Source organism: Maricaulis sp. (assembly GCF_030149235.1).
In the GTDB taxonomy this organism is placed as follows: Bacteria; Pseudomonadota; Alphaproteobacteria; order Caulobacterales; family Maricaulaceae; genus Maricaulis.
Genome location: NZ_JASBRW010000072.1, coordinates 1 through 56172, shown reverse-complemented (window position 1 = coordinate 56172; position 56172 = coordinate 1). Strand labels below are relative to the sequence as shown.

At 62.9% G+C, this 56172-nt stretch carries 53 protein-coding genes and 1 pseudogene (1 of these 54 only partly in view); 26 read left to right on the top strand and 28 right to left on the bottom strand.

Going from position 1 to position 56172, the window contains the following annotated elements:
* From smc to Q1V51_RS10810, 4 genes are all read right to left on the bottom strand, one after another.
* Positions 1 to 608, bottom strand: partial view of a chromosome segregation protein SMC gene (smc, locus tag Q1V51_RS10825; protein WP_300556213.1) — the start only. The gene continues 2839 nt to the left of window position 1, outside the view; 608 of the gene's 3447 nt are visible here — the first part of the coding sequence; its start codon is at positions 606 to 608; the stop codon falls past the left edge of the window.
* Positions 609 to 671: 63 nt separating this feature from the next.
* Positions 672 to 1403 carry a thioredoxin domain-containing protein gene (locus tag Q1V51_RS10820; RefSeq protein WP_300556211.1) on the bottom strand — a complete coding sequence of 244 codons (732 nt, stop codon included), beginning with the start codon at positions 1401 to 1403 and terminating at the stop codon, positions 672 to 674.
* Positions 1404 to 1420: 17 nt separating this feature from the next.
* Positions 1421 to 2140, bottom strand: coding sequence for a thioredoxin domain-containing protein (locus Q1V51_RS10815; protein WP_300556209.1), 720 nt, complete (start codon positions 2138 to 2140; stop codon positions 1421 to 1423).
* Between the two features lie 21 nt (positions 2141 to 2161).
* On the bottom strand, positions 2162 to 2728 hold the full coding sequence (locus Q1V51_RS10810) for a DUF721 domain-containing protein (protein WP_300556207.1): 567 nt from the start codon (positions 2726 to 2728) through the stop codon (positions 2162 to 2164).
* A 49-nt stretch (positions 2729 to 2777) separates the two neighbouring features.
* Here Q1V51_RS10810 and mutY point away from each other — a divergent pair, with 49 nt between their 5' ends.
* Positions 2778 to 3836 (top strand): A/G-specific adenine glycosylase, encoded by a 1059-nt coding sequence (mutY, locus tag Q1V51_RS10805; RefSeq protein ID WP_300556205.1) that lies wholly within the window; start codon positions 2778 to 2780, stop codon positions 3834 to 3836.
* Here mutY and Q1V51_RS10800 read toward each other — a convergent pair.
* The 3 genes from Q1V51_RS10800 to Q1V51_RS10790 all read right to left on the bottom strand — a co-directional run bounded on the left by Q1V51_RS10800 (position 3825) and on the right by Q1V51_RS10790 (position 8214).
* On the bottom strand, positions 3825 to 6338 hold the full coding sequence (locus Q1V51_RS10800) for an ATP-binding protein (RefSeq protein ID WP_300556203.1): 2514 nt from the start codon (positions 6336 to 6338) through the stop codon (positions 3825 to 3827). The genes mutY and Q1V51_RS10800 overlap by 12 nt on opposite strands.
* A gap of 95 nt (positions 6339 to 6433) precedes the next feature.
* Positions 6434 to 7513, bottom strand: a complete 1080-nt coding sequence (locus Q1V51_RS10795) for a site-specific DNA-methyltransferase (RefSeq protein ID WP_300556221.1) — start codon at positions 7511 to 7513, stop codon at positions 6434 to 6436.
* Positions 7514 to 7602: 89 nt separating this feature from the next.
* Positions 7603 to 8214, bottom strand: a complete 612-nt coding sequence (locus tag Q1V51_RS10790) for a ribonuclease HII (RefSeq protein ID WP_300556201.1) — start codon at positions 8212 to 8214, stop codon at positions 7603 to 7605.
* A gap of 124 nt (positions 8215 to 8338) precedes the next feature.
* Between Q1V51_RS10790 and Q1V51_RS10785 the strand changes: the two genes are divergently transcribed.
* Positions 8339 to 10102, top strand: a complete 1764-nt coding sequence (locus tag Q1V51_RS10785) for an EAL domain-containing protein (RefSeq protein WP_300556199.1) — start codon at positions 8339 to 8341, stop codon at positions 10100 to 10102.
* On the opposite strand, the gene Q1V51_RS10780 is transcribed toward Q1V51_RS10785, so the two are convergent.
* The 3 genes from Q1V51_RS10780 to Q1V51_RS10770 form a co-directional block, all read right to left on the bottom strand.
* Positions 10099 to 10986 (bottom strand): hypothetical protein, encoded by an 888-nt coding sequence (locus Q1V51_RS10780; protein ID WP_300556197.1) that lies wholly within the window; start codon positions 10984 to 10986, stop codon positions 10099 to 10101. The genes Q1V51_RS10785 and Q1V51_RS10780 overlap by 4 nt on opposite strands.
* Before the next feature lie 79 nt (positions 10987 to 11065).
* Entirely contained in the window at positions 11066 to 12277 is a 1212-nt protein-coding gene (locus Q1V51_RS10775; RefSeq protein ID WP_300556195.1) for a PA0069 family radical SAM protein, read from the bottom strand.
* 107 nt (positions 12278 to 12384) lie between these two features.
* A complete protein-coding gene (locus tag Q1V51_RS10770; protein ID WP_300556193.1) occupies positions 12385 to 13224 on the bottom strand; it encodes a uracil-DNA glycosylase in 840 nt (279 codons plus the stop codon).
* Positions 13225 to 13359: 135 nt separating this feature from the next.
* Between Q1V51_RS10770 and Q1V51_RS10765 the strand changes: the two genes are divergently transcribed.
* The 4 genes from Q1V51_RS10765 (at position 13360) to Q1V51_RS10750 (ending at position 18753) form a co-directional block, all read left to right on the top strand.
* Positions 13360 to 15033 (top strand): electron transfer flavoprotein-ubiquinone oxidoreductase, encoded by a 1674-nt coding sequence (locus tag Q1V51_RS10765; RefSeq protein ID WP_300556191.1) that lies wholly within the window; start codon positions 13360 to 13362, stop codon positions 15031 to 15033.
* Between the two features lie 89 nt (positions 15034 to 15122).
* Positions 15123 to 16829, top strand: a complete 1707-nt coding sequence (locus Q1V51_RS10760; protein ID WP_300556189.1) for a tetratricopeptide repeat protein — start codon at positions 15123 to 15125, stop codon at positions 16827 to 16829.
* Positions 16830 to 16849: 20 nt separating this feature from the next.
* Positions 16850 to 17731 carry a 4-(cytidine 5'-diphospho)-2-C-methyl-D-erythritol kinase gene (locus Q1V51_RS10755; protein ID WP_300556187.1) on the top strand — a complete coding sequence of 294 codons (882 nt, stop codon included), beginning with the start codon at positions 16850 to 16852 and terminating at the stop codon, positions 17729 to 17731.
* Positions 17728 to 18753, top strand: coding sequence for a hypothetical protein (locus Q1V51_RS10750; protein ID WP_300556185.1), 1026 nt, complete (start codon positions 17728 to 17730; stop codon positions 18751 to 18753). The genes Q1V51_RS10755 and Q1V51_RS10750 overlap by 4 nt, the downstream gene beginning before the upstream one ends.
* A 7-nt stretch (positions 18754 to 18760) precedes the next feature.
* Here Q1V51_RS10750 and Q1V51_RS10745 read toward each other — a convergent pair whose 3' ends face one another.
* A complete protein-coding gene (locus Q1V51_RS10745; protein WP_300556183.1) occupies positions 18761 to 19780 on the bottom strand; it encodes a polyprenyl synthetase family protein in 1020 nt (339 codons plus the stop codon).
* Between the two features lie 117 nt (positions 19781 to 19897).
* Between Q1V51_RS10745 and Q1V51_RS10740 the strand changes: the two genes are divergently transcribed.
* From Q1V51_RS10740 to Q1V51_RS10690, 11 genes are all read left to right on the top strand, one after another.
* The gene (locus Q1V51_RS10740) at positions 19898 to 20140 is read left to right on the top strand and encodes a DUF2007 domain-containing protein (protein ID WP_300556181.1); all 243 of its coding nucleotides are present in this window, start codon (positions 19898 to 19900) and stop codon (positions 20138 to 20140) included.
* Complete coding sequence (locus tag Q1V51_RS10735) at positions 20137 to 20868, top strand: methyltransferase (protein WP_300556179.1); 732 nt, start codon at positions 20137 to 20139, stop codon at positions 20866 to 20868. The genes Q1V51_RS10740 and Q1V51_RS10735 overlap by 4 nt, the downstream gene beginning before the upstream one ends.
* A gap of 90 nt (positions 20869 to 20958) precedes the next feature.
* Positions 20959 to 21117, top strand: a complete 159-nt coding sequence (locus tag Q1V51_RS10730; protein ID WP_300556177.1) for a hypothetical protein — start codon at positions 20959 to 20961, stop codon at positions 21115 to 21117.
* A 71-nt stretch (positions 21118 to 21188) separates the two neighbouring features.
* Entirely contained in the window at positions 21189 to 22079 is an 891-nt protein-coding gene (locus tag Q1V51_RS10725; protein WP_300556175.1) for a glycine--tRNA ligase subunit alpha, read from the top strand.
* Positions 22076 to 22537 (top strand): GFA family protein, encoded by a 462-nt coding sequence (locus Q1V51_RS10720; protein WP_300556173.1) that lies wholly within the window; start codon positions 22076 to 22078, stop codon positions 22535 to 22537. Before Q1V51_RS10725 ends, Q1V51_RS10720 begins: the two co-directional genes overlap by 4 nt.
* Complete coding sequence (gene glyS, locus Q1V51_RS10715) at positions 22537 to 24831, top strand: glycine--tRNA ligase subunit beta (RefSeq protein WP_300556172.1); 2295 nt, start codon at positions 22537 to 22539, stop codon at positions 24829 to 24831. Before Q1V51_RS10720 ends, glyS begins: the two co-directional genes overlap by 1 nt.
* 15 nt (positions 24832 to 24846) lie before the next feature.
* A complete protein-coding gene (gene ppdK / locus Q1V51_RS10710; RefSeq protein WP_300556170.1) occupies positions 24847 to 27534 on the top strand; it encodes a pyruvate, phosphate dikinase in 2688 nt (895 codons plus the stop codon).
* Between the two features lie 187 nt (positions 27535 to 27721).
* Positions 27722 to 28498 (top strand): cell wall hydrolase, encoded by a 777-nt coding sequence (locus tag Q1V51_RS10705; protein WP_300556169.1) that lies wholly within the window; start codon positions 27722 to 27724, stop codon positions 28496 to 28498.
* Between the two features lie 111 nt (positions 28499 to 28609).
* On the top strand, positions 28610 to 29485 hold the full coding sequence (locus Q1V51_RS10700; RefSeq protein ID WP_300556168.1) for a hypothetical protein: 876 nt from the start codon (positions 28610 to 28612) through the stop codon (positions 29483 to 29485).
* Positions 29486 to 29679: 194 nt separating this feature from the next.
* Entirely contained in the window at positions 29680 to 30282 is a 603-nt protein-coding gene (locus tag Q1V51_RS10695; RefSeq protein ID WP_300556167.1) for a helix-turn-helix transcriptional regulator, read from the top strand.
* Positions 30283 to 30322: 40 nt separating this feature from the next.
* The gene (locus Q1V51_RS10690) at positions 30323 to 30958 is read left to right on the top strand and encodes an LON peptidase substrate-binding domain-containing protein (protein WP_300556165.1); all 636 of its coding nucleotides are present in this window, start codon (positions 30323 to 30325) and stop codon (positions 30956 to 30958) included.
* Here Q1V51_RS10690 and Q1V51_RS10685 read toward each other — a convergent pair.
* Both Q1V51_RS10685 and Q1V51_RS10680 read right to left on the bottom strand, forming a co-directional pair.
* On the bottom strand, positions 30955 to 31386 hold the full coding sequence (locus tag Q1V51_RS10685) for a hypothetical protein (RefSeq protein ID WP_300556163.1): 432 nt from the start codon (positions 31384 to 31386) through the stop codon (positions 30955 to 30957). The genes Q1V51_RS10690 and Q1V51_RS10685 overlap by 4 nt on opposite strands.
* A 322-nt stretch (positions 31387 to 31708) precedes the next feature.
* Positions 31709 to 32368: pseudogene (locus tag Q1V51_RS10680) on the bottom strand (ParA family protein); the annotation flags it as partial.
* Between the two features lie 167 nt (positions 32369 to 32535).
* Here Q1V51_RS10680 and Q1V51_RS10675 point away from each other — a divergent pair.
* Positions 32536 to 33153, top strand: a complete 618-nt coding sequence (locus Q1V51_RS10675) for a hypothetical protein (protein WP_300556159.1) — start codon at positions 32536 to 32538, stop codon at positions 33151 to 33153.
* 7 nt (positions 33154 to 33160) lie between these two features.
* On the opposite strand, the gene Q1V51_RS10670 is transcribed toward Q1V51_RS10675, so the two are convergent.
* Positions 33161 to 33883, bottom strand: a complete 723-nt coding sequence (locus Q1V51_RS10670; protein ID WP_300556157.1) for a hypothetical protein — start codon at positions 33881 to 33883, stop codon at positions 33161 to 33163.
* 213 nt (positions 33884 to 34096) lie between these two features.
* On the opposite strand from Q1V51_RS10670, the gene Q1V51_RS10665 reads away from it, so the two are divergent.
* Positions 34097 to 34504, top strand: coding sequence for a TM2 domain-containing protein (locus tag Q1V51_RS10665; RefSeq protein ID WP_300556155.1), 408 nt, complete (start codon positions 34097 to 34099; stop codon positions 34502 to 34504).
* An 83-nt stretch (positions 34505 to 34587) separates the two neighbouring features.
* Positions 34588 to 35307 (top strand): hypothetical protein, encoded by a 720-nt coding sequence (locus tag Q1V51_RS10660; RefSeq protein WP_300556153.1) that lies wholly within the window; start codon positions 34588 to 34590, stop codon positions 35305 to 35307.
* 42 nt (positions 35308 to 35349) lie between these two features.
* On the opposite strand, the gene uvrB is transcribed toward Q1V51_RS10660, so the two are convergent.
* Complete coding sequence (gene uvrB, locus Q1V51_RS10655; RefSeq protein WP_366522739.1) at positions 35350 to 37509, bottom strand: excinuclease ABC subunit UvrB; 2160 nt, start codon at positions 37507 to 37509, stop codon at positions 35350 to 35352.
* A gap of 170 nt (positions 37510 to 37679) precedes the next feature.
* On the opposite strand from uvrB, the gene Q1V51_RS10650 reads away from it, so the two are divergent.
* Entirely contained in the window at positions 37680 to 38117 is a 438-nt protein-coding gene (locus Q1V51_RS10650; RefSeq protein WP_300556149.1) for a response regulator transcription factor, read from the top strand.
* A gap of 59 nt (positions 38118 to 38176) precedes the next feature.
* Entirely contained in the window at positions 38177 to 38632 is a 456-nt protein-coding gene (locus tag Q1V51_RS10645; protein WP_300556147.1) for a response regulator, read from the top strand.
* Positions 38633 to 38653: 21 nt separating this feature from the next.
* On the opposite strand, the gene Q1V51_RS10640 is transcribed toward Q1V51_RS10645, so the two are convergent.
* Positions 38654 to 39046 (bottom strand): DUF3775 domain-containing protein, encoded by a 393-nt coding sequence (locus tag Q1V51_RS10640; RefSeq protein ID WP_300556145.1) that lies wholly within the window; start codon positions 39044 to 39046, stop codon positions 38654 to 38656.
* 176 nt (positions 39047 to 39222) lie between these two features.
* Here Q1V51_RS10640 and Q1V51_RS10635 point away from each other — a divergent pair, with 176 nt between their 5' ends.
* Positions 39223 to 39732, top strand: coding sequence for a response regulator (locus Q1V51_RS10635; RefSeq protein WP_300556143.1), 510 nt, complete (start codon positions 39223 to 39225; stop codon positions 39730 to 39732).
* A 378-nt stretch (positions 39733 to 40110) separates the two neighbouring features.
* Here Q1V51_RS10635 and Q1V51_RS10630 read toward each other — a convergent pair whose 3' ends face one another.
* The 8 genes from Q1V51_RS10630 to Q1V51_RS10595 form a co-directional block, all read right to left on the bottom strand.
* A complete protein-coding gene (locus Q1V51_RS10630) occupies positions 40111 to 41130 on the bottom strand; it encodes a beta-eliminating lyase-related protein (protein WP_300556141.1) in 1020 nt (339 codons plus the stop codon).
* A 32-nt stretch (positions 41131 to 41162) separates the two neighbouring features.
* Positions 41163 to 41927, bottom strand: a complete 765-nt coding sequence (locus Q1V51_RS10625) for a hypothetical protein (RefSeq protein WP_300556140.1) — start codon at positions 41925 to 41927, stop codon at positions 41163 to 41165.
* 37 nt (positions 41928 to 41964) lie between these two features.
* Positions 41965 to 42576: a class GN sortase gene (locus Q1V51_RS10620; protein ID WP_300556138.1), complete on the bottom strand. Its 612-nt coding sequence runs from the start codon at positions 42574 to 42576 to the stop codon at positions 41965 to 41967.
* Between the two features lie 35 nt (positions 42577 to 42611).
* Positions 42612 to 44840, bottom strand: a complete 2229-nt coding sequence (locus Q1V51_RS10615; protein ID WP_300556137.1) for a marine proteobacterial sortase target protein — start codon at positions 44838 to 44840, stop codon at positions 42612 to 42614.
* Between the two features lie 203 nt (positions 44841 to 45043).
* Positions 45044 to 45613 (bottom strand): carboxymuconolactone decarboxylase family protein, encoded by a 570-nt coding sequence (locus tag Q1V51_RS10610; protein WP_300556135.1) that lies wholly within the window; start codon positions 45611 to 45613, stop codon positions 45044 to 45046.
* Between the two features lie 107 nt (positions 45614 to 45720).
* Positions 45721 to 47634, bottom strand: a complete 1914-nt coding sequence (locus tag Q1V51_RS10605) for a serine hydrolase domain-containing protein (protein WP_300556133.1) — start codon at positions 47632 to 47634, stop codon at positions 45721 to 45723.
* 29 nt (positions 47635 to 47663) lie between these two features.
* A complete protein-coding gene (locus Q1V51_RS10600) occupies positions 47664 to 48236 on the bottom strand; it encodes a hypothetical protein (RefSeq protein ID WP_300556131.1) in 573 nt (190 codons plus the stop codon).
* Positions 48233 to 48568, bottom strand: a complete 336-nt coding sequence (locus Q1V51_RS10595; RefSeq protein ID WP_300556129.1) for a PadR family transcriptional regulator — start codon at positions 48566 to 48568, stop codon at positions 48233 to 48235. Before Q1V51_RS10595 ends, Q1V51_RS10600 begins: the two co-directional genes overlap by 4 nt.
* 148 nt (positions 48569 to 48716) lie before the next feature.
* Between Q1V51_RS10595 and Q1V51_RS10590 the strand changes: the two genes are divergently transcribed.
* The 3 genes from Q1V51_RS10590 (at position 48717) to Q1V51_RS10580 (ending at position 52297) form a co-directional block, all read left to right on the top strand.
* A complete protein-coding gene (locus tag Q1V51_RS10590; RefSeq protein ID WP_300556127.1) occupies positions 48717 to 49922 on the top strand; it encodes a pyridoxal phosphate-dependent aminotransferase in 1206 nt (401 codons plus the stop codon).
* A gap of 115 nt (positions 49923 to 50037) precedes the next feature.
* Positions 50038 to 50505 carry a DNA starvation/stationary phase protection protein gene (locus tag Q1V51_RS10585; RefSeq protein WP_300556125.1) on the top strand — a complete coding sequence of 156 codons (468 nt, stop codon included), beginning with the start codon at positions 50038 to 50040 and terminating at the stop codon, positions 50503 to 50505.
* Positions 50506 to 50899: 394 nt separating this feature from the next.
* Positions 50900 to 52297 (top strand): methyl-accepting chemotaxis protein, encoded by a 1398-nt coding sequence (locus Q1V51_RS10580; RefSeq protein WP_300556123.1) that lies wholly within the window; start codon positions 50900 to 50902, stop codon positions 52295 to 52297.
* Here Q1V51_RS10580 and Q1V51_RS10575 read toward each other — a convergent pair.
* The 4 genes from Q1V51_RS10575 to trxB all read right to left on the bottom strand — a co-directional run bounded on the left by Q1V51_RS10575 (position 52294) and on the right by trxB (position 56153).
* Entirely contained in the window at positions 52294 to 53187 is an 894-nt protein-coding gene (locus Q1V51_RS10575; protein ID WP_300556121.1) for a LysR family transcriptional regulator, read from the bottom strand. The genes Q1V51_RS10580 and Q1V51_RS10575 overlap by 4 nt on opposite strands.
* Before the next feature lie 117 nt (positions 53188 to 53304).
* On the bottom strand, positions 53305 to 54297 hold the full coding sequence (locus Q1V51_RS10570) for an aldo/keto reductase (protein ID WP_300556119.1): 993 nt from the start codon (positions 54295 to 54297) through the stop codon (positions 53305 to 53307).
* 300 nt (positions 54298 to 54597) lie between these two features.
* Complete coding sequence (locus Q1V51_RS10565) at positions 54598 to 55131, bottom strand: TetR/AcrR family transcriptional regulator (RefSeq protein ID WP_300556117.1); 534 nt, start codon at positions 55129 to 55131, stop codon at positions 54598 to 54600.
* Between the two features lie 77 nt (positions 55132 to 55208).
* The gene (trxB, locus tag Q1V51_RS10560) at positions 55209 to 56153 is read right to left on the bottom strand and encodes a thioredoxin-disulfide reductase (RefSeq protein WP_300556115.1); all 945 of its coding nucleotides are present in this window, start codon (positions 56151 to 56153) and stop codon (positions 55209 to 55211) included.
* Positions 56154 to 56172: the final 19 nt, after the last annotated feature.

The window sequence follows — 56172 nt, the reverse complement described above, 5'->3', positions numbered from 1 at the left end:
GCGCCGGTCTCGTCGATGACTTCCTGGAGCCGGCCGAGATTGGTCTCGGCGCCCTTCAGCCTGAGTTCGGCTTCATGACGGCGGGCGCGCAATCCGGCGACACCGGCGGCTTCTTCCAGCACGCGGCGCCGGTTCTGTGGCTTGGCGGCGATCAGTTCGGAAATCTGGCCCTGACGCACAAGGGCCGGCGAGTTGGCGCCGGTGCCGGCATCGGCAAACAGCAGCTGCACGTCCTTGGCGCGGACTTCCTCGCCATTGATCTTGTAGGCCGAGCCGCCGCCACGGGTAATGCGGCGTGTGACCTCGAGCGCTGCCGCTTCGTTGAAGCGAGCCGGGGCCAGCTTTTCGGCATTGTCGACGGTGAGCACGACTTCAGCATGATTGCGCGGCGGGCGCGCATCGGTGCCGGCGAAGATGACGTCTTCCATGCCACCGCCGCGCAGCGACTTGGCGGAGGTTGCACCCATAACCCAGCGCAGGGCTTCGAGCAGGTTGGACTTGCCGCACCCGTTCGGCCCGATAATTCCGGTCAGTCCCGGATCAATCCGCAATTCGGTCGGATCGACGAAGGATTTAAAACCGGCCAGCCTGAGCTGAGTGAACTTCACCTGACCTCCACAACGCGCCACGCTGCAGATTGTGCAGATGAATGCGGCGCTTTCCTGACGTTTTTACTGGTCCGAATCGGACTCGTTCAGGAAGTGAAGGACGATTCGGCGGAAATTGTCTTCACCATAGTTGGCGGGAAGCCTTTCTCCGTTGACGATCAGGGGCTCTCCACCCCACACCAAAATCGCCTCGCCATCGATCATGGCTCGGTTCAGGGTCTGGCCATCGATGACGAAAGTCGGCGTGCCCGCGACCTCGTCGGTTCCGGCTAAGGCAATGGTTTCGCCGATACGTTGGCTTTTCGCCGGATCTTGCAGGCAGGCCGAGAAGGCTTCTGGGGACACCCCGATATTGGCCCCGACGCCGTGATAGACCCCGAGGACATCACCCTGATTGCGGATGGCGTCGAAAATGTCGGGCTGGGCGTCAAACAGAAGGCCGGAGGCTTCAAAATAGCGATCCGGCCCCGCGCATTCGGCCATGATGGCGCTGGCGGCGGCGACCTCGTTCGGCGGCGTTACAATCGGGCGCAGCACGAAACGCACCCGACCGGTGTCGACAAATTCCGGCTTCAGCCAAGACCAGACCTGGTCATGCCAGTTCTTGCAGGCCGGGCACGCGAAGGAGGCGTATTCGATGATCTCCAACGGCGCCGTATCGGACCCGATGGCGTAGTCGGTATAGGTGTTGAGCGGGACAAGCTCCGCCGGAGCGCTGGACTGCGCCTGGGCGGTTACTGGCAGAACGAGCGCCAGCAGCGCGATCTGGATGGCACGCAGAATAGTCACACTCACCACTCCAATCCGTGCGCCTAGCTTGCGCTGGTGGCAAGCAGGTGGTCGATGAGGCGGGAGAAGGTCTCCGCGTCCATGAGACCCGGCACCGGCTCACCATCAATGATCACCTGCTCCTCGCCGAGGAAATAGGTGTACTCGTCCTCACCGGCAGCGCGGCGGGTTTCCAGCAGCCGGCCATTGAAGACAAAGCGCGGCGTGCCGTCGACACCGGCGGCCGCTGCACGCTCATGGCTGTCGACAATGCCCTGGGCAATCGACTCGTCACTGAGGCAGGTCTGCAGGTCAGCTTCAGACAGGCCCAGAGCACCAGCGATCGCCACGTATTGCGAGCGGGCACCATTGGGGTTCTGGGTCGCGCGGAAGATCGAACTTTGCTGCTGGAACAGGAGGTCGATCGCGTCGAAATAGCGGTCTTCGGAGACGCAGCGGGCAAGCGTGAAACCGGCCACGGACAATTGCGGCGAGCCGGTAATCATTTCCCGCATGATGAAGCGGACCTGGCCGGTATCGACGTAATTCTCTTTCAGGGTCGGGTAGACCTGTTCATGGAAGGTGGCGCAGTGGCCGCATGCGACCGAAGCGAATTCGATAATGGTCAGGGGCGCAGTGTCCGAGCCCTTTGCCAGATCATAATCCGTGGTCGTCGCCGGCGAGGTTGCATTGCCGCCACAAGCCGACAGAAGCAGTCCGGACGACAGGGCCAGAGCCGAAAACAGGCGTCGGGTCAGTTTCATCTCGATATTCCCCTCAACACTCTAGGTCCGGTTTCGGCGCGCCTGCACCGACCGGTCGAAACGTTTCAGCGCGGACAATAACCGGGCCTCGGTGGATTTCTCCACCCCGTCTGTCACTTGTTTGACGCGATTTAATGTCTCTGGCTGCTGCGGAAATGCAGGCGTGACCTGTAACTGGCCTGGCGATTTCGGCGCGTCCTGCCCGCCCAGGCGGCCCTGCACAACCTTCAAGCGGGTCGGTGCCCGGTGCCCGGCATAGAGTTTCACCCGCTCGAGAATGCGGCGGCTTTCCGCCTGCAGAACAGCTCCCGCCGGGCCGCGCGCCTGGATGACAAGTGTCTGCACGCTGCCCTGGCGCTGGATGGAAACCGGATCGCACCAGCGGGCCAGCCGTGCGCCGACGATTTCAGTCCAGTGTTGTTCCAATTGCTCGATGCCGACGCCGAAGCGTTTGGCGAGCGGTCGAAGAACGCGCTCGGCCGCCTGTGCCGCGGGCGGCGCAGCTGGCCGGGCGCGGCGACCGCGATGCTGTTCGAGATAGCGCCGCGCTTCGCTTTCCAGCGTTGACGGTGTGACCGGACGTTTCATGTTCAGTACCATCGCGCCAAAGCCAGCGGCGGACAAGAGTGGGGCATGCATGTTGGATGAAACGGAAATCGCTGCGCTGCGCACCCGTCTGCTCGACTGGTATGACCGCTCGGGTCGGTCTCTCCCCTGGCGTATCCGTCCCGAGGACCGCGCCGCCGGTGCAGTAGCCGACCCCTATGCCATCTGGCTGTCGGAAATCATGCTGCAGCAGACGACCGTGCCCCATGCAACGCCCTACTGGCTGCGTTTTCTGGAGCTGTGGCCGCGGGTAGGCGACCTGGCCGCGGCGCCGCGCGAGGACGTGATGCGCGAGTGGGCGGGGCTTGGCTATTATGCCCGCGCGCGCAATCTGCATGCCTGCGCACAGGCGGTTGTCGATCAGTATGACGGAGCCTTTCCATCTGACCTCAAGGCGCTGCAGGCCTTGCCCGGGATCGGTGACTATACTGCCAATGCCATACGTGCGGCCGCATTCGACCAACCGGCCAGCGTCGTGGACGGTAATGTGGAAAGGGTCATGACCCGCATGTGGCGGATAGAGACGCCGCTGCCCAAAGCCAAGCGGGAGATCAAGGCAATCGCCGCAGACATCGCGGATCCGGAGCGGTCCGGCGACTATGCCCAGGCGATCATGGATCTGGGCGCCACGGTGTGCACGCCCAAATCTCCCAACTGCCTGATCTGCCCGTGGAGCACCCACTGCCGCGGCCGTGCGGACGGGGATATGCTGAGTTATCCCCGCAAGGAAAAGAAAAAACCGAAACCGGTACGCCGCGGGACCGCCTGGCTGGTCCGGCGCGACGGGCATATCTGGCTGCGTCAGAGGTCAGACAGCGGTTTGCTGGGCGGCATGATGGAAGTGCCGTCGTCCGATTGGTCAGACGCGTCGGAGCCGGCAGAACCGCCCTTCGAGGCCGGCTGGTCGGTGAGGGGCGAGGTCAAGCACGTGTTCACCCATTTCGAGCTGCGGCTGGAAGTGCGTGAGGCCGATGCCGGGGCCGACTGGGAGCCGGACGACGGTATCTGGGCCGATGCCGAGCGTCTCGGTGATCACGCCTTGCCCAGCGTTATGCGCAAGATTGTTCTGGCCGGGCGTTCAGGCGGCTGAGCGTTTTTCCCAAGCGATCTTGATCGCGCCGTACAGGGCTTCCGGGCTCAGTGGCTTGGCGGCGAAGCTGTCCATGCCGGCAGCAAAGCATTCCTGCGAATCCTCCGGTGAGGCATTGGCAGTGAGGGCAATGATCGGCAGCGTGGCAGCGGCATCTGTGCGGGCCCGGATGTTGCGCGTGGCCTCTAGCCCATCCATCACCGGCATCCGGACATCCATCAGCACGACGTCGAATTGACCGGAATCCAGCGCGTCGAGTGCAGCCTTGCCGTCATGCGCTTCGATAACCTCGGCTTTCAACGGTTTGAGATAGGCCCGGGCGACCTGACGGTTCACGAGATTATCTTCAACCAGCAGGATCCTTGCGCCATGCAGATCACGGAATTCCGGGGCATTGGCGATGTCCTGCGGGGTGCGTGGAGCGGCCGGGCGCGGCGCATTTGCGGTATCGAGGACTTTTACCACGAGGGTAAAACGCGAACCGTCCTGCTCACTCGATTCAACAGTCAGATCGCCCCCCATCAACCGTGCCAGGCTGCGCGAAATGTAAAGACCAAGACCGGTGCCACCAAACCGCGTCGCCGTCGTCGCATCGGCCTGTGTGAAGGGCTGGAAGAGCTGCTCCTGAACCTGTTTGGACATGCCGATGCCGGTGTCGGAAACCACCAGCCTGAGCCGGCAGTCTGATCCGACATGCTCGGCGGAGGCCGCAACCGTGACCGCGCCCTTGTCGGTGAACTTGATGGCGTTGGACAAGAGGTTGGAAAGCGATTGGCGCAGGCGCAGCTTGTCGATGCGACCGGTCTCCGGAACGCTGTCGTCGAGGGTCAGCTCATAGTCAAGCCCTTTGCCCTTGGCACTGCTGGCAAACAGGGTGAAAGTGTCGCGAACAAGCTCACGGATCGAAGCGTCATCGCTGGCGAGCTCCAGCTTGCCAGCGTCGATCTTCGACATGTCGAGAATATCCGACAGCAAGAGGTTCAACGTCTCGCCCGAGGCGCGGATCATGCGCGCCTGCTCTTTTTTCTCAGCGCTTACCAGCTCGCTCTCAAGAGCATGGGCCAGGCCTGAAATGCCATTGAGCGGGGTGCGCAATTCATGGCTCATATTGGCGATGAAATCGCTTTTGGCCTGGTTGGCTTGTTCCAGTTCCCGGGTGCGCGCTTCAACCCGATCTTCGAGCTCGGCGAGCAAGCTCTCCTTTTGCTGGCACTGAATTTCCAGGGTCCGGGCCAGATCGCCAATCTCGCTGGCATCAGTCATCAGCTCCTGGAATGCGGGTTCCTGCGCGTCACCGACGCGGTGGTCGGCAAAGCGGCGATTGAGTTGGCCGAGCGGATTAATCACGAAACGCAGGATGACCAGGTAGAGCAGGAAGCTCTGCATGGCGACAGCCAGGACGCCAAATCCGAGGATCAGCCCGGCTTCCATAATCGCTTCGCGCTGCAATGCGGCATGATCGAAGAGAGTAACGAAATACCAGTCGGGGCCGCTCATCTGGCCAAAAGCCGCAACCCAGCGCCGGTCCGGACTGACCAGCGCACCAAAGGCCTGACCGCTCGCTTCAACGACCGTATGAATCTGCTCAATGCCCAGTTCGGCGGCCAGTTGTGAAACTGATGTCGTTGTGATCTCGCCCTGTAGCAAGTCCGCGTGAGCGATCAGCTGGCCGGCAGAATTGATGAAGACATTCTGCCCGTTCGGCGGCGCATCATTCATCGCATTGCGGAAATAGTCCTGCAGCGGGATGGTGGTGCCGAAGGCGCCGAGATGAATGCCGCTGGCGCGGACCGGCGTGAAGCACCCCGTCGTCAGCGATTCCCGGTTCTGGACAAAAACCGCCTGGCTCAACTCATCGCAGACGAAGCGGCTTTCCGGATTGCTTTCCGGCAGCACCAGGGCCGCGAACGGGGCGGAGGAAATGGAAAAGTCGGCTGGCGCCTCGCGACGATAGAAGGCAAGCCGGTCGGGGCGGGCGCTGGCCGAGATGACAAGCTCATTGTCCGGCGTGAAGAAATAGAGATTGCGGATCCGCTGGCCGAGCATTTCGCCGCCGCGGTCGACCACATAATAGGCTGCCAGCAAAAGACGTTTGCGTTCGAGCGGGATCTCGTCGTGAGGCCCGATGAAAGCGCCGACGCCAAAATGGTAATCCCCGCCGCCATCGGCATAGCCGTCGAACAGGGCGTCGATACTGCGCCGGGTGCCATCTGGTGTCAGCGGGAATAGGCGATCAAACTCTCGCTCGACAACGGCATCGTCGAGCGTGTCCATGCGTCGTTCCAAGGCTTCTATGGAGGTGGCATGGGCGTCGCGGATTTCGTCGAACATCGCCGTCGTGCGCCGTGCACGCTCGCGGATATAAGCCGATACGGTATCAAGCTGCTGGCGTTCGATATCGCGCCAGAAGCTGAAGGCCGTCAGCCCCGTTGCGGCGATCGAGATCAGCAGGGTCGTCAGCAAGATGGTGCCGAGAACGCGCCAGGCCAGTGAGGAAAACATCAGCCATCGCCCCCTTCGAAGATGCTGAAAAGCCAGTTTTAATTCACGACTATTGCGCAAGCCCTAAGGGGAGGGCGTTTCGCACAGTTGCGGTGTCAGTTTTCAAGCGTGGCCCGGACTTCGGCGCGCAGCACGTCAATCGGCGCGAGGCCGGCCTTGGTGCGAACATGCCAATAGGTCCAGCCATTGCACGACGGTGCGCTCTGAATCTGGGCGCCCACCTGGTGGATCGAGCCGGCGCGCTTGCCGGCGACCAGAGAACCATCCGCCCGGACACGCGCTGTATGACGGCCTTTCGGGCAATAAAGCGTATCGCCCGGCTTGACCATGCCACGTTCGACCAGAGCGCCGAACGGAATGCGCGGCTGCGCGCGCTTGGACTGGGTCACGCTAAGCGCCTCACGCGAAGCCGGTTCGATCTTGGCCAGACGCTGGCGTGCAACCTCGATATAGCCCGGATCGCGTTCGATCCCGATATAATGACGGCCCAGCCGTTTTGCAGCGGCACCCGTGGTTCCGGTGCCGAAGAAAGGGTCGAGGACCACATCGCCCGGATTGGTGGTCGACAGGAGGACACGATGCAAAAGCGCTTCGGGCTTTTGCGTCGGGTGAGCTTTTTTGCCCGCGTCATCTTTCAGGCGTTCGCCGCCACCGCAGATCGGCAGCGTCCAGTCCGAGCGCATCTGCACACCGTCATTGAGCGCCTTCATCGCCGCATAATTGAATGTCGGGCGGCCTTCCTTGGTCTTGGCGGCCCAGATCAGGGTTTCGTGCGCATTTGTGAAGCGCGTGCCCTTGAAATTCGGCATCGGGTTGGACTTGCGCCAGATAATATCGTTGAGCACCCAGAAGCCGGCATCCTGGAGAATGCCGCCGACGCGGAAGATGTTGTGATAGGAGCCGATGACCCAGATGGCACCGTTCGGCTTCAAGATGCGCCGGGCCTGTTCCATCCACTGCCAGGTGAAGAGATCATAATCGTCGAAACCGCCGATCTGGTCCCAGTCATTATCGACCGCATCGACCTTGGAATTGTCCGGGCGGTGCAGATCGCCGCCAAGCTGGAGATTGTAGGGCGGGTCTGCAAACACGAGGTCTACGCTCTCGTCGGGAAGCGACTTCATCGCCTCCACGCATTCGCCAGCAAGGATTTCATCAACCGGGATACTGCCCATCACACGCCACTCCACCTGTTTCGCACAAGCTTGTTCCAAGGATGGTTTTTCAACGTTTAGGGCTAACGGGCCGTTAACCCTGAATCAAGTTATCCACAATGATTCGCATTCCCGCTTTGCGCCGATTCGGTTGCCTGGCGAACCGGAGCGTAACTCCGGCGATGGATCGGGCAGGGGCCCAAACGTATCAGGGCGTCCTTGTGCGAAGGGCTGGGATAGCCCTTATGGCCCGCAAAGCCATAGCCGGGGAATCGGGCCTCCGCGAGCAACATTAGGTCATCCCTGACTGTCTTGGCGATAATCGAGGCGGCCGAAATCGCCGCGACCTTGCTGTCCCCTTTGACAATCGCTTCCGCCTCGCACGGCATGTATTGAGGTATGCGATTGCCGTCGATTTCTGCCTTGTGCGGCAGGGCCGGCAGGTTGAGGCAAGCGCGGCGCATCGCCGTCATGGTCGCGTGAAGGATATTGAGCCGGTCTATCTCTTCCGGCTCGGCAATTCCCAGGCCGATCCAGGCATGATGCCGAAGTTCTGCGGCCAGCTTGCGGCGGCGGGTTTCAGTCAGCTTCTTGGAATCAGCCAATCCGTCGATGCGATAGTCCGCGGGCAAGATGACCGCAGCTGCCACAACAGGCCCGGCCAGCGGGCCACGTCCGGCTTCATCGATGCCACAAATAAGAAAGTCGCGATTTACGTTCATCGCGTTAAGCGAAAATCCAAGATTTCATGGCAGGCTCGAAAAAAACATATGAGTGGGTTGGGTTCATAGCGTGGTTTCCGAGTTGACTTCAAATGCCGGGAGCGAGGGGCTTTGGCTTCTTGGCATGGTCGCCCTTGCGGGCGTGGTGGTGGGATACGCCATCGCCTGGGCGGTGCCCCGCTGTCTCCTGACCAATAGCAAGCGCCAACGTGCCGAAAGGGCGCGGCTTGAAGCGCTCGCCAACGCGACTTTCGAGGGGCTCGTTCTGGTCCGCAACACCCTGGTTGCGGAAGCCAATATGCGCTTCCTCGATATGGTCGGCCTATCGCGCGAGGACCTGATCAACACCCCCTTGTGCAAGCTCGGCCTCGATGACAAGTCGGCCTCGACCCTGCGGACCATGCAGAGCGGCGAGCAGAAGACCTGCCAACTGCGCATGCGATCCGGCGATGACATCACGGTACAGGTGCAGGCGCGCGAGATGGATTATGAGGGCGAGCCCAGCCTGATCCTGGCGTTCCGCGATGTCTCAAGTGAGGAACGGACCCGCGCCCGCATCATGCATATGGCGCATCACGATGCCCTGACTGGCCTGCCGAACCGGGCTCGTTTCCGCGAGAGCCTTGAGCATGAACTCGAACGCGCCTGGGTCACCCATGACGAGGTGGCGCTGATGTTCTTCGACCTCGACCGCTTCAAGGAAGTCAATGACGTCCACGGGCACGCGGCCGGTGATGCACTCCTCGTGGCGGTCGCCGAGCGGATTCTCGACAGCCTGCCCGAGGGCGCCATCGCATCGCGCCTGAGTGGCGACGAGTTTGCGGTGATCCTGCCCCGGGTCGATAGCCGTCTCGAAGCGACGACGATCGCCGAGCGGGTGGTCGACAATGTCGCCAAGCCGGCCACGATCGGTGCGGTGCATCTCAATGTCAGCGCCTCTGGCGGGGTGACCATGTTCCCGCTCGATGGTGAAGACCCGGACCGGCTGATGAACCAGGCCGACCAGGCGCTCTACCGGGCCAAGCACCAGGGCCGCAATTGTGTTGCCGAGTTCGATCCGCAAATGGGCCGGCAGATGCAGGAAAAGCGTATGCTGGAATCCGACCTGGCCATGGCCATTGAGGATGAGCTGCTCGATCTGCACTTCCAGCCGCAAGCCCATTTGGGGAGCGGTGATATTGTCGGTTTTGAAGCCCTCGTCCGCTGGCATGATGATGAGCGTGGTTTTGTGCCGCCCTCGCAATTCATCCAGCTGGCCGAGGAAACCGGTCAGATCCTGCGCCTTGGCCAGTGGGTGATCGAGCGGGCCTGTCGCGAGGCGGTCAACTGGACAGACGGCCAACGCGTCTCCATCAATGTCAGCCCGGCCCAGTTCAAACAGGGCAATCTTGTCCTCTCCGTTGAACGGGCCTTGCGGTCGGCCGGACTCGATCCGTCGCGACTGGAGATCGAGATCACCGAGGGCGTGCTGATCGATGATGAGGCCCGCGCGCTGACCATTCTGCGCCGTCTCAAGGACCTTGGCGTCGGGCTCGCGATTGATGATTTCGGCACCGGGTTTGCCTCGCTGAATTATCTGCGCTCCTTCCCCTTCGACAAGATCAAGATCGACCGCTCCTTCATCTCCGGCATCCAGAACCAGCCCGAAGCCCGTATCATCGTTCACTCGACCATTGATCTCGCCCATCAGCTCGGTATGGGCGTTGTCGTTGAGGGCGTTGAGGATATGGACGAGCTGATCGCCCTGGGCGACCTGAACGAGGTGAACGTACAAGGCTATTTGCTGGCCCGTCCGCTGACGCGGGGCGCGATCAAGGATTTCCTGGCCTCGCCGCCGGATCTGCGCGCCGAGATTCTTGCCGGTGCCAGCGCCGTGCGCCGTGCCTAGGCTGTTTCCGGGGCCGGCTGGCGTTCGAGCCGGCCAGCCATGGCCCGGAACAGGAACCAGCAGGCACCCAGCGGCATCCCGACGGTGATGATCCAGGGATGGTAATCACCCAGCCGTGAGATCTGCACCCCGGTGACAATCCATTCCACCGCCTCGATACGCCAGATCCCGTCCTCCCCCTGTTCGAACGTGGGGGCGAGGGCATTGAGCGATTGCGTCGCCCAATTGAAGGTGAAGGTCGGCGTGGTGGCGAAAATTGCGACCAGCCAGAGATAGCGGTGTTTCAGGCGTGGCATGGCCAGCCAGAGGGCAAAGGCGAGAAATAGAATAACCGGTGTGGCATAGGCGATGGCACGCACGCCCTGGCGGATCGGGCCAAGTTGCTTCGGCGGCGTCCAGTTGGCCGGGTCGAGCACCTGAGAGCGCAGATTGACGGCGCGGATCGGGTCGCTGCCAGTCGCTTCGCCGGTAACGGTCAGGAAAACCGGTTGGGCCATCTCGTAATTGAAGACGTATTCGGCCGTGACGCTGAGCTGGTCGGGGCCATCGCCGGACTGGTCAAGATTGAACCGGTAGGTGACCAGGTCGGTGCGCTGCAGCGGCAGGTCGGGAAACTGGGCAAAGAATTGCGCCATATCGGTTTCCACCGTGTCGGCAACGATAGCCGGGGCAAGAAGCGGCAGCAGCGCCGTTCCATCCTTGGCGTCGATAGCGGACTGCAAACCGGCAAAGAAAATCGCTTCGCGCCTATTGCGTTCAAAGCGTGCCTCGACGAAGGCACCGATCTCGTCGCTGGTGGCCCCCCGTTGGTATGGGTCGAACTGCACCGAGCACGCGGCCATCAGAAAGACGGCCGGCAAAAGCAAGATCAGACGCAACACCATGATTTCCCCACTCCCCGATAACGAGTGTGGGGGCTGCTCGTTTGCCTGGCAAGCCTCCGTCGCGCGCTCAGACCTGTAGTCAGAACAAGGATGGTTGTTGCGCGTCGCCCGCGGGCCGCTCGAAAAGGCTGAACTCTAGAGGGCGCCGTTGGCTGGTATAGCCGAAACGGCGCATGGCGGCGCGGAAGCGTTGGGCGATGAGCTCCGCATAGGGGCCTTGGCCGCGGCCGCGGCGGCCCCAGCTGTGGTCATAATCGCGCCCGCCGCGCATGGAGCGCAGCAGTGAGAGCACATGGGCGGCGCTATCCGGCCGCTTCTCCGCCAGCCATTCGCGGAACAGGTCCTTGATCTCCATCGGCAGGCGCAAAAGCACATAGCCGGCTCCTGTCGCCCCGGCATGGGCTGCGGCCTCGAGCAGGGGCTCGATCTCGTGATCATTCAGCGCCGGAATGATCGGAGCCATCATCACCGTTACCGGCAGGCCGGCGGCGCTCAGCCCCTCGATGGTCTTGAGGCGCCGGTGCGGGGCCGCGGCCCGCGGTTCCATATCCCGCGCCAACCGGTTGTCCAGCGTGGTGACGGATATCGCGCCCTTGGCAAGGCCTTGCTCGGCCATGGGGCCGAGGATGTCGAGGTCTCGCAAAACAAGCGAGGACTTGGTTATGAAACTGACCGGGTGTTTGTAACGAGCAAAGACCTTGAGGATGTCCCGGGTGAGCTCGAGCCGTCTCTCCACCGGCTGCCAGGCATCGGTATTGGCACCGATAACGATGGGTTTGGGTTCATAGCGCGGCCGGTTGAAGAACGCCTCCAGCAATCTGGCACCGTCCGGCTTGGAGAAGATCATGCTTTCGAAGTCGAGCCCAGGTGAATAGCCCCAATAGGCGTGGCTCGACCGCGCATAGCAATAGACGCAGCCGTGCTCACAGCCGCGATAGGGATTGATCGACTGGTCAAAAGCGATATCCGGCGAACTATTGGTTGAGACTATGGAGCGAGAGGCATCCTTCATCACTACCGTCGACATCTGCTCCGGTGGCGTTATGGCGTCGGCATCGCCGGATGCAGTTCCAGCCCCGGCTTCAGCCTCGCTCTCGGCAATCTCGCTCCAGCCGTCGCCGGTATAAGCCCCCCATCCATCATCAAAGGCTTCGCGCTGGTAAGCCTCAAACCGCCCGGATTGGTTTGACCGAGCGCCGCGACCCTTGATGCGGGTTCCCGGGGCGATGGGGCGTGCATCCTGGGTCTTTTCGGTGGCGTTAAGGGCGTAGCCTCCAGGGCGCTCGGTCATGAGCTCAAACTGACTCACGCATCAGAACAAAGCAAGAACATTTTGCGCACTATCGGCCGATTTTCGAGTCCCCTCGAAGATTCAATGAGATCGCGGATTAAAAGCGCTTAGCTGTCCTTCAACCGGGATTCCAGGGCCTGCATGTCAGCCCAGGCTTGTCGCTTTGAAGCCGGCTGTCGCAGCAGGAAGGACGGATGGAAAATTGGCAGGCATGGGACGGTCTGGCCCGTTTCCTTGCCGCTGGCATCGCGCAGTTTATAGTCCGCCCACTGTCCGCGCAGGCGAGTAATCCCGGTTTGGCTGCGCAAGAGCGACTGGGCTGAAACCCCGCCAGCGACCACTAGTATTTCGGGCGCCTTGAGCGCGATATGACGCTCGATGAGCGGCAGGCAGATCGCGATTTCCTCCTGCGTCGGATTGCGGTTCCCGGGCGGGCGCCAATTGACGATATTGGAAATGTAGAGATCGTCCTCGCCCAGCCCGATCGCGGCGAACATGCGGTCGAGTAACTGCCCGGTGCGACCGACGAAAGGCTTGCCCTGTTCATCCTCATCGCGGCCGGGTGCTTCCCCGACGACCATGATGCGTGCCTCGGCATGACCCCGGGCAAACACGGTGTTGCGTGCCGTTCGTTTGAGCGCGCAACCCTCGAACTCTGAAATCACAGCCTTCAGTGCGTCCAGCGTATCAGCTTTTGCGGCGGCCTCCAGTGCCCCCGGGCCGGCTTTGGGCGTGCTGCCGAAGCCGGCAGCGCGCGCCGCGGCCGCCGTCGCTGCACGCGGCGGTTCAGCGATGGCGCGGGGTTTTGCCGGCGTCGCGGGCGCCGGGGCAAGCCCCGGACGAGCACGCACAATCGGGGCGTCGAGCTCCAGCCCCGCCTCAGCCCACCAGTCGATCAGGGCCTTGAGTGCTTTTTCGTCCTGCCGGGTGAGCGAGGTTTCTTGCATTACGTGAACGTCAACGTAAAATCTTTGATCCGTAGCACGGGTCGCGCTAGATGAAGGTGTGATCCTAAGCTATGACCGGATTCCGGCAAGCACGCTCTGTGCTTCCAACTGACGACAAAGAGGGATGTCTGGCCAATGACCGACGCCGCAATCGAACGCGAGTCCATGGAGTATGACGTTGTTATCGTTGGCGGAGGCCCGGCTGGCTTGTCCGCGGCGATCCGCCTGAAACAACTTGCTGCAGAGGCCGGGCAGGAGATTTCCATCGCCCTGCTCGAAAAAGGCGCCGAAGTCGGCGCACACATTCTGTCCGGCGCCGTGGTCGATCCCAAGGCCCTCAACGAACTGATTCCCGACTGGAAGGAGCAGGGCGCTCCGCTGACCGATCTGGTGAAGACCGATATTTTCGAAGTGCTCGGTCCGGCCGGCTCGATCTCGCTGCCGACGCTGATGTTTCCGCCGCTGATGAGCAATCACGGCTGCTACATCACGTCGCTTGGCAATGTCGCCCGCTGGCTCGGCGAGCAGGCCGAAGCCATGGGGGTGGAAATCTATCCCGGATTCCCGGCCGCGGACGTTGTCGAAGAAGACGGTGTCATCAAGGGCGTCGTCACCGGTGATTTCGGTGTCGCCCGCGATGGTGGCCAGAAGGATGGTTACCAGCCGGGTATGGAACTGCGCGGCAAGTACACCCTGATCGCGGAAGGCGTGCGCGGTTCGCTGGCCAAGCAGCTGATCGAGCGTTTCAACCTGTCGGAAGGCAAGGAGCCGCAGAAGTTCGGCATCGGCCTGAAAGAGCTTTGGCGCGTGAAGCCGGAGAAGCACAAGCCGGGTCTGGTCAAGCACACCATGGGCTGGCCGCTTGATGGCTCCACTGGCGGTGGATCCTTCATGTACCATTTCGGCGACAACCTGGTCTCGATCGGCTTTGTCGTGCACCTCAACTACAAGAATCCGTATCTGACGCCGTTCGAAGAGTTCCAGCGGCTCAAGACGCACCCGGCCTTCGCCGAGACCTTTGAAGGCGCCGAGCGCATTTCCTACGGTGCACGCGCCATCACCGAAGGCGGCTACCAGTCTGTGCCGGAACTGGCCTTCCCGGGCGGTGCCCTGATCGGATGTTCCGCCGGCTTCGTGAACGTGCCCCGCATCAAGGGCAGCCACAACGCCATGAAGACGGGCATGCTGGCCGCTGAAAGCGTCTTCGAGGCGCTCGGTGCGGGCCGTGAAGGCGATACGCTGGTCGAATACCAGGCCGCTTACGAAAGCTCCTGGGTCGCCAAGGACCTGAAGCGCGTGCGCAATGTGAAGCCGCTCTGGTCGAAATTCGGCACCCTGATCGGTGTCGCTCTGGGCGGTCTCGACATGTGGTGCAACACGATTTTCGGTGGCTGGTCGCCGTTTGGCACGCTGGGGCATGGCAAGACCGATGCGGAAAGCCTCGAACCGGCTTCCAAGCACAAGCCGATCGACTATCCCAAGCCGGATGGCGTCCTGACCTTCGATCGTCTCTCCTCGGTGTTCATTTCCAACACCAATCACGAGGAAGACCAGCCCATTCACCTGAAGCTCTCCGACGAGGAGCTGCAGAAAATCTCCGAGCTCGGCGAGTTCGCAGGCCCGTCGACGCGCTATTGCCCGGCCGGGGTCTATGAATGGATCGATGACGAGACCAGTGGCGAAAAGCGCTTCCAGATCAACGCGCAGAACTGCGTTCACTGCAAGACGTGCGATATCAAGGACCCGAACCAGAACATCAACTGGACGACGCCGGAAGGCGGCGGCGGGCCGATTTACGCCAACATGTAATCCAAGCGTACCGCCGGGCTTGGTGATTTTGCAAGCCCGCGCGGCGCTTGATGCTTGCCACGAAGGCGCGCTCGCGCGAGCATGACCGTATGAAACGCGTCCTTGGCCTGTCCTTTATCGTTCTCGCCAGCGGCTTGCTGAGCGCCTGTGTCAGCGTGCCGGATGAGGAGCCGTCCGTTTATGGCGCCTTCCTGGCCGCCCGCTATGCGCGCGAGCACCGCGATGCGGACGGGGCGGCGAGCTATTACGCCACGGCGCTGAACCAGTCGCCGGGTGATGTGACCCTAGCGGACCAGGCCTATATCACTGCGCTACTGGCGGGGCGCATGGATGATGCGGCTCGCTATGCGGGCGAGTCGGTTGCGATGGGCGACCCGAGCCGCCTTGCCGGGCTTTACCTGTCCGCCGACCTGATGGCGCGGCGCCGTTATGATGAGGCCGTGGACGTGCTCGATCAAGCGCCGCCCTATGGCCCGTTCAACGCTTTCATCGCAGAGATTTTCCTGCATTGGGCGCTGATCGGTGATGGCCGCAGCGATATCGCCCTGACCCAGGCGCGCCGCATGACCGCCCATGGTCAACTCCTGCCCTTCATCGCCTTTCACCGGGCTCTCCTTGAAGAGGCCGCGGGAGACCTGGCAGCGGCTGATCAAGGCTATCGCGCCGCTGTGTTTGGTTCCGCCTTCCCGCGGATGACGACCCAGCTTTATGGCGCTTTCCTCCAGCGCCAGGGCGAGCGCGAAAATGCGCGGGCCCTGTACGAGGAATATCTGGCCACGGTGCCAACCGATCCGGTTATCTCTGCCGCTCTGGCGCGTCTTGAGGCCGGTGGCCGGCCGCCGCGTCGTCCGACATCAGCAGAAGCCGCGGCGCTGGCAGCCTTTGGTCCCTCCGCCAGCCTCGCAGCCCAGACCGATATGGACCTGATCGCGCTCTATCTGCGCATGATCCAGCGGCTCGATCCCGACATGCATGCCAATCGCATCCTGCTCGGCGAAGTCCTGCAGCGGATCAACCTGCCCGATGCGGCCCTGGTCGAGTATGCCGCTGTCCCCGAAGGCCCGCTCTACATCCCGGCCCAGGTCGACCTGATCTGGCTGACCGCTCGCCTCAATCGGATGGAGCAAGCCACGGCCATGGCGCGCGAATTGTTGGCTGAGACCGGCAATAACGAGGCGCGCCTGATCCTGGCAGACCTGCTGCGGGTCAATGGCGGTTGCGGTGAAGCCGCGGGCCTGTATGGCGATGTCGTCGCTGACAGGGTCGCCAACGGCCGTTTGGTGGACTGGCGCTATCATTATTTCCGAGCCTCCTGCCTTTTCCTGGAAGGCGATGACGAGGCCGCTGAGAGTGAGTACCTGCTGGCGCTGGGGGCCGGGCCAGATCAAGCCCAGGTGCTCAATGATCTCGGCTATCTCTGGATCGATCGAGGTGAACGCCTGGATGAGGCTTTTGCCATGGTCGCGCGTGCGGCCGAGCTCGAGCCGGAGGCCGGGCATATCATCGACAGTCTCGGCTGGGCGCATTATCGCCTGGGTAATTACGAAGCCGCGGTCCTGACACTGGAGCGGGCTGCAGCGCTGTCTCCGGGCAGTGCCACGGCGAATTTCCATCTCGGCGACGCCTATTGGCAGGTTGGTCGGCGTCTGGAAGCGCGCTTCCAGTGGCGCCGGGCGCTGGATCTGGAGCCCGAGGCGGATGAGCGTGAGGCCTTGCTCGAACGGCTCGAACATGGTTTGCCCGACGTGGATAGCGTTGAGTTCGTGGAAAGTGCTCAACAGCCTGCCATTCCGTAAGCAGCAGAAAAAGCGGCATTATGTCGGGTACCATCAGCGAATTCGCACCTGCCAAGATCAATCTTTCCCTGCGGGTCGGCCCGGCCCGGGCAGACGGCTATCACCCGCTCGACAGCCTCGTTACCTTCGCCGACTGGGGTGACATGATCACGGTGCGTGATGAAGTCGCCCTGATGATGACGATGGGCGGTGAGACGAGCCAGGATTTGCAGGAAGAGGAACATAATCTTGTCCTGCGGGCCGCCCGCCTGCTGCAGGAGAAGGCCGGGATCGACAAGGGCGCGGTCATCCACCTGCAAAAGGACATCCCCGTAGCGGCAGGGCTGGGCGGCGGATCCGCCGATGCCGCAGCGACCCTGCGCGCGCTCAACCGGCTATGGGAGATTGACTGGGAGCTCGACCGGCTTGCCGAGATCGCTATCGAGCTGGGCGCAGACGTGCCGGCCTGCGTGTATTCCCGGCCCCTGCACATGCGCGGGATTGGCGAGGAGATTGAGCTGATCGGCAAATTTCCCTCGCTGACGGCCGTGATCATCAATCCGGGCGTACCCGTTTCCACTGGTGAAGTCTTTGCCGCCTTTGATGAAACTGACCCCGCACCGCTCAAGCCGGGGCGGGCGCTGGGCGGGCATATTCTCGACTGGCTCGCCCGCGAGCCCAATCATCTCGAGCGCCCGGCCATGCGGGTCGCTCCGAAAATCAAGCGGGCGCTGGACTGGCTCAGGCGCCAGGATGGCGCCGAACTGGTGCGCATGTCGGGATCCGGGGCGAGCTGTTTCGCGCTTTTCTCCGATGATGAAAAAGCCGAGCGAGCAGCTGACAGCTATGACGGTTTTGCCATCGAGGTCGGCCTGGCCGGCATCGCCGATGGCGAGGTCACTTACGCAGGTGACGGCGAATGATGGAGCTGTTTGCGCCGGCTTTGCCCGTCCTCTGCGCGTTCTTCACGGCGTTTTTCGGCGCCGTTCTGGTGCGCTTTGCGGGCATTCTCGACCATCCCAACAGCCGCTCCAGCCACACCGCGCCGACGCCGCGCGGAGGTGGACTTGCGGTGCTGGCAGGCCTGTTTGCCGGTGTGATCTGGCTTGCTCCGCTGGCGCCGAACGAGGCCGTTATGGTGATCGCCATTCTCGCCGCCGGTGCCATCGCCGGGCTGATTGGTCTGCTCGATGATCTCTTTACCCTGCATGAAGGCTTTAAATTCATAGCCTTTATCATCCTCTCCAGCGGTTTGACCCTGGCCCTGGGTCCGGTCACTGAGCTCGGTGTCGCCCTGCCGCTGGTGGTCGGTTTGGCCGGCTCGGTCCTGTGGCTGTTCACCGTGACCAACGCCGTCAATTTCATGGATGGAGCCGATGGTCTCATGGCCCTGTCGCTGATCCCGGCTGCCCTCGCAATCTGGGTCATGGGCGAGGGCGCTTTGGCGGCCCTTTCGGTGCTGTTGGCGGCGGCTTTGGGCGGGTTTTGTGTGCTCAACCTGCCCCTGCTCGGGGCGCGTGGCGGTTTGTTTGCGGGCGATATCGGTTCACTGGGCGTGGCGATGATGCTCGGCGGTCTGGCCCTGGCCTTCGCCGTGACCGGACCGGCGGGGTCGGTCTGGCTCGCCCCGCTTCTCTTGATGCCCGTCCTCGGCGATGTGCTTCTGACCATGGCCTCGCGGGCCAAGGCCAAGTGCAATCTGCTCGCGGCGCATCGGGCCCATGCCTACCAGCTGCTTCTGCGCCTGCGCTGGAGTCATCGCGATGTGGCGCTGGTGTGGGCGGTCATGGCGATCATGGCCGCGACGCTCGCCTGGCTTGGGCATGCCAGTGGCGCGGAGGGCGTGAAATTCCTGATGCTGCTGATCGGGACCGGGGCCTTCACCCTGTTTCATCGCTGGGTGAGGCGTCAGGCCAAGGATCGCGGCCTGGACACGCTGCACTGACCGGCGCTTAGTACGCCCGTTCAACCACGAAATCGGCGAGGTTTTCGAGCGCTTCACGCCATTCATTGGCGGGGAAGCGCTGCAGTGCCAGGCGGGCCTTGCGGGCATGATCGCGGGCGGCGTTGACGGTGGCGTCGATGGTCTTGCACGATTGCATATAGTCCATCGCCCGCTCGAAATCGCCCTCGCGCTGATCCGTCTCGGCGATCACGCGCTGCCAGAATTCGCGCTCTTCCCCGCTGGCCTGTTTGAGGCACAGGGCAACCGGCAGGGTCACCTTGCCTTCGCGGAAATCATCGCCAACGGCCTTGCCCAGCTTGGCGGCGCGGCCGCCATAATCGAGCGCATCATCGACCAGCTGGAAGGCCAGGCCGAGTTCGCGGCCATAGGTTTCCAGCGCATCCTCATCGCTCTGCGACCGTCCGGCGACGATACCGGAAACCTGCGAGGCAGCAGCGAACAGGGCGGCGGTCTTGGCGTCGATGATTTCCATATAGGTGTCGACCGAGGTCGAGATATCCTTGACCGCGGACAGCTGGCGAACCTCGCCCTCGGCGATCGTCGAGGCGGCAGCGGACAGGACGCCCAGCGCCTTCATCGAACCGGCTTCCACCATCAGGGAGAAGGAGCGCGCGAACAGGAAGTCGCCGACCAGCACGCTGGAGGCGTTGCCCCAGATCAGATTGGCGGCGGTCTTGCCGCGGCGCATGCCGCTTTCATCGACCACATCGTCGTGCAGCAGGGTGGCGGTGTGGATGAACTCCACCGCGGCGGCGAGCTTGATGACGCTGTCTTCGGTAAAGCCGAGGAGATTACCCGCTGCGACCGTGATCATCGGGCGCACGCGCTTGCCGCCGGCCTCGATGAGGTATTTCGCCAGTTCCGGGATCAGATCGACATGGCTGTCGAGGCGTTCCAGGATCAGCGCATCGACCCGGCGCATATCGTCATAGGCCAGCTCAGCGAGGCGTTCAGCGGCATTGGGCGCCGGTGCGCTTTGCGATACAGGGGTATTCAGACTGACCATGCTGTCCACGCCGGCGAACCTCTTGCGGGCCCAAGTTTGACCGTGACAATAGGAATCCCGACCCGTCGCGTCCAGCGGCGAGCGCGGTGGCAATTCAGCGCAGGAGCTCAAATCGCTGTGAAAGACGTCCTTAAAACCCCCGATCCGGTCAAAATGTCCTTTGCCCAGCACGTGCTGGAGGAGGCCGGGATCGACTGTGCTGTCTTCGACACAGCAACGAGCTCAATGTATGGCGGCGGCTTTTCCTCTATTCAGCCGCGCCTGGCTGTGGCCGATGAGGATGAGCACCAGGCTAGAACCTTGCTGCTCAAGGCCTTCAAGGATGCCGACGGGCAGGAGCCGGATCTGGGCCTGAAATGATCGAAACCGATCATTCCACCCTGCTTGATGGCCGCGTGCGGCTAAACCAGCCGGTCAAGGGCTATCGCGCCGGAATGGATGCAGTCCTGCTCGCCGCCAGCCTCGAGGCCAAAGCGGGCACGCATGTTGTCGAGCTCGGCTGCGGCGTGGGCGGCGCGCTCCTGTGCGCGGCGCGGCGGCTGGAGGGAGTGCATTTCACCGCCTGGGAACGTGAAGCCTGGGCCGCCGAAATCGCCCGCTACAATGTCAATGAGAACGCGCTCGGAGACCGCGTCGAGATCGTCTCCGGCGATATCTCGGAGATCGCTCCACGGCCCATGGCCGACCAGGTCTTCTGCAATCCGCCCTTCTTTGATGACCCGTCGAGCCTGCGCACTCCGGCACCGGAAAAACAGCACGCCTGGCTCACCGGCGATACGCCTTTGCCGGTCTGGACCCGGGCGGCGGCGCGGCTGATCAAGGGGCAGGGCTATCTCACCTTCATCCACCGTGCCGATGCCTTGCCGGACATTCTGAGTGCCACCGAGCGCGAATTCGGGTCCGTCGTTATCAAGCCTGTCCAGCCGCGCGCTGGCCGCGAGGCCAAGCGGGTCATCGTCCGGGTCCGCAAGGGCGGCCGCGCCCCGGCGCGGATCCTGGCGCCGCTGGTTCTGCATGCCGGCGAAGAGCGCGCCTATGCGCCTGAGGTACAGGCGATCTATGCGGGCGGGGCGTTAGGGTTGGAGTGATTCAATAATTGTCATCCCGGACGTAGGCCCCGCTTCCGCAGGGCCTACGTCCGGGATGACAAGTTGAGGGAAGGACCGCTAAGAAAATCCATGCTCGAACTCACCCTCATCCTAATCCTTCTCGCCGTCGCATTCCTCCTCTTCGGTCGCAAGCGTGCCACGGCGAAACGTGATGATGCGGCTGAGGCCGCGCGGCGGGCGGTGGAAGCGCAGCTTGACCCCAGTGACGACAAGGACTCTCGCGCTTGAATTGACCGCCGGGCACGCCTAGTGTCCGGCCAAATTCAGCACCTGTTGCGCCTATCGCCGGAAATTCATCGATGTCAGATAAAAACGCCCCGTCTTTCCAGGAGCTTATCCTGCGTCTGCAAACCTATTGGGCGTCCAAGGGCTGTGCCATCCTGCAGCCTTATGATGTCGAGGTTGGCGCCGGGACGCTGCATCCTGCCACGACGCTGCGTTCGCTCGGCCCGCGGCCGTGGAATGCCGCCTATGTCCAGCCCTCGCGCCGTCCCGCCGATGGCCGCTATGGCGAGAACCCGAACCGGCTGCAGCATTACTATCAGTTCCAGGTGCTTCTGAAGCCGTGCCCGGCCGATATTCAGGACCTTTATCTCGGCTCGCTCGATGCCATCGGTATCGATCGGAAGCTGCATGATGTGCGCTTTGTCGAGGATGACTGGGAAAACCCGACCGTGGGCGCCTGGGGTCTGGGATGGGAAGTCTGGTGTGACGGTATGGAAGTCAGCCAGTTCACCTATTTCCAGCAGGTCGGCGGTCTCGATGTCGATCTCGTTTCCGGCGAGCTGACCTACGGGCTCGAACGTCTGGCCATGTATGTCCAGGGCGTGGAGAATGTCTACGACCTCGATTTCAATGGCGCTGGCATGAAATACGGCGACGTCTTCCTGGAAGCGGAGAAGCAATACTCCGAATTCAACTTCCACCATGCCGATGTCGACATGCTGATCGAGTGGTTCAAAGGCGCGGAGAGCCAGTGCAAGGCGCTCCTGGAGCTCGACAAGCCGCTGCCCCTGCCGGCCTATGACTTTTGCCTCAAGGCCTCCCACCTGTTCAACCTGGTCGATGCCCGCGGCGCCATTTCCGTCGCCGAGCGCGCCAGCTGGATCGCCCGCGTGCGCGAGCTGGCCAAGGGCTGCGCCGAAGCCTGGGTGAAGCAGGAGCGCGCGGCTGTGGAGGCGGCGGAATGAAACTTCCCCTCCGCGGTGGCTGCCAGTGTGGTGCGATCCGCTTTGAGATCACCAAGAAGCCGCTGACGCTGTATTGCAATCACAGCCTGGACAGCCAGCAGGAAACCTCCTCGGCCTTTTCCATGTCGCTGCTGGTGCCGCGCGACGGGTTCAAATACCTCAAGGGCGGGCCGAAGACGTTCGAGATCAAGAATGAAACCGGAAAGGCCAAGAAGTCGGCCCTGTTCTGCGAGAAATGCGGCACCCGTATCGCGCATGATACCGAGGGCAATCCATCGATCTCGGTCAAGGCCGGGTCACTGGATGATCGCGCCAATCTCAAGCCCGTCGGTCATATCTGGGTCAAGCATGCCCAGGGCTGGACGGTCTTTCACGAAGACGAACTGATTTACGAAGAAGCCCCCGATGATGGCTATTTCGCCCTCATGGAACGCTGGGCCGCACAAGAGCACGCTTGATGTCTGAACTCCTTTTCGAAGTGTTCTGCGAGGAAATCCCCGCAGGCATGCAGGCCAAGGCGGCCAAGGATCTTGAAGCCGCGCTGGTCAAGGCGCTGGGTGAGGCGGGTCTGAAGGCCGAAAGCACGACGGCCCTGGTCGGGGCGCGCCGTTTGAGCGTGGTCATGACCGGTTTGCCGACCAAGGCGGATGATGTGCGCGAGGAGCGCAAGGGTCCGCGCGTCGGTGCGCCGGAGAAGGCGCTGCAGGGCTTCCTGCGCGGTGCGGGTCTGGACAGCACCGATAGCTGCGAGCAGCGCGAAGACAAGAAGGGCGCCTTCTGGGTCGCCATTATCGACAAGCCGGGCCGGCAGACCACCGAGGTCGTCGCCGAGGCCATTCCGGCCATCCTGCAGAATTTCCACTGGCCCAAATCGATGAAGATCGGCGAGGGCGAGAAAGCCCAGCGCTGGGTGCGCCCGATCCAGCGCCTGCTCTGCGTTTTCGACGGCGACGTGGTGCCATTCAAGGTCTTCGGCCTGGAAACCTCCAACATCACCGAGGGCCATCGCGTGCATGGCCGCGGCCCGTTCACCGTCACCGGGTTCGCTGACTACAAGGCGCAGCTGGAAGGTGAGGGCCATGTCATCCTCGATGCGGGTGACCGCAAGCGCATGATCATGGACGGCGCGACCAAGGCGTGTCGCGACGCCGGGCTGGAACTGGTTGAGGACCAGGGCCTGTTGAACGAGGTCTGCGGCCTGGTGGAATGGCCGGTGCCGGTGCTCGGCGCGATGGATCCGGACTTCCTCGACCTGCCGCCGGAAGTCATCACCCTGACGATGAAGACGCACCAGAAGTATTTCGCCGTGCGTGACCCCAAGACGAACACGCTCTCGGCGCATTTCGTCACCGTGGCCAACCAGACGGCGCCCGATGGCGGAAAGGCCATCGCTGCGGGCAATTCACGGGTGCTCTCGGCCCGTCTCGCTGATGCGCGTCACTTCTGGGACAATGACCGCAAGACCAAGCTGGCAGACATGGCGAGCGAGCTGTCTAAAGTTACGTTCCATGAGAAGCTTGGCAGTGTGGCCGACAAGGTTGACCGCGTTGCCGCCCTGGCGCGCGAGCTGGCCCCGGTGGTGGGTGCGGATGCGGACCTGGCCGAGAAGGCTGCGCGCCTGGCCAAGGCCGATCTCGTCTCCGAAATGGTCTATGAATTCCCCGAGCTGCAGGGCGCCATGGGGCGTTATTATGCGATGGAGCAGGGCGAGGACGCCGCCGTCGCCGATGCCATCAAGGCGCATTACAAGCCTCAGGGCCCGTCTGACGAAGTCCCGGTCGAACCCGTCTCCGCCGCCGTCGCCCTGGCCGACAAGCTCGATACGCTGGTCGGCTTCTGGGCCATCGACGAAAAACCGACCGGTTCCAAAGACCCGTTCGCCCTTCGCCGTGCCGCGCTGGGGGTGATCCGGATTTTGTTGGAGGGTGACAGCAGATTGCCGCTCGCGTCTTTTGGCAACTACGTCTTAAATCGGCTTATCAAGGCGGCGTGGGTGCCAAGCGTTTCCTGCGTCTACTGGCGAAGCGATACGATCCAGAATGACTTTGGCGATGGTGCTGTTGACGCCGTAGAGATCAAAGATCTGGCCAAAACGTCCGAACTCTCTGCAGAGCAGATGGCGACCGGATCGATTGTAGTTTTGGAAGCAAATGAGGTCTGGGGCGGTGTTTACCGACTTGAGGCCGTTGAAGAGTTTGACGCAAACACGCGGACAACCTTCGCGAAACCGAACCTTCTTATCCCGTCGCTGCTCGCCTTTTTCGCCGACCGTCTTAAAGTCCACCTGCGCGATGAAGGCATCCGCCACGATGTCATCGACGCGGTCTTCGCCCTGGGTGATGACGATCTCGTCCGGGTGACGGCGCGGTCGCGGGCGCTGCAGGGCTTCCTCGACACTGAGGACGGCACGGCGCTGCTGGCCGGATACAAGCGCGCCTCCAACATCCTCAACAAGACCGGGGACATGCCGGAAGGCGCCCATGATGCCGGCGCGGCGGTGGAAGCGGCCGAGACGGCGCTGATGACGGCGCTGGCTGAGGCCGGTCCGAAGGCGCAGGCGGCGCTGGAGGCGGAGGACTTCACCGCAGCCATGGCGGCGCTGGCGATGCTCCGTGCACCGATTGACGCTTTCTTCGATCAGGTCACTGTAAATGCGGACGACGCCATGTTGCGCCGCAACAGATTGCTTTTATTGTCCGACATCCGCACGGCGATCCACGCGGTGGCCGATTTCAGCCGGATTGAAGGCTAGACAGGGAAAATAACGATGAGCGCAGACGTGATGACCGGAACCAAATGGGTCTACGCATTCGGCGGCGGCGATTCGGAAGGCGAAGCGGGCATGCGCACGCTTTTGGGCGGCAAGGGGGCCAACCTTGCTGAAATGGCCAAGCTGGGCCTGCCGGTACCGCCGGGCTTCACCCTGACCACCTCTGTCTGCAACGCCTATTACGAGAATGACCGGCAATATCCGGCCGAGCTCAAAGGCCAGGTCGAGACCGCCCTGGCGCAGCTGGAAGAGACCGTCGGCAAAAAGTTCGGCGATCCGGCCAACCCGCTGCTCGTCTCCGTGCGCTCCGGTGCCCGTGCCTCCATGCCGGGCATGATGGACACGGTCCTCAATCTCGGCCTCAACGACACCACGGTGGCGGGGCTGGCTGAACTGTCCGGCGACAAGCGCTTTGCCTATGACAGCTATCGCCGCTTCATCCAGATGTATTCTGACGTCGTGCTCGGCGTGGATCACGGCATTTTCGAAGACATTCTCGACGCCTTCAAGGACGAGAATGACTATCAGCTCGACACCGATCTGAGCGCCGATGACTGGGAAGAAATCGTCGGCGAATACAAGCAGGCCGCCGCGTCCGAGCTGGGCCGCGAATTCCCGTCCGATCCGCGCGAACAGCTCTGGGGTGCCATCGGGGCGGTGTTTGCCTCCTGGATGAATGACCGCGCCAAGACCTATCGCAAACTGCACGACATTCCGGCCAGCTGGGGTACGGCGGTCAATGTCCAGGCCATGGTGTTCGGCAATATGGGCGAGACGTCCGCTACTGGCGTGGCCTTCACCCGCGATCCGTCGACCGGCGATTCCGGCTATTACGGCGAGTTCCTGGTCAATGCCCAGGGCGAGGACGTCGTCGCCGGCATCCGCACGCCGCAATGCCTGACCGAGGCGATGCGCGAGAAGATGGGCGATGACGCCCCGTCTATGGAAGCGGCCATGCCGGAAAGCTATGCCGAGCTGGCGGCCGTGTTCGACAAGCTCGAGCGCCATTACCGCGACATGCAGGACATCGAGTTCACGGTCGAGCAGGGCCGTCTGTGGATGCTGCAGACCCGTAACGGCAAGCGCACCGCCAAGGCGGCGCTGAAAATCGCCGTCGACATGGCGTCGGAAGGTCTAATCACCGAGAACGAAGCAGTGATGCGCGTCGATCCGGCTCAGCTCGACCAGCTGCTGCACCCGACCCTCGATCCCGACAGCGAGCGCGATGTGCTCACCGCCGGCCTGCCGGCCTCGCCGGGCGCAGCCTGCGGCGCTGTTGTCTTTGACAGCGATGAAGCCGAAGAGCGCGCGAAGAACGGCGAAAAGGTCATCCTCGTGCGCATCGAGACCTCGCCGGAAGACATTCACGGCATGCACGCCGCAGAAGGCATTGTCACCGCGCGCGGTGGCATGACCTCGCACGCCGCCGTGGTGGCGCGTGGCATGGGCCGTCCCTGTGTCTCCGGTGCCGGTCAGATCAAGATCGACTATAACGCCAAGAGCTTCACCGTCGGCCGCCGCGTCATCAAGGATGGCGATATCATCACCATTGACGGCGCTTCCGGACAGGTCCTGTTCGGCGAAGCCAAGATGATCAAGCCGGAACTGACCGGCGATTTCGCCAAGCTGATGACCTGGGCTGACGCCTCGCGCCGCATGAAGGTCCGCACCAATGCGGAAACCCCGGCCGATTGCGAAACCGCGGTCGAGTTCGGCGCGGAAGGCATTGGCCTGTGCCGTACCGAGCACATGTTCTTCGACGCCGACCGCATCGCGGCCGTGCGCGAAATGATCCTGTCGGACGGCCAGGACGGCCGCGTCACGGCGCTGGACAAGATCCTGCCGATGCAGCGCGAGGACTTCAAAGCCATCTTCCGCATCATGGAAACGCGCCCCTGCACGATCCGCCTCCTGGATCCGCCGCTGCACGAATTCCTGCCGCATACGGCGGAAGATGTTGCCGATGTGGCTGAAGCCACCGGCCTGTCAGCCGAGCTTCTGATGCAGCGCGCCGGGGATCTGGCGGAAAGCAATCCGATGCTCGGCCATCGCGGTTGCCGCCTCGGCATCACCTATCCGGAAATCTACGAGATGCAGGCCCGGGCGATCTTTGAGGCCCAGGTCGCGGTCGAGAAGGAAACCGGTGTGAAGCCCGTCGCAGAGGTGATGATCCCGCTCGTCGCCACCGCTGCCGAACTCTCCATCCTGAAGGCCCGTGTCGCCGGCGTGGCCGCGGCCGTGGCGGAAGAGACCGGCGGTGAGCCGAAATACCTCATCGGCACCATGATCGAACTGCCGCGCGCCGCCCTGCGCGCCGGTGATATTGCCCGCGATGCCGAGTTCTTCTCCTTCGGTACCAATGACCTGACACAGACCACTTTCGGCCTGTCACGTGATGATGCCGGCAAATTCCTCGGCGATTATCTCGAGGCCGGTATCTTCGAGAAGGACCCGTTCGTCTCCCTCGACAAGGACGGCGTCGGTGACCTCGTCCAGATCGCGGCCGAGCGTGGCCGGGCCGAGCGGGAAGGCCTGAAACTGGGCATTTGCGGCGAGCATGGCGGTGATCCGGCTTCGATCGATTTCTGTGAGGCAACCGGGCTGGACTATGTGTCCTGTTCGCCATACCGCGTGCCGATTGCACGTTTGGCGGCGGCCCAGGCCCATTTGCGGCGACAGGGTTAAGTGGTTGATAAAGAGTAAACAACCGCGTTAACCCGCCGCGATAGGCGAATCATTTCATATTTGTAAGCCAACCGGGTAGTTGACCCGTATGGTGTAATTCCATAGTGAGGCGCGCTCGCTTCATGAAGGATTCAGCTCAATCCCTCATGATCCGCGCGCCGAGAGGCGATGCGATTACGGTAACACGATGAGTGCAGTAGAGCGCATGGATTTGGACACGGCACGCAGCCAGCAAAAGCAGGTGGCGACAGCATTGCATTTGCTGGCGACGATCCTGCTCGGCATTGCGGTCATCTATGCCCTGCACTTTGCCTCCGTTCGCGTACGTGCCCAGGACGAGAATCTGGAGACGATTGCCCTGGCCCAGCGCATCCTCGACCAGGAAGCCGCCAGCGGCATGCCGGGCTATATCCAGCTCGCCTCGCAGCAGCTCAGCGCCAACGACGAGACCGGCCTCAGCGTCGGCACCCGCCCGCTCAATGATCTCTATGCCGAGACCAGCGCCCTGTTCGACGGCATATCCCGCCGCTCCTCCGAGCTCGATTGCCTCGCCGAGGCGGTCTATTACGAGGCGCGTTCCGAGCCCCGCGTCGGTCAAATGGCCGTCGCCCAGGTGGTCCTCAACCGCGTCGACAGCCGACACTGGCCCAACACGATCTGCGGTGTTGTCTATCAGGGCTCCGAACGCCGTACCGGGTGCCAGTTCACCTTCACCTGTGATGGTTCGCTCGAACGCGCGCCTTATGGCCGTGGCTGGCGTAACTCGGTTGAGGTGGCCGGTCTGGCGATGATGGGGTTCGCCGAGGACGTGACCCGTACGGCGACGCACTATCACACTGTGGCGGTTGACCCGATCTGGAATGATAGCCTGATCCGTACCCGCCATATCGGCACGCACATCTTCTACCGCTTCCCGAACTGGCGTGAACGGCGGGCCGGTGTGCTGCAGGACCGCGACGCCTAAGTCCCGGCATTCTCATTCAGTTGCGCGATAGTTCTTGTTAACGGCTTCATCCGATAGTCGGCACAAGTGTATGTTGAATGCCCGGTTAAGGCCTAAGGATGCAAAGCGCCCATGGTTGGTAAACCTGCCGAACGTCTCTGGCTGAGCATGGCCGACAGCCCGCGCACCCGCGTCCTGTCCAAGGCGCTCGCCAAGGGGCTGGACATGACGGTCTATCTCGGACCGACCATGGATCCGGCCGGACCGGTCGCGCTGATCGTGGCCGATGATGCCCACGCCAACCGGATCAATGAAGCCCGGACCAATGCCGCCCCCGGCCAACGCTCCATCCTCGTCACTCAGGGTGGCCGTCCCGGCGCACGAGCCGATCTCTATGTCGCCCACGACACCGATGCCGGCTCGCTGGTCAATGCCGTTTCCGGCCTCAGCGCCTACCGCTCCCAGGAACTGGTGCTGAACAAGAGCGGCGGCGCTGAACAGGGCGCTGTCCTCTCCCTCAGCGAGGGCGAGTTCCGGATCCGCACCCTGTCCGAAGCCCAGCATGTCGCGGTCTTCCTGGCGCGCTGCGCGCCGAAACCTGTGGCCACTGCGGTCGGCATCTATGTTCTGCTCTCCAGCGCCATCGAACACGGCAATCTGGAATTCTCCGCAGAGGAAAAGGCCCAGGGGCTGGCTGAAGGAAAATGGGAGGCCAAGCTGGCCAAGCGCCTGCGTGAGCCGGCCTTCGCCGAGCGCGTGGTCAAACTGCGCTATCAGCGTGGCCGCCGCCTGATGTCCCTGCTGATCCAGGATGACGGCGAGGGCATTGATGCAGAGACAGCGGAAATGGCCAATCCGACCCGTACCGGCCATCGGGGCCGGGGTATCAAGCTGGCCAAGGGGCTGGGTTTCGCCAACGTGTCCTATCTCGGCATCGGCAATACGGTGGAGGCCTCCATGGTCCTGCCCGATATCGGCGAGACCGGCGAGACCCGCGCTGCGAGCTGATTGCGCGTCAGGTTCTGGCCGGGTTCATCCCCGGCTTTCAAAGACATGCCAAATGCCAGTCGACCTGCCAAATGCACGGGGCCAAACCTGAGGCTCACATGCCTTTTCAGCAGCGTATCGCAGGCGCCGGTTATTTCACTTCTAAATGAATTCCAGTAATGTCCGGGGACACGGTAGGGTGGCCGAGGTGCTTCATGGATTGGGCAAAACAGATTCGCGAATTGCGGTTTCACGAGCGTTTGAAACAGCAATGCCTCGCGGATCAGCTCGGTGTTTCTCAAGCTCTGATCTCCCAGTGGGAGCGCGGAGTAGCCTTGCCGTCACCGCACCATCAGGAAATCCTGCGCCAGCGTTTTACCGTCTCACCGTCCGAACAGCTCCTGCGCTCGATCAAGGCCAGCGTGATCTCCAGCCCCAATGTGGCCGGCCTGTTGTCGGTGCGCCGGGGCAAGGTCATTCTCGAGGCGCAGAGCGAGGCCGGTTTCGCCCTCATGCCGCTGATGTCCCGGGATGATCTGGGCGAGCCGATGAATGGCAAGTTCGGTGAAGAGGTTGACGAGAATTATCGGCGTATCGTTCATTCCGATATTTTCTGCGGCGATGTCGCCTCGGTCCGCACCTGGTCACACATCAACCGCCATGGTCGTGAAATCTGTGCTGTCTCGGCCTATACCCCCTTCTGTCTGGACAATGGGGACTGGTATCTGCGTTCGGAAATGCGCGAGCTCGACAACGAAAGCGCGAGCCACTGGTTTGCCCGGCATGACCAGTTCGAAGTGATGAGATTTAACCTGTAGATCACTTGGCGAGCCGCTTTTCGCGCCCTACCTCTCTGTTATGGCCGATACAGAAACACTTCCCAGCGAACTGCCGCTTTTTCCTCTCGGGGGCACGATTCTCCTGCCTGGAGAGGTCTTGCCGCTGAATGTGTTCGAGCCGCGTTATCTCAACATGGTCGATGATGTGCGCCGGGGCCATGGCCATATCGGCATTATCCAGACCCGCGCGGGCGGCTCCCCGGACAAGCCGGGTCTGGCGCGTGTGGGCTGCGCGGGCCGACTGGACCAGTTCCAGGAGACCAGCGATGGCCGCTATCTGATCACCTTGCGCGGGGTCAGCCGTTTCACCCTCGCGGCCGAGATCGAAACCGCGGCTCCCTATCGCGTGGCGCGTACCGATTATCTCGCTTTCGAGCATGATCTTGAGTCGCGCCAGGCTCCGGAGGAGGGGCGGGAACGCCTCATTCGCCTGCTCGAGGTGTGGCTGGAATCGGAAGGTCTGAGCACGGACTGGGATAACCTGGGTACTGCGCCGTTGCCGCGCATGATTGACCAGCTTTCCATGATTGCACCTTTTGCCGCTCCGGAACGCCAGCGTTTGTTGCTCGCCAATGATTGTGCCGAACGCTTGGAAGTGATGGAGACCATTCTCGCCGCCCGCATCGCCGGCAGCGCAGACGGTTCCATGCACTAGCGCGGTTTTGGCGCTTTTCCTGTTTCGTTCGCGCAGCGGCTCAGGCAACGGCAATCAAGGGCTGGATCTGCCGCCAGTATATCCAGAAACTCGTCCAAGGCCTCGCTGATGAGGCTTTGCTGCGACCGGTCCAGGACGGCGGCGGCGAGACGCAGCCGGCGCTTCTGGGCGGCGTTGAGGCGTATCGTCGTCTTGTGCCGGGCGGGCAGGTTCTCGATGGGCTGGGGATTGGCGACCGGTTCCCGTACCGGCGGGCGCGGCCGCACTGTCGGGCGTTTGGGTTCTGCTTGATGCTGCGGGGCTGCGGTTTCGACCGCCGGTGCGGCCCGTTCAATCAGGCCGGGCACCAGGCCGGGGCGCGAGGCCGGCATGGCTTCACCCTTGCGAGCGAGTAGGCCGGCATGGAGCGAGGCATATTTCTGACCCATGGCGTGTCCTCTAGGCGCTGAAGCGTTTGCCGAAAGCCGGCCGGGAGGCACTTGCGCGCCGGTCAGGTTTGCCTGGGGGCGGGCCGGTGTCCTCGCGCCGCCGCTCGATGCCATCCCACTGGCCGGCGACATCACCGAACCGGTGTGAGCTCAGGGCGGCCGGCGGCGTCTCCGGCGCTTCCAGGGCCTGTTTGACGGCCGCAGCGGCGGCGCTCTCCCCGCTTTGCTTGAGCTGGGCCAGCGCCTTGGGCACGGGCGTGAGAATATCTTCGTCGAAAGTCTTGAGTGGGTTGTCGATCAGGCGCGCTGTGTCTCCGCGCAGCCGGGCCAGGCGTTCGTCGAAATAGGCCCAGAGCTGGCTGATCTCGGCAGCCGAGCGGCCGCCCGGATTGGCCTCGCCGACCGTGCGGCCATCAATCATGGAGGCGGCGAAATCCACGCGATGGTGCAGGGTGACCGGCGCGACGGTACCATGCTGGGACAGCGCGATCGCTGTCTCTCCGGTGATGCGGGCGCGCGCCGTCGCGGAATTGACCACAAAGACCAGCGGCTTGTTCTGATGCTGGACGATGTCGACCGTCGGGCCCACGGCGCGCAGATCGTGCGGGCTGGGCCGGGTCGGCAGGACGACGAGATCGGCGTGGGAGACGATCTCGGAAATGGCCGATGTGATGGCCGGCGGCGTGTCGATCACGATCAACCGGTAGCCCGCCGCCGACAGCGCCTCGATATCGCGGGCCAGGTCCGGCACGGAAATATGGGCGAAGGCCGGGGTGTCGGAGGCCCGGGCATTCCACCATTTCGCCATCGAACCCTGGGGATCGGTGTCGATCAGAGCGACAGGGCCCGCGCCGGCGCGCTCGGCTTCAACCGCCAAGTGCGCCGACACGGTAGTCTTGCCGGACCCGCCCTTCTGCGAGGCGAAAACGACGACCTGGGCCAAGGGCGTCGTCTCAGGATCTCGATCCGGCAATTGCGTCATGCTTCACCTCTTGTCTGACCGCGCCTCTCACTGCGGCCTGAGTACGATGAAACCAGACGCAAATTTCCGGCGAGCTAAGCGCGAGTACGCAAATTGAGACGAGTTTGTTTCAAAGCTTGCGAGGCGGGCGAGGGGCGCTAGTCTGCGATCAGACCAGGGGGATGAAGATGCGTATTTTCGGAGTGGCCGCACTGGCCATGCTGGCCGGTTGTACGGCCGAGGTCAGCGAAACAGTTACAACACCAGAGGCCGCGGCGCCCGCCAGCCAGGCAGCGCCGGAGATCGCAGACGTGACCGCCGCCATAGAGGCGACAGAGGTCGCTGATGTCGGCGTGGACCTCTGCCGCCTGTCGGCCCAGCGCCGCTGGGACTATGCCGAGGGCCTGAGCGTCACCATTGATGCGGCGGTGTTCTGTGAAAACGGTCAGCGCGTCGCCCGGCGCGACATTGTCGGGGCTGATGGCGAGCGCCTCTATGAATTCAGCGCGCCTGCCGAGCATGTCGCGATCCTGGCCTGGGCGGAGAGCGATGAGGCCTTCTTCGCGGCGTTTGCCGAATGGGTCGATAAAGACCCCTGGCGTACGCGCACATCAGACCTGCCCGCCTATGATGAGGGGGCGGAGTTTCCTTTCTATCCCGCGACCGAGGACAGGGCCCAGTTCGATGCCTGGCGCGCCGGCGATCATCCTATCGACTGTTTCGTCCAGGGCATGGAAAGTCTGATGTGCGTCGCCATGATCGACGGCGAAGCGGTCGAAATGGGTGTGCAGAGCTTCCCGGGTTAGGGGCGGCCTAGCGCGAGAGCGGCCCGGAATATTCGATCTCGGAAAACACCAGCTCGAAACTCTGGTCGAATTCCTGGAAGGCGGCGCTGCCGCGAATGGTCTGGCTCAGACGGGTCAGGACGGGGGCGGGCAGGCCTTCAATCCAGGTAAAATCCTGCACGATATCGAGCGTGTTGAGGCGCACCGCGATGTGCGGTTTGAAACTCTCCGGCGCCCACATGCGCAGCCGCGTCACCACCGCCGGGTCGCGCGACACGGTCAGCGCGCCGGTGAGATACTCGCCCATATCGATCTCCTCGCGGCCTTCCAGCTTGGGATCGAAGCTGAAGACCAGCGCGTCGGCGGCCTCCTCGGCCAGCGCGAAACTGCCGGGCACGATATCGCTGTCATCGACGGAGAAGAACAGGCCGGAGCCATAGCCCTCGGCGTCATCATCCTCGCCATTGCGGTCATTGAAGCCGGACCAGAGCTCGGACTGGAACTCCGACAGCTCCTCTTCGGGCGGCGAGAGCAGGGCCCATTCCTGGCCCTCAGGCCGCGCGCCGTCAAAACGCCCGACCATGACACCGTCGGCGCTGGTCACCGTCACCGTATAGCGCCAGGCGCTCGCCTCAGTTTCGTCGAGCCCGCGCGCCAGAGCGCTGTCGAGCAGGGGGTGCACGCTTTGCGCCATCGCCGCGGGCGCGCACAGAACACAGGTAGCGGCAAACAGGACGGATACAGATTTCATGAGGTTATTCCCGGTACTAGCATCAACGCAACCCCTTCCCGGACAAAGCCCTAGCACGGATGGGCGCGCGGGCAGAGCGCGAACTGGCGGGCTTACGGAAATGTCATGGGGAGGCGCCGCAGGCGCCTCCAACACGGGAGCCTCAGTGCCATCTTCCCGCTAGCCGCCCGAGCCCATTCGCGCTTAACTGGCGTTCAATGAAGGGGACACACCATGAATCTAAAATCCTACACGCTCGAACTGGCCAACATCATCGCCTCCGTGCCGGAGGATAATCGCGGCGCCTTCCTGACCGCTTTTCAGGCCTCGGAGAAGAACCCGGTTGTGCTCTACGGGTTCAATATCTGGCTCGGTTTTCTCGGTATTGACCGCTTCCTCGTCGGCGACATCCTCGCCGGCGTGCTCAAGCTCATCACCTTTGGCGGTTTCGGCATCTGGGTCATTGTCGACTACTTCCTGATCGGCAGCCGCGCCCGGCAGAAGAACATTGAACTGGCCCGCGAAATGGCGCGCAGCTTTGACCGTCGCAGTGTGGCGGCGCCGGCACCGACGCGGCCGCCGGAGCAGGCCGATGAGTGGGGTGCAGGGATTGACGGCGGTGATGCCGATGGCGGCGATTAAGCTGCAAGCCTGATACGCGAAACCGCTACCTCGCCCCGGCGTGATCGTGCTAAACTCTCCCCGAGCAACCCTTGGGGGAGGGGATGGAAGAGAGTTCGGTCCTGGGGACCTTGGCAACGGCCTGGCAGGCGATCGCGGACAGCGCGCTCTACCAGGCCCTGATCTCGGAACAAGCGCGGCGGATCTATGTCTTCGCCCTGGCCTTCGCCATCAGCCTGTTCTCGGTCTACACCGCGCGCAAACCCTTCATCCGCCTGCACCGCTCGACCTCGATCGACACGCTGCGCCGGGTCCTGACCTATCGCGGCTCCAAGCCCTCCACCCCGCGCGGCATCGCCCGGCGGCGCCAGCGCATCCGTGACGATGCCCGGGCCTATTCCATGACCTCGCTGGGTCGGATCGGCCTGATCTTCGCCCTCGGCGTCATCGTACCGCTGATCACCGTGCTCACCATTACCTGGATCGCGCCCTTCCTCTTTCCCGGCCACGCCGTCCTCATCGACGCCCATACCCGCCAGGCCATCGACACCCCGGCCGTCGGCGACCTCGCCGTCTTCACCGTCGACATGATCCTCAAGGGCGCCCTCAATGATGTCGCCGAGGTCTATGAGCTGAATTTCGGCGCCGTCCGCCACGCCTCGGACAATATCCTCTTCGGCCTCTACGTGCTGATGTTCCGCCTCGTCGCCGACTTTTTCGTCATTGGCCTCGTCCTCTATGCCGGCCGCACGCTGTGGAACTGGCGCAGCGTCACGGCGGATTTCGACAAGAGCGCCGTCGTGGTCGAGGGGTTGGAGGAGTAGGGGGCGAGCTGGCTGGGTGCCAGCCAAAGCTGTAAGGGGGCACTACCCCGCCGTCAGCTTCTGGATCTCATCCCGCAGCCGCGCCGCTTCCTCGAACTCCAGATCCGCCGCCGCTTCGCGCATCTGCTTCTCCAGATCCGCCACCACAGCCGCCAGATTCTCCCCGACCAGCGGCGTCTGACCCGTATCAGAAACCCCGGACGGCTTGCCGCTGGCGCGTTTGCCGCGGCCCTTGGCGGCGACATTCCGGCCCTTCGCCTGGCTCTCCATCACCTCTTCCAGGATATCGCTGATCCCGCGGGTGATGGTTTTCGGGGTGATGCCGTGTTCTTCGTTATAGGCGATCTGTTTTTCCCGGCGGCGCGTGGTCTCGTCCATGGCGCGCTGCATCGAGCCGGTCACCCTGTCGGCGTAGAGGATGACCTTGCTGTCGGCATTTCTTGCGGCGCGGCCGATGGTCTGGACGAGGGAGGTTTCCGATCTGAGGAAGCCTTCCTTGTCGGCGTCGAGAATGGCGACAAGGCCGCATTCAGGGATGTCGAGGCCCTCGCGTAACAGGTTGATGCCGATGAGGACGTCATAACTGCCCAGGCGCAGGTCGCGGATCAGTTCGATGCGCTCCACCGTGTCGACATCGGAGTGCATGTAGCGGACTTTGAGGCCCTGCTCATGCATGTATTCGGTCAGGTCCTCGGCCATGCGCTTGGTCAGGGTGGTGATCAGGGTGCGATAGCCCTTTGCCGTTGTCTTGCGCACCTCGTCGATGACATCATCGACCTGGCTGGCACCGTCCTTGGCCACGGGGCGGACCTCGACCGGCGGGTCGATCAGGCCGGTCGGGCGGATTACCTGTTCGACGAAAACGCCGCCGGTCTGGTTGAGCTCCCAGGGCCCCGGCGTGGCCGAGACTTCCACCGTTTGCGGCCGCATCGCCTCCCATTCCTCGAATTTGAGCGGCCGGTTATCCAGGCAGGAGGGAAGTCGGAAGCCGTGATCGGCGAGGGTTTTCTTGCGGTTATAGTCGCCGCGATACATCGCCCCGAGCTGCGGGATGGAGACATGGCTCTCATCGGCGAAGACAAGGGCGTTTTCCGGGATGTATTCGAACAAGGTGGGCGGCGGCTCGCCCGGCTTGCGGCCGGTGAGGTAGCGCGAATAATTCTCAATGCCGGCGCAGGAGCCGGTCGCCTCGAGCATTTCAATGTCGAACTCGGTGCGCTGCTGCAGGCGCTGGGCTTCCAGCAGCTTGCCCTCCTTTTCCATCCAGGCGAGGCGTTCCTTGAGCTCGGACTTGATCTGGACAATGGCCTGGTTGAGCGTGGGGCGCGGTGTCACATAGTGGGAATTGGCGTAGAAACGGACCGATTTCAGCTCGTTATGGGTTTTGCCGGTGAGCGGGTCGAACTCGGCAATGGTCTCGACCTCGTCGCCGAAGAAATTGATGCGCCAGGCGCGGTCGTCATAGTGGGCCGGGAAAACCTCGAGATTATCGCCGCGCAGGCGGAAAGTGCCGCGGATGAAGGCCTGGTCGTTTCGTGTGTATTGCAGGTCGACGAGCTGGCGCATGACGGCGCGCGGATCGATCAGGTCGCCGGGCTTCACATCGAAGGTCATCGCCGTATAGGTCTCGACCGAGCCGATGCCGTAAATGCACGAGACCGAGGCAACGATGATCACATCATCCCGCTCGAGGATGGAGCGCGTGGCGGCATGGCGCATCCGGTCGATGGCCTCGTTGATCGAGCTTTCCTTCTCGATATAGGTATCCGTCCGCGGCACATAGGCCTCGGGCATGTAGTAATCATAATACGATACGAAATACTCCACTGCATTGTTTGGAAAAAAACTTTTGAACTCACCATAGAGCTGGGCGGCGAGGGTTTTATTCGGTGCCAGGATCAGGGCCGGTCGCTGCACCGCCTCGATTACCTTGGCCATGGTGAAGGTCTTGCCGGTGCCAGTCGCGCCGAGAAGAACCTGGTCGCGCTCGCCGGTGTTGAGCCCGTCGACAATCTCCTGGATGGCGGCGGGCTGATCGCCCATGGGTTCGAACTCGGAGACGCACTGGAAGGTCAGCCCGCCCTCCGCCTTGTCGGGCCGGTCCGGGCGGTGCGGCGTCCACGCGGTGGGGGTCTGCGTCACCTGGTCGAGTGCGAAGTCTTCCGGGGCAGTCAGGGTGTCGTCGACGGTCAGCTTGGCCATGGGCTGGATATACGCACGCGCGCGGGCGACGGCTAGGGGCGTGCTGACAGCGTGGTGTCGGCAGGGCGCACCCGCGGGCAGGCGCTGCGTCAGCTCATAATGCATGAGCGCCTGGATACCCGGCATTAAGTGTCAGGATTAACCCTGTGCGGTGTGACGAGGAGATTTCCATGCCCCCTGCAGCCCTGAGTGATGCCGGCGTTTTGTTGATCGATGATAGCCAAGCCGTGCGCTCGGTTCTGTCGACCCTGTTGCGCGGGCTGGGGGTGCAACGCGTGTATCAGTGCGGCGAGGCGGAAGAGGCGATGGTGTTGGCACATACCTGCCGGCCCGACATCGTCCTGGTCGATTATGATCTGGGCGGGCAGAGCGGGCTCGATGTGATCCGCAGCCTGCGCGATCCGCAGGCGAGCCCGGATCCGGACCTGCCGGTCCTGTTACTCGGCCCGCTTGAGTTGCCCTTCCTGTTCGAGGGCGCACGGGAGGCGGGGGCGAGCGCTATTCTGCCCAAACCGCTCAACGCCAATACGCTTGGGAAAAGCCTGATGGCTGTGCTCGCCGCGCGTCGCGAACGTCCGCAAATCCTCAACGCCTCGGGGTTGCATTAAGGTAATATTCAATACGTTGTGCGACAAAAACAGCATCGAAATTGAATTTGGCGAGTGTGATGTCTCAGCCCTGTCTGCAAAACCTGCGTGTTCTGATCGTTGAAGATGTCAACGCGATCCGTTCGCTGGTGCGCCGGATCGTCACCGGCCTCGGTGCCAGCGAGGTGCATGATGCTCCGGATGTGGCCACGGCCTGGGCAGCGCTGGATACGGCGCCGTTTGACGTCATGCTGCTGGACTATGAGCTCGCGGGGGAGGTTGGCCTGTCCATTCTCGAGGAATTGCGGGCGCGGACCGATCATCCCAACAGCGATGTGGCCGTAGTTGTGCTCACCGGGCATGCCGAGGCGCATGTCGTCAAGGAAGCGGTGCAAAAGGGCGCAGATGCCTATCTGGTCAAGCCCGTCGCGCCCGATGTGCTGGGCAACCGCATCCTCCAGGTACTGGAATCCCGAGCAGACCAAGGGCCTAGCGCTCCGGAATCCGAAGTCGTCTGGCGTCGCAGCACCCGCTAGAGGCCTGGCAGCAGACCGGTTTCAGGCGTCATCATAGACGTCGGCCTCGATGACCGCATCCAGACCCAGTTCAATGTAATCGCCCATCAAGGGAGCGCCGAGCAGGTAGTTTGCGGTCGGGGTCGAGCGACGGCTGCGCGCCTGTTCCACGGCGCGCGGAAACTCGCGGCCTTCATAATCGCCGCGCCCGATCCAGTAGAGTGCTACCAGTTCGGCCTGGGCTTCCTCGTCTAGCCCGCCAATCCAGGCTTCAAGCTCGTCGCGGCCGGCATCATTAGTGCCGGTCTGCAGGCTTTCAACCGCATCGGTTTCACCGGTATCGGGATCGCGCTCGAAATCTTCGATTTGCTCCTTGCCGTCATAACCGCGGGCCCGCAGGATGAGGTCGCGGACGGCCTTTTCAGCGATGTTCATGCCGGTCTCCTTTCTCGGTCGGAGGATGAACCCTACCCATGGTTCGCAGATTAGCACATTTCGCGCTTTGGCGGCGTGGCACGGCGCCGCAGCGCCGGGCGGCCCGGTCAAGACTTGGTTAAGACCGCTGGGCGATTATGACAGAAGACCTGATTCCCGCGGCCGCAAGAGCGCTCATGTCCGGTAGTTTTGAACGCATCCGTGTCCTGATTGTTGAGGACAATGCCCATATGTCGACGATCCTGCGTACGATCCTTCAGGGTTTCGGCGTGCGGACGATTGTCGAGGTGCGTGATGCAGCGGACGCGTTTGAGACCATGCGTGACGTCAATCCGGATTTTGCCCTGGTCGACTACATGCTCGGCGATCTGAACGGGCTCGAGTTTACTCGCCTGGTGCGCACCGCCTCGGATAGTGCGAACAAGTATCTGCCGATCATCATGGTGACCGGCCATACGGATAAATCCAAAGTCCTTGAGGCGATCAATGCCGGGGTCAATGAATACCTCGCCAAGCCGGTGCGTCCGGTTGATCTCTTCCATCGCATCTCGGCCCTGATCGAACGCCCGCGCCGTTTCGTGAAGGCCTCGACCTATTTCGGCCCGGACCGCCGTCGCCGTCAGGACCCGCGCTATAGCGGCCCTTGGCGCCGTTCGACGGATGAGGAAAAGGCCGAGGCGAGCTAGCCGGTCTGCAGGGCCCTGTAGGGCTCGACACGATCACAGCTTCGCGCGCATCGACCGCCTTCCGTTTGCGGATAATGGAGGCGAAATCGGCGTTATTGATCAAGAGCACCGGCCCGTTCTGGACAAGCTCATCACGCCGGATGAGCGCGCTGTCGCAGGCCAGCGGAATGCCGCATCCGGACCGGCAGGCAATGGCATCGGCTTCGCGCAACAGGTGGTGAAGCGCGCCCGCCGCTTCATCATCATTGATCTGAACCCGGCCATAGGCGTCGAAGCCTATCCGGTCGAGCTTGAAGAGAATTCCGGTCCCGTGCGCCACTGACACCTCCATCCGATGTAGGGGGTGTACACGATTTGTTTCACCACCTCAAGCTGTGTTTAGCGCGCAGATTGGATCAGCGCCTCGACTTCGGACTGTTCGGTGCACCAACAGGCAACAAAGCGCGCGGAACCGTCCGGCCATTGGTAGAAGCCGGCCCCGGCGTCCCGCATACGTGCCGCGATGTCCTCGGGCAGGCGAGCGAAGACTTCATTGCCATCGACGGAGTGCAGCACCTCGACCCCGTCGATGGTGCCGATACCGTCGGCGAGAAGTCGGGCGCGCTGATTGGCCCGGCGGGCCAGGTCCAGCCAAAGGTCATCCTTGAGCCAAGCATCGAACTGGGCGGCGATATAGCGCATTTTCGGCGCCATATGTCCGCCGCGCTTCTGGCGCGCCTGAAGTTCCTCGAACCGGTCCATCGCCTTGGGGAAAAGGATGACGGCCTCTGCCCCCATGGCGGCATTCTTGGTGGCCCCGAAGCACAGGACATCAACGCCGGACCTCCAGGTCAGCTGTGCCGGCGTGCAGCCCAGCGTGACAAGGGCATTGGCGAAGCGGGCGCCATCCATATGGACGAAGGCTGGCCGGTCCTGGACGCGGGCGGCGCGTTCGGCGACTTCAGCCGGTGTATAGGCGGTGCCGCTTTCGGTAAGATTGGAGAGGGAGAGCACCCGTACCGGATTGGAATGCACGAAGCCTTCGGGAATCTCACCCACGGCGCGATCGAGCTCTGCCAGTTCAATCTTGGCGTGGGCGCCGCGCAACGGGATGAGCTTGGCCCCGCCGGTATAGAATTCCGGCGCGCCGCGTTCATCGCGGTGAATATGGGCTTCGTCATGGCACAGGATGGCGCCGTGCGGCGGGCAAAGAACCGAGAGCGCCAGCGCATTGGAGGCCGTGCCGGATACAGCAAAGAGCACTTTCAGATCAGTTTCGAAGATCTCTTTCAGCCGGGCTTCCACACGAGCGGAAATGTCATCGGCACCATAGCTCATCGCATAGCCTTCATTGGCGCGGGCGAGGGCATCGATCAGGGTCGGGTGAGCCGGGGCGGTGGTGTCGGAGAGGAAGTTCATGAGCGGATAAGAGCGGTTATCCGCTTGCTCCGTCAATCGCCAAAAGCGGGATCTGGGACCAGCGGTGGCAAGCTGTCGCGCATGCTGTCGGCGGCACTGGTCGCCTGGGAGTGCTGATTGGTTGTCGTCCCAAGCCCGGCCAGGTCGCGTGCGGGGATCGGACGGTCGGCGAACAGTGCCCGGATTTCCTCTGCCGTAAGGCCGATGCCGTAGGCCGCCCGGACACGGGCCAATTGCTCGGCCGTGCCGTGATCGGAATAGGCCCAGCCTCCTTCCGGCGGGCCGTCCGGACAGGCAGCGGCCTCGCGGGTCGCGGCAGAGCTGGACTGGCAGAAGACCTCGCGCAGGAACATCGGGGTAGAGCCACGCCCGGCAGGCAATGACAAGGCGTCGCCCTCGAAAGCCAGGAAGCCGCCACCACCGCCGCGGCTCTGCTCGATCTCGTCCTCGTCTTCGTCCTCCGGGATCGTTTCTCCTCGGGCCTGAGATTCCGCGGGCGCGACCTGTTCCGGGGCTTGCGGGGGACGCTCTGGTGCGTTGTCAGCCGTTTCCGGCTCGGCCTCCTGCTCGACTGGAATGTCCTGTACGGGGCGGACCTCGGCGGGCGGCTCCTCCGTCTCGACGGGCCGTTCTACGAGAATGACCTCGACAACATCCGGCTCGACAGGGTCGAGCATGTGGCGTGGTGCCAGCAGGATCAGGGCAAGGAGAAGGGCATTGGCCATGACGGCCAGCGCGCCGGCGAAGACGCGGCGCGGCCAGGGCTCATCGAGGGGCGCGAACAACACTTCGCCCACACTTCTCTCCTCACAGGCCCCCGCCTGGCGAGAAGGGTTAACCCGTGCCGGAGTTCAGCGCCAGCTCAAATCCGGCGTCTGGATGATCTGTCATGATCTTCTCGGCCCAGACGACATAGCGCAGTGGACCGGGTGTCAGTGAACCGAACGGCCAGCATGTCACCAGCGCCAGTCGCGCCGGGCCGCCCGCCGGCTGGATGCCGGAGCGCTCGGCGTGAACGATCTGGGTGTGGGTGACGCGAAAGGCGATGCGCTCACCATCTGCTCGCTCGACAATCACCTCGTCGCCGGGCTCGACATCCCGCAGAAAGGCAAAATGAGTGTCCCGGTGGGCAGCAATGATCGACGTGCCGGCATCACCGGGAGCCGGAGAGACAGCGAGATGAGCCGGGCCAAAGGCCAGGGCTTCGCCCCCGCCCTCGGCGAGCACGATGGCGCGCTCGCCGAGGGAAGGGACAGAGAGGCGCGCCACGGGCCAGGTATCGGCCCAGGGCCATGGTGTTGGCGCGGTCTCTCCATCCTGAGCACGGGTCCAGGCCTTGGCCAGAAGGACCTGTGCAATCTCGGCCTTGGCGGTCAGATAAGCGCCCTGGCCGAAGACGAACCCGCCCGCGAGGAGGAGGCAGATGGCTGCGAGCGTGGCCGCCATCCTCCCCGCCTTGGGGTGCGCCCGTTTCTGTGCGCTCACCACAGCCGGCGCTCCCGGTTGGCGATCAGCCAGAACAGGGCGATCAGCATCATCAGCGCGCCGAGCCACATCATCATTTCACGCGGTGTGGCGGTGGCCGGCAGCGGCACACCATTCTCGTCGACCGCCTGGGCGTTGGGGTCGCGGCCCGGGCGCAGCTGGTCGATCAAAGCGGTGTCGAGTGCGGCGTGCTGGACCGGATCGATACGATCATCAGAGACCGCCTCCAGGTCCCAGCCATCCGGTGCCATCACTGGGATGTCACGCTGTACCAGCGGGTCGGCGACCGGGCGGGCTGGCGTGACATCGACAGCGACCAGGCTGGTCAGGCGGGAAACGAGTGAGAATTCCAGCGCCGTGCGCAACACGCCCGCATCGATCGTATCCTGGTACGCGCCCTGGAAACGGGTTTCCTCGATGGAGCGGATGCGATTGCGACCGAACAGGGTGGCGATGCCAGAGGCGGGCCGGGTGTTCGCGAGCGAGAGCTGTTCACGCCAGGTCTCGCCCGCCAACTCACCCTCCACCAACATCACACCCTCGGTGGACTGCAGGCGCGCGGTCATGACGACCGGCTCGCCGTAATAGAGGTCCGGAAGCGGTGCAGGCCAGATCTCGGCCAGCGCATCGCGGGGAAACAGCGCGTCGAGCTCGGTCATGACCGGGCGCTCGAGCGCGGTAAAGAGCTTTTCCATTACCTCGGCCACATCGCTGATCTGACCGATATGGGTGAAGGTGCCCCGGCCAGCACGGGCTGCGCGGCTCATGAAATAAGTGTTCGGAGCCGAACCGATCCCGACCGGGAAGAGGCGCGAACGGCCTAGACCGACATCAATAGCCTCGAAAAGTTGCTGTTCATTGCCAATGGCACCATCGGTCAGGAAGACAACCTGGCGCACGCGGCCGGTCTCATCCGGGCGGCTGTCATTGAGCGCAGCGACCAGCGCTGGCAGCATTTCCGTGCCGCCTTCCGCGTCCAGGCGCCGGACAAAGCCGATGGCGGTGGCAAGATTGACCGCACTGGCGTCGACAGCATCGGGGAAGACCTGCTCCATCGTGTTATCAAAGCGGATGACATTGAAGCGATCGGTCGGTTCGAGGCGCTCGAGGGCGAAGATCAGCGCTTCACGGGCCTGGCGCATGGATTCGCCGGCCATGGAGCCGGAATTGTCGATCACGAAAATCGTCTCGCGCGGGCGGCGCGGCGTGTCCGCTCCGAGCTGGGCTGGCGGCAGGATCTGCGCCAGGAGATAGGTTTCATCGCCGACGGTCTCGGTAAAGAGCGCTGCACTCGGCGCCGTTTCATTGGCCGGACGCCAGGTCAGGACGAAGTCGCGATCGGCCGGGATCGGGCCGTCGGCAAGACGGACCGTGGCCTGGCCGGGCGCGGTGTGTTCGACATAGGTGGCGTGGAAGCGGCTGGCCACCGGGCCGAGTTCAAAGCCGGCGTCGAGATTGGCGCGGATGGTGACCGGCAGGCGCAGGCCTTCGCCCGGCTCGCTGTCCGGATGCATGATGGGCGGGGTGATGCGGTGCGCGTCGGGCACGCTGGAGCGTGAAATCGAGCCTGTAGACGCCAGCTGGTAGCCGACATCCTGTGGGATGTAGCGCGGGGTTATCGCCAGCGGCGCGCGGACTTCGAACGTGCCGTCGCGCAGGCGGGCGACATCCTGATACTCGATCTGCACGATAATGGTCTCCCCCGGGCCAATATTGGCCACAGAGGTGGTGAACATGTTGGGGCGTTCCTGTTCCAAGAGGCTGGCGCGCTGACCGGCGGCACGGGCACGTTCATAGATCTGGCGGGCCTGCTGGCGCTCGTGGATCTCACCTTCAATGAAGCGCTCACCGATCTGCATGCGCAAGCGATCGACGCCGGCATCTTCAGGCATCGGGAAGACGTATGTGCCCTCTACCCAGGCTTCGGAGGGGTTTTCGAAACGCTGGGTGATGGTGGCGCGAACGACAGGACCGGAGATGTCGAGGGCGATATCGGTCGCGACCAGCGGCGCGGGCACATAGACACCGGCCTCGACGGTCTTGAGGAGGAGGGCGCCCTCATTGACCTCGCTGAGGCGGACCATGCCTTCCGGTGTGGCCGGATCGAGCGTGTCGGCTTGGGCTTCAGACCACAAGAAGATCGTGGCGGCAAAAGCGGCTATGGCGATCATCAGGCCGAGCCAGGCCTGGCTCCCGGCGGCGTTGCGTGTGCGCGATGAAGTCATCGACTTCCTCCCCATAAATCGAACCGCCGTGATCGTGTTTTTCGCGAGCGGTTCGCTTCCCTGTCCATGGACAAGCTGCGCCCGGATCGGGGAGGGCAAAGGGCCGGTTTGCGGCGATTGCGGGGAGAATTGCGGCGAAATTGGGCGCAATAAAAATGGGCGCTTCCCCGAGGAAGCGCCCTTAATCGATTGATTGCGAAAGCTTATTCCGCGGCAACAGCCTCGCCCTTGGTCCAGGCGAAGGGCTTGAAGGCCTCATCAACCGGGGTGTCGGCGAAATGATTGATGTAGTTTGACATCACCTTGTGCGAGACGCCGAGGATCACGTCGAGGATGTTGCGTCGGGTATAGCCGGCGGCGAGGAAGGCGTCGGTATCGGCATCGGAGACGACACCGCGCTGACGCACCGTCTTCAGGGTGAACTGCCGCAGGGCTTCCAGCTTGGCGTCCGGGAGCGGGCGTTCGTCGCGCAGGGCGTCGATGATGTCCTGCGGAACCTTTTGCATCTGGGCGATCGCCGTATGGGCCGGGACGCAGTAATGGCAATTATGCTCGGCATTGATCGCGAGCCAGACGATGTTCTGCTCGGTCTTGCTGAGTGAGGTCCGGGAGAACAGGGCGCTGAGCGTCTGGTAGGCCTCCAGGTGCTCCGGCGATTCCGCCATCAAGGCATGAAGATTGGGAATGAAGCCGGCATTGGCCTGGGATTTCTCCAGCAGCGGCTTGGCGGCGTCGGGTGCGGTTTCAACCGAATGCATCGTGAATTCGGTCATCACGTTATGTCCTCGCTTGCGGCGCCGGAAGCGGCGTCGGACAGGAGGTCGCGATGCAGGGACGGTCATGCAAGACCGCCCCTGATCAAGTGTTTGTGAGGCCGGGCTCAGAACTTCCAGCCAAGCAGGTTCCAGTAGTTCAGGACCGCCAGATAGCCGGTGGAAAACAGGATCACTGCGGAATAGCGCAGCCGTGCGAGCACGCTGCCATCACCGCGGCTCCACAGGCGGAAGGCCAGGACCGCCCCCGTCAGGGTCAAAACCGCTCCGATCACCGGGAAGGCGAGCAGCGTCGTCAGGGCCGGAGGCCAGCCGAAAACAATTTCGGTACCGGCGCTGGACAGCACCACCGCCAGTCCACCAACGAAGATCAGCTGGGTCGCGCCGAGGGCGAAGACATTCAGTCGCGCCAGTTTTTGCATACCGTTCATGGCGAACACCCGCCGCCAGTGCACCAGCGTACCGGCTACCAGATTGAGAAAGATCAGCAAGGCCGGGCCGAGGATCAGCAATTGCGTGTTCAGCGTCTCCATCGGCGAAACGCGATAGGCCGCGAAGATCGGGGCATTCCACGGCACATAGTGCGTTACGGCACCGGTTTCGTCGCGCATGAAGGCGATGCGGGCTTCACTGTCATAGCTGCGGAACACATCGTCGCCGAGCGCGACATAGCGCCTTGTACCGGCCTCGGAGCTGACAAGGAGCGCCCCATCTTCGCTGGCCGATATGGTGAGCCCACCGCCAGCCGCCGTGATCTTCTCCAGTGTCGTATAGGAATGGCGATTGAAGCGGTAGATGCCGGCATATTCGCTCAGGTCCGTGCCGACCTCCGGGGTCAAAAGCTCGACGGCCTCGCCCGGGTAGAAGGTGTCCATGAAGGCTTCGAAGACATCGCCGCGCAATGCCGCACCTTCGGCGCCATTGGTGGAGATGTAGACGCCGAGATCATGATCCGGGACCAGCACGAGGTTGGAATGGAACCAGAGCGTGTCGCCGCCGTGGGAGATCACGCGCTGACCGTTATATTCCTGCTCGAAGAAGCCGTGCGCCATGCCCGGCAGGCCCGGGTGCATGGTGTAGAGCTGGCTGTGCATCAGCGCGGCCGTTTCCGCCGACAGGATGCGCTCGCCGTCGAGCTCGCCGCCATTGAGGTGGGCCAGCATGAAGCGCGCCATATCCGTGCCGGAGGCAGACAGGGCGCCGGCCGGACCGAAGTTGGCGATGTATTCGAAGCCTTGGTCCAGGGTTTCGCCGTTCTCGCGCATCATGCCCTCGGACATGTCGGCGGCGATGTCACCCGGCAGGGGTTCGCGGAAGCTCGACTGGGTCATGGCCAGCGGTTCAAGGATATTCTGGTCTATATAGGTCTCGAAATCTGTGCCGGAGATATTGGCGATGATGACGCCGGCCAGGCTGGTCGCCCAGTTGGAATAGCTGGCCGCATAGCCCGCTGGACGCACCCGCGCGGGCTGGTGTTCCAGCATGACCTCGCCAAGCGGGCGCAGGTCCTCGGCCTCGTCCGCGAACAGGAAGCCGACAGCCCCGTCTTCAAAGCCACCGGTATGGGCGAGGATATGGGCCATGGTCACCGGGCCGCCAAAGGCTTCAGGGATCTCGATACCGGTGCCGTCGAGATAGGTGTTGACGTCCGCATTCAGGTCCAGCTGTCCGCGTTCGACCAGCTGCATGACGGCGGTCCAGGTCAGTAATTTGGAGACCGAGCCAGGACGGAACAGGGTGGTGGCCGGGTCGACCGGGCGGGTCTGGGCAGCATCGGCATGACCATACCCCCTGGCGAAGACCAGCTCGCCATTCTGCACGACGGTCACGACCAAGCCGGGGATATCATTCTCGGCCAGGTTGGTGGCCACAGCACTGTCGAAGAAGAGCGCGATGTCGGCAGGGTCGAGGCCGCTTTGGTGGGCTTCAAGCAGAGGGCTGGGAGGCGCGTCGTCCTGGGCCTGGGCAGCGCACAGGGGCAGGGCGAGGGCGGCGCAGGCCGCGATCAGATGGCGTATCATTGGTTCTCCCTCAAGACGGATGGGCGTGGTCAGGTCTGACGGCTGGGTTTCTTGCGCATCATGCGCAGGGCGAGGCGGGCAATAGCGCCACCGGCAAGGTAAAAACCCATCGCCATGGCAGCAGCGACGGGGATGTAGAAGCCGCCGAGATGTTCGGTGTAGGCGTGGGGGGCGCCGGCGATCGTGCCGAGAAAGAATCCGCCTTCCTCCGATGTGAACAGGCCGGTGGAGGATGGATCGAAAATCTCGAAACCGATCGTCACCAGAACCGAGAGCGCGGTGAGATAGAAGATTCCGGTGAAAAACAGACCGATCGCGGCGACGAGGCGATGCGCGGACAAGAGGATCAGGGTCGCCACCGTGTGCTTCGGGCCGGAGCGGATATAGGCGTCCTCGATACGCAGCGCGTCACGGAACTGGCGGGCATAATCCGCCGCGCTGCCCATCTCGTTGAGCGTGCTCTCAAGCGTGCCGGCATCTGCAGCGGCGAGCAGGTGAGAGCGGATCTCGGAGACGATATCGCCCGGATGCTCGACGCCGAGACGGGTCAGGTTCTGCTCCAGGGCGTCGCAAAAGTTTTCAATGCGCGGATCGGTGCTCATGCCTGCGCCTCCAGGATTGCGTTCATGTCTTGGTCGAACAAGGCGCGCGCTGCGCGCATGGCGGCGAGCCAGGCCTTGCCGTCCTCGGTGACCTCATAGGACTTCTCCGGCCGCCCCACGGTCTCGCTGGACCAGCGGCCAGCGATCTTGCCCTCGCGTTCGAGCCGGTTGAGCAGGGGGTAGAGGGCGCCGCCGGACAGGCCGATATGCGGGTGGGGCTCGACCCGCTTGACCAGGGCGATACCCGAGCTTGGCGTCTGATCGAGCATGGCGAGAACGGCCAGCTCCGCTGCGCCTTTTCTCAATTGGGATTTCCAGCTGTCGATATTCATGATCATGTCTTGTAATGCATGATATATTGCAATGCAAGTTATATTCTGGACTGGCAGGCCGCGACAATCAGCCGTGCGGGCTGTGATTGCTCCAGTGTGCCCGCGGGACTAGGCTCGCCATGTCTCAAGCCTGATTCAGGAAATGCCCATGACTTTTTCGGCCTCTGCCGCGCTCTCGCGCGTGAAACCCTCTGCCACGCTGGCGGTCACCCAGAAGGCCAAGGAGCTGCGCGCCAAGGGTATTGATGTGATCGGTCTGGGAGCGGGAGAACCCGACTTCGATACACCGGACCATATCAAGCAGGCCGCAGTCGAAGCCATCGCGCGGGGCGAGACGAAATACACGGCTGTCGACGGGATTGGCGAACTCAAGGACGCGATCGTCAAGAAGTTCCGCCGCGATAACGATCTCGAATATACCGCCGCGCAGGTGCATATCGCGCCGGGCGGCAAGCCGGTCATTTTCAACGCCCTGACGGCCAGCCTGGATGCCGGAGATGAAGTCATCATCCCGGCGCCGTACTGGGTGACCTATCCGGAAGTCGTGCGCCTGCTCGGCGGTGAGCCGGTGATCGTGAAGGCCGGGATCGAGAATAATTTCAAGATCACGCCGGAACAGCTGGAAGCCGCGATTACGCCGAAGACGAAATGGTTCATTCTCAACTCCCCGTCCAACCCGACCGGGATGGGCTATAGCGCGGATGACCTCAAGGCCCTGGCCGAGGTGCTGCTGAAACACCCGCATGTCTGGGTCATGTCCGACGATATGTACGAGCACATCGTCTATGACGGGTTTGAATTCGCCACCATTGCCCAGGTCGAGCCGCGCCTTTACGAGCGCACCCTGACCATGAATGGTGTGTCCAAGGCCTATTCCATGACCGGTTGGCGCATTGGTTATGCGGCCGGGCCCGAGCCGCTGATTGCCGGCATGCGCAAGGTGATCTCCCAGACCACCTCTAATGCCTGCTCGATCAGCCAGTGGGCTGCCGTCGCGGCACTGAATGGCGAACATGAGTTTCTCAAGCCGCGCAATGAGGTCTTCCGCCGCCGCCGCGATTTCATGCTCGAGGGCCTCAACGCGGCCAAAGGGCTTGCCGCTCCCAAGCCGGAAGGGGCGTTCTACGTCTTTGCGGATTGTGCCGGCGCGATGGGCAAGACGACGCCGAGCGGAACGGTGATCAATAGTGATACCGATTTCTGCGCCGCGCTGCTGGAGGCCGAGGCTGTTGCCGTGGTGCCCGGTATTGCGTTCGGCATGGAGCCCGGCTTCCGCGTCTCCTACGCCACGGATGATGACAGTCTTCGCGAGGCTGCGACCCGTATCCAGCGCTTCTGCGCCAGTCTGCGTTGATATCGGTAAAATCAATTGCTCCGAGAAATAAGACTTGTTTGGTTTATAGCATACCTGTCGCTATAATCCCCTACAGAAACTCCGGTTGCCCCGGAAACATGCAGAGGAGACAGCGATGAGCTTCAATATGGGCCTTACCGAAAACCAGCGGACCGATATGGCGGCTGCCGTGACCGCGGTTCTCGCCGACACCTATGCGCTTTATTTCAAGACGCACGCCTATCACTGGAATGTCACCGGACCGCGTTTCCATGACCTGCATACGCTGTTCGAGACCCAGTATACAGAGCTGTGGACGGCGACCGACGAGATTGCCGAGCGTATCCGGGCTCTGGGCGTCAAGGCGCCGGCCTCCTATGACGCCATGGCGGCGTCTGCGACCCTGTCGCCGGCGGCCGACAAGAGCGAGGCCAATGACATGGTGGCCGATCTTCTGGTCGGTCACGAACAGGTGGTCGGCACGATCCGCAAGGCACTGGACCTGGCCGGTGAGAATGGCGATGAGGCGACCGCAGATGTCCTGACCCCGCGCCTGACCATTCACGAGAAAACCGCCTGGATGCTGCGCTCGACCCTGGGCTAGTTCAGGGGGGGACTGACCGGCACGAGACCGCCAAAGAAAAAGCCCCGGCCTTCGAGCCGGGGTTCTTCTTTATGCGTCTGAAAAGAAATTGGCGCCGGATCCTAAAGGGGAGGAGAGGATCCGGCGCCAGATAGGCATACCTGAAGGGGAGGAGACGGGTATGCTTCAAAACTCGAGGTACACAGCGGTGTTCGCCGCCTTCGATGACGCGTATATGACGCAGAACCCGGCCCGGAAGAAGAGACGTGTCCGCAATCCCGTTATGCGAAAATGCAGTGACCAGGTCCAAATACATGCGTGAAGCGGGCTTGGAGCGTTTGGTTTCGCCACAAAATTATTACCCTTAATTAACCGAGTGCAGGGCAGGTCTCTCAAGAGACTAAGGAATTCGCCTATGCTGAATGCACTCCTCCGCCGCAATGCTTTTGAAGACGACGAAACAGACCTGCCTGTGACCGCAGCGGATCATGATCCGGAGTGGGTGCAGTCGCTGGCCAGCACGCTGGATCGATTGGCGGATGGGGAGCTCACCGGGCTTCCAGATGTGCCGGAAGACCTGGCCGGCCCGCTGGCCCGTCTGATTGGCATGATAGCCGGCCGCGACGAGCTGTCCCTGCACCGGTCTGTAGGCTTTTCCATGCATGCCAGTTCGGCCATGGCCGCAACGGCCCGGGTGACCGGGGATATCCGGGGTGTCGCCAGTCAGAGCCAGACCATGGCGGCCGCCATCGAGCAGCTCGATGCTTCGATCCAGCAGATCTCCAGCTTTGCCGGTACGTCTGCTGGCAATCTCACCGAATGTGTGACGGCGACCAATACCGGCCTCGATGAAGTGGCCCAGTCCTCCCATCAAATGGGCGAGATCGATACGGCCTATCAGAGCATAATGGGCCGGGTTGAACGCCTGGAGGCGGCCTCCGCTCAGATCACCCAGATTGTCGACACCATCGCCGAAATTGCCGGCCAGACCAATCTTCTCGCCCTCAACGCCACCATCGAGGCGGCGCGTGCGGGTGAAGCCGGGCGGGGTTTCTCGGTCGTTGCGGAAGAGGTCAAGGCCCTGTCGGGCCAGACCGAGAAGGCCACGGGTGATATCCGTGACCGGATCGACAACCTGCAAGGCGAAGTCAGCGGTATTATCGGCGCCGTGCGGGGATCGATGACCTCGATCGAAAGCGGCATCCAGGCGACCGAGCGCGCCACGGCGAGCGTCAAGACCGGCGTCGGCCTGGTTGAGGAAAGCGCCCATCTCGTCTCCGAGATTGCCCGTCTCATGAATGAGCAGTCCCAGGCCACCGGCGAGCTGGCCCGCGGTGTGACCGAGGTCACCAAGTCAGCGACCAAGGCGCGCGGCCGGATCGAGGCGGTGATAGAAGCCGTCGCGGAAAGCGAATCACTGGTCGATGAGGCCTTCTCCGAATTCGATGCCCGCGAAATCCACGATTATGTGCTTTACCGCGCCAAGTCCGACCACTTGCTGTGTAAGAAGAAACTGTCGGAAATGCTCGTCGGGCGCAATGCGTTCGAAAAGGACCAGGTCTCGAACCATCAGGGCTGCCGTCTCGGCAATTGGTATTACAGCGTCAGTGATGAGAGCCTGCAGTCAGACGAGAATTTCAAGGCACTGGAACAACCGCATGCCGAATTCCACCGTCTCGCGGCGCAGGCCATCGAGTGCTGCAATGCCGGCGACAAGGATGGCGCAGAAAACGCCGTCGACGCGATGGAATTGCAGTCTGAAACGGTCGTCCGCCTGCTCGAGACCCTGATCGCCAGCCGCGCCCGCAGCTAGCTTTCCCAGCGCCGCGCCTGTTCGATCAGGAAATCGCGGAAGGCGATGATGCGGCGCGATCCGCGCAGCTCGCTCGGATAGACGAAGAAGACCTCGAAATCAGGCCCCTGTAGGTCCGGCAGGACCCGGACCAGGTTGGGGTTTTCGCGCGCCACATAGTCGGGCAGGGCGGCAATGCCCATGCCGGCCTGCACCGTCTTGGTGACCCCGTAAATCGTGTTGACCTCGATCACCGCCGGGCGAGGCTCGGCGCCGTCCGGTCGGCCTATCCGCGCGGCCCAGTCCAGCCCCGGGATCGGCGCCAGTTGCGGCGGGCCGTAATAGATGATGGCGTGATTATCCAGATCTTCCGCGCTCCTCGGCCCGCCGCGCCGGGCGATATAGTCCTGGCTGGCATAGAGGTGCTGGCGCACGCCGAGCAATTTGCGTTGCACCAGATCATTCTGGGTCGAGGGCCAGGGGCGGATCCCGACCTCGGCCTCCAGACCGGCCAGGTCGAGCTCGTGATCATCCAGCATCAGGCGAATACGGATCGCCGGGTATTGCGCCTGGAATTCCGGCAGGCGTGCGGCCAGCCACATCGAGCCGAGTGCAGTGGGGGCGGTGACCTTGAGCTCGCCGGACGGTTCATCACGCGCGTCCTGCACCTTGGCTTCGGCCAGTGCGACCTTGGCCGCGATCTCGTGCGCGGCCTCATTGAGCAGATTGCCCGGCTCGGTCGGGATCAGGCCGCGGGCATGGCGATGAAACAGGGTTATGCCAAGATCATCTTCAAGCGCCGCAATCTGGCGGCTGACCGCCGATTGGGACAGGCCCAGACGCTCTGCCGCCTTGGTCAGTGAGCCGGCCTGCGCGGCGGCGTGAAAGGTTTTCAGCTTGTCCCAATCCATTGCCGCGCTCCTGCCGCTGAGTCGTTGAAGCGCAGTCTAGTCAAAAGCGCCCGGCGCGCGAGGGGTAAGGCGCGGCGGCGCCCGTAAAAGCGCCGCCGTATCACAACTGTGGGGAAGTCAGGCGTTGATCGAGGCCATCTGCGCTTCGGCATAGCGCAGTCCCTGGACCTTGTCGGCCAGCGGCTCGAGGCGCGCCATGTCCTCGGTACTCAGGGTGACATCGGCCGCGCCGAGATTGATGGCGAGATTGGCCGCCTTGGTCGTCCCCGGAATGCTCAGGATGTTTTCACCGCGCCCCAGCACCCAGGCGAGCGCCACCTGGGCGGCATTGACCTTGTGGGCCTCGGCGATGGCGGTGATCTCCTCGACCAGGGCGAGATTTGCTTCAAACGCCCCCTCGGCCCAGCGTGGCAAGTAGTCTCCGGAGCGGAAGTCCATCTCGCCCGGCTTGTTTTCGCGCGAATAACGGCCGGTGAGCATGCCGCGGCCGAGTGGGGAATAGGCCACCAGCGAGCCGCCGATCTCCTCCAGCGCCTTGAGCGGGCCATCCTCGATATCGCGGCTGAAGATGGAGTATTCCGACTGCAGCGCCGCGATCGGGTGCTCGGCATTGGCGCGGCGCAGGGTATCCGCCGAGGCTTCAGACAGTCCGATCGCGCGGACCTTGCCTTCCTCGACCAGCTTGGCCATGGCGCCGACCGTCTCCTCGATCGGCCGGCTCTGGTCCATGCGGTGCATGTAGTAGAGGTCGATATGGTCGGTGCGCAGGAATTTCAGCGAGTTCTCGACGGCGCGGCGCATATTCGCCTCGGAGCCGTCAATGCCGGTAAAGGCCCCGGTCTCGAAATCGCGGGTCGGGCCCCATTTGGTGGCGATCACCACCTCGTCGCGCTTGCCCTCAAAGGCTTCGCCCAGGAGCCGCTCATTGGCGCCCATGCCGTACATTTCGGCGGTGTCGAAATGATTGACCCCGCCCTCGATGGCGGTGTGCAGGAGCTTGATGGCGTCGGTCTTGTCGGTCGCGGGTCCGTAAAACTCGGACAGGCCCATACAGCCCAGCCCGATGGCGTTTACGAAAATCCCGGAATGTCCAATTTCGCGTGTCAGCATGATGTGTCCCTTCAGATCTGGGTTGCTGCAAAGCGCTGTTGTGAGCGTTCACTCACATATTGTGAGTATTTGCTCACAATACAAGAGGGGCGGTGAAAATTTTTACGCGGTACGGGATGAGGGGGGTATGTGTTGATATCCCACCCCATTTTCCCCCGGAATTATTCCGGGGCCTGGTGGAGACGAAGACGCCGATGACTCCAAGCGCTGACAGCGCCGAGAGTCATCCACGCCGGGATAACGCCAGGCCCCGACATGAAGTCGGGGAAATACGTTGAGTAGATTTGGGGGGTGACCCCGCTACCCCGTCCAGCTCGCCCAGGCCATCTCGATCGCGGCTTCAATCTCTGCCTCGCTCCAGGCCCGGCCCTGAACCCGCTGTTTCAACATCGCCACCAAAGGCGGGAAGAAGAACGCCACCAGCGTTTCTGGCGGGGCTTGGCGTACAAGGCCCGCTTTCTGGCCGTCCTCGATAATACCCCGGATATGTCCGATCATGCGCTCGTGGGCAGCGCCGCCCTCAGCCTTGGACAGGGCGCTTTCGGCAAAGCGCTGGCCGAAGATGAAGGCGGACATGTCGGCGGCATAAACCGTCCACATGTCGCGCCACAGGGCCGCAAGGCGGGCCTTGGGATCGGTGGCATTGCCGGTTTCAGCGCTGACGCGGTCGAAGACATCGGCCTTCAATTGCCGGTAGGCGGCAATCAGCAGCTCGTCCTTGGACTTGAAATGGCGATAGAGCGTGCCCTCGGCAAAACCCGCCCGCTCGGCGATATGCGCCGTTGTGGCCGCAGCGAAGCCGTCGCCGGCGACGATATCCATCGCCGTGCGCATGAGCTTTTCTTTCGTGGTCGCCGGACGGGTGAGCATGTACTCACATATAGCGATGCGAGGCGGGCCGTCCAGTCTGCCTATTCAAGTCCGGCGAGGTAACGCTCGGCATCAAGCGCCGCCATACAGCCCATTCCCGCTGCCGTAACCGCTTGGCGATAGATGTCATCGGTGACATCGCCGGCGGCAAACACGCCCGGAATGGAGGTTTTGGGCGTGCCCGGCTCGGTGACGAGATAGCCGCCATCCTTGGTTTCCAGCTGATCGAGGAAGAGCTCGGTCGCCGGAGCGTGGCCGATGGCGACGAAGAGGCCATAGGTCGGCACTTCGGTGATCTCGCCGGTCTTGACGTTTTTCAGCTTCACCGCGGTGACGCCGAGCGGATCCTCATCGCCCACGACCTCGTCAACCTCGCTGTCCCAGATCACTTCGACCTTGGGATGCTTGAACAGCCGGTCCTGCATTACCTTTTCCGCGCGCAGGCTGTCGCGGCGGTGCACCAGGGTGACCTTGCTGGCGAAATTGGTCAGGAAGAGTGCTTCCTCAACGGCGGTATTGCCGCCGCCGACCACCACGACCTCTTTCTCGCGATAGAAGAAACCGTCACAGGTGGCACAGGCGGACACACCAAAGCCCTGGAATTTCTGCTCCGAGGGCAGGCCGAGCCATTTGGCCTGGGCGCCTGTGGCGATGATGACGCTGTCCGCGGTATAGGTCGTGCCGCTATCGCCCTTGAGCACGAACGGGCGCTGGGACAGGTCGGCGCTCATGATCGTGTCGGAGATCATCTCGGTGCCGACTTTTTCCGCCTGCTCCTTCATCTGGTCCATCAGCCAGGGGCCCTGCACCACGTCCGCGAAGCCGGGATAATTCTCGACATCGGTGGTGATGGTGAGCTGGCCTCCCGGCTGCAGGCCGGCGATCAGGGTGGGCTCGAGCATGGCGCGGGCGGCGTAGATCGCAGCGGTGTAGCCTGCTGCGCCCGAGCCGATGATGATGAGGCGCGAGTGACGCGTGTCCGACATGGGTCTTCCTTAAGTCTTT

Bases quoted from the DNA above. Each gene is read 5' to 3' on its own strand.
- Q1V51_RS10815 (WP_300556209.1), bottom strand. From the start codon at position 2,140: ATGAAACTGACCCGACGCCTGTTTTCGGCTCTGGCCCTGTCGTCCGGA.
- Q1V51_RS10810 (WP_300556207.1), bottom strand. From the start codon at position 2,728: ATGAAACGTCCGGTCACACCGTCAACGCTGGAAAGCGAAGCGCGGCGC.
- mutY (WP_300556205.1), top strand. From the start codon at position 2,778: ATGTTGGATGAAACGGAAATCGCTGCGCTGCGCACCCGTCTGCTCGAC.
- Q1V51_RS10800 (WP_300556203.1), bottom strand. From the start codon at position 6,338: ATGTTTTCCTCACTGGCCTGGCGCGTTCTCGGCACCATCTTGCTGACG.
- Q1V51_RS10795 (WP_300556221.1), bottom strand. From the start codon at position 7,513: ATGGGCAGTATCCCGGTTGATGAAATCCTTGCTGGCGAATGCGTGGAG.
- Q1V51_RS10790 (WP_300556201.1), bottom strand. From the start codon at position 8,214: ATGAACGTAAATCGCGACTTTCTTATTTGTGGCATCGATGAAGCCGGA.
- Q1V51_RS10785 (WP_300556199.1), top strand. From the start codon at position 8,339: ATGGTCGCCCTTGCGGGCGTGGTGGTGGGATACGCCATCGCCTGGGCG.
- Q1V51_RS10780 (WP_300556197.1), bottom strand. From the start codon at position 10,986: ATGGTGTTGCGTCTGATCTTGCTTTTGCCGGCCGTCTTTCTGATGGCC.
- Q1V51_RS10775 (WP_300556195.1), bottom strand. From the start codon at position 12,277: ATGACCGAGCGCCCTGGAGGCTACGCCCTTAACGCCACCGAAAAGACC.
- Q1V51_RS10770 (WP_300556193.1), bottom strand. From the start codon at position 13,224: ATGCAAGAAACCTCGCTCACCCGGCAGGACGAAAAAGCACTCAAGGCC.
- Q1V51_RS10765 (WP_300556191.1), top strand. From the start codon at position 13,360: ATGACCGACGCCGCAATCGAACGCGAGTCCATGGAGTATGACGTTGTT.
- Q1V51_RS10760 (WP_300556189.1), top strand. From the start codon at position 15,123: ATGAAACGCGTCCTTGGCCTGTCCTTTATCGTTCTCGCCAGCGGCTTG.
- Q1V51_RS10755 (WP_300556187.1), top strand. From the start codon at position 16,850: ATGTCGGGTACCATCAGCGAATTCGCACCTGCCAAGATCAATCTTTCC.
- Q1V51_RS10750 (WP_300556185.1), top strand. From the start codon at position 17,728: ATGATGGAGCTGTTTGCGCCGGCTTTGCCCGTCCTCTGCGCGTTCTTC.
- Q1V51_RS10745 (WP_300556183.1), bottom strand. From the start codon at position 19,780: ATGGTCAGTCTGAATACCCCTGTATCGCAAAGCGCACCGGCGCCCAAT.
- Q1V51_RS10735 (WP_300556179.1), top strand. From the start codon at position 20,137: ATGATCGAAACCGATCATTCCACCCTGCTTGATGGCCGCGTGCGGCTA.
- Q1V51_RS10730 (WP_300556177.1), top strand. From the start codon at position 20,959: ATGCTCGAACTCACCCTCATCCTAATCCTTCTCGCCGTCGCATTCCTC.
- Q1V51_RS10725 (WP_300556175.1), top strand. From the start codon at position 21,189: ATGTCAGATAAAAACGCCCCGTCTTTCCAGGAGCTTATCCTGCGTCTG.
- Q1V51_RS10720 (WP_300556173.1), top strand. From the start codon at position 22,076: ATGAAACTTCCCCTCCGCGGTGGCTGCCAGTGTGGTGCGATCCGCTTT.
- glyS (WP_300556172.1), top strand. From the start codon at position 22,537: ATGTCTGAACTCCTTTTCGAAGTGTTCTGCGAGGAAATCCCCGCAGGC.
- ppdK (WP_300556170.1), top strand. From the start codon at position 24,847: ATGAGCGCAGACGTGATGACCGGAACCAAATGGGTCTACGCATTCGGC.
- Q1V51_RS10705 (WP_300556169.1), top strand. From the start codon at position 27,722: ATGAGTGCAGTAGAGCGCATGGATTTGGACACGGCACGCAGCCAGCAA.
- Q1V51_RS10700 (WP_300556168.1), top strand. From the start codon at position 28,610: ATGGTTGGTAAACCTGCCGAACGTCTCTGGCTGAGCATGGCCGACAGC.
- Q1V51_RS10695 (WP_300556167.1), top strand. From the start codon at position 29,680: ATGGATTGGGCAAAACAGATTCGCGAATTGCGGTTTCACGAGCGTTTG.
- Q1V51_RS10690 (WP_300556165.1), top strand. From the start codon at position 30,323: ATGGCCGATACAGAAACACTTCCCAGCGAACTGCCGCTTTTTCCTCTC.
- Q1V51_RS10685 (WP_300556163.1), bottom strand. From the start codon at position 31,386: ATGGGTCAGAAATATGCCTCGCTCCATGCCGGCCTACTCGCTCGCAAG.
- Q1V51_RS10675 (WP_300556159.1), top strand. From the start codon at position 32,536: ATGCGTATTTTCGGAGTGGCCGCACTGGCCATGCTGGCCGGTTGTACG.
- Q1V51_RS10670 (WP_300556157.1), bottom strand. From the start codon at position 33,883: ATGAAATCTGTATCCGTCCTGTTTGCCGCTACCTGTGTTCTGTGCGCG.
- Q1V51_RS10665 (WP_300556155.1), top strand. From the start codon at position 34,097: ATGAATCTAAAATCCTACACGCTCGAACTGGCCAACATCATCGCCTCC.
- Q1V51_RS10660 (WP_300556153.1), top strand. From the start codon at position 34,588: ATGGAAGAGAGTTCGGTCCTGGGGACCTTGGCAACGGCCTGGCAGGCG.
- uvrB (WP_366522739.1), bottom strand. From the start codon at position 37,509: ATGGCCAAGCTGACCGTCGACGACACCCTGACTGCCCCGGAAGACTTC.
- Q1V51_RS10650 (WP_300556149.1), top strand. From the start codon at position 37,680: ATGCCCCCTGCAGCCCTGAGTGATGCCGGCGTTTTGTTGATCGATGAT.
- Q1V51_RS10645 (WP_300556147.1), top strand. From the start codon at position 38,177: ATGTCTCAGCCCTGTCTGCAAAACCTGCGTGTTCTGATCGTTGAAGAT.
- Q1V51_RS10640 (WP_300556145.1), bottom strand. From the start codon at position 39,046: ATGAACATCGCTGAAAAGGCCGTCCGCGACCTCATCCTGCGGGCCCGC.
- Q1V51_RS10635 (WP_300556143.1), top strand. From the start codon at position 39,223: ATGTCCGGTAGTTTTGAACGCATCCGTGTCCTGATTGTTGAGGACAAT.
- Q1V51_RS10630 (WP_300556141.1), bottom strand. From the start codon at position 41,130: ATGAACTTCCTCTCCGACACCACCGCCCCGGCTCACCCGACCCTGATC.
- Q1V51_RS10620 (WP_300556138.1), bottom strand. From the start codon at position 42,576: ATGGCGGCCACGCTCGCAGCCATCTGCCTCCTCCTCGCGGGCGGGTTC.
- Q1V51_RS10615 (WP_300556137.1), bottom strand. From the start codon at position 44,840: ATGACTTCATCGCGCACACGCAACGCCGCCGGGAGCCAGGCCTGGCTC.
- Q1V51_RS10610 (WP_300556135.1), bottom strand. From the start codon at position 45,613: ATGACCGAATTCACGATGCATTCGGTTGAAACCGCACCCGACGCCGCC.
- Q1V51_RS10605 (WP_300556133.1), bottom strand. From the start codon at position 47,634: ATGATACGCCATCTGATCGCGGCCTGCGCCGCCCTCGCCCTGCCCCTG.
- Q1V51_RS10600 (WP_300556131.1), bottom strand. From the start codon at position 48,236: ATGAGCACCGATCCGCGCATTGAAAACTTTTGCGACGCCCTGGAGCAG.
- Q1V51_RS10595 (WP_300556129.1), bottom strand. From the start codon at position 48,568: ATGAATATCGACAGCTGGAAATCCCAATTGAGAAAAGGCGCAGCGGAG.
- Q1V51_RS10590 (WP_300556127.1), top strand. From the start codon at position 48,717: ATGACTTTTTCGGCCTCTGCCGCGCTCTCGCGCGTGAAACCCTCTGCC.
- Q1V51_RS10585 (WP_300556125.1), top strand. From the start codon at position 50,038: ATGAGCTTCAATATGGGCCTTACCGAAAACCAGCGGACCGATATGGCG.
- Q1V51_RS10580 (WP_300556123.1), top strand. From the start codon at position 50,900: ATGCTGAATGCACTCCTCCGCCGCAATGCTTTTGAAGACGACGAAACA.
- Q1V51_RS10575 (WP_300556121.1), bottom strand. From the start codon at position 53,187: ATGGATTGGGACAAGCTGAAAACCTTTCACGCCGCCGCGCAGGCCGGC.
- Q1V51_RS10570 (WP_300556119.1), bottom strand. From the start codon at position 54,297: ATGCTGACACGCGAAATTGGACATTCCGGGATTTTCGTAAACGCCATC.
- Q1V51_RS10565 (WP_300556117.1), bottom strand. From the start codon at position 55,131: ATGCGCACGGCGATGGATATCGTCGCCGGCGACGGCTTCGCTGCGGCC.
- trxB (WP_300556115.1), bottom strand. From the start codon at position 56,153: ATGTCGGACACGCGTCACTCGCGCCTCATCATCATCGGCTCGGGCGCA.